The organism is Nostoc sp. (genome assembly GCF_036917135.1).
Taxonomy (GTDB): domain Bacteria; phylum Cyanobacteriota; class Cyanobacteriia; order Cyanobacteriales; family Nostocaceae; genus Nostoc.
In genome coordinates this window covers 1-52,376 of sequence record NZ_JBALEA010000020.1, presented here as the reverse complement: position 1 = coordinate 52,376, position 52,376 = coordinate 1, and the positions used below count along the sequence as shown (strand labels likewise).

Annotated in this window: 38 protein-coding genes and 3 pseudogenes; 29 read left to right on the top strand and 12 right to left on the bottom strand. The window is 42.0% G+C overall.

What is annotated here, in order from left to right:
• Window positions 1-584 (bottom strand): annotated as a pseudogene (locus V7K50_RS04635) (hypothetical protein); the annotation flags it as partial.
• Window positions 585-1,190: 606 nt separating this feature from the next.
• Here V7K50_RS04635 and V7K50_RS04630 point away from each other — a divergent pair.
• From V7K50_RS04630 to V7K50_RS04620, 3 genes are all read left to right on the top strand, one after another.
• On the top strand, window positions 1,191-1,388 hold the full coding sequence (locus V7K50_RS04630) for a hypothetical protein (RefSeq protein WP_334957709.1): 198 nt from the start codon (window positions 1,191-1,193) through the stop codon (window positions 1,386-1,388).
• A 572-nt stretch (window positions 1,389-1,960) separates the two neighbouring features.
• On the top strand, window positions 1,961-7,324 hold the full coding sequence (locus tag V7K50_RS04625) for a translocation/assembly module TamB domain-containing protein (protein WP_334957707.1): 5,364 nt from the start codon (window positions 1,961-1,963) through the stop codon (window positions 7,322-7,324).
• A 224-nt stretch (window positions 7,325-7,548) separates the two neighbouring features.
• Window positions 7,549-8,145: a Uma2 family endonuclease gene (locus tag V7K50_RS04620; protein WP_334957705.1), complete on the top strand. Its 597-nt coding sequence runs from the start codon at window positions 7,549-7,551 to the stop codon at window positions 8,143-8,145.
• Between the two features lie 170 nt (window positions 8,146-8,315).
• Here the strand turns inward: V7K50_RS04620 and V7K50_RS04615 are convergent, their stop codons facing one another.
• From V7K50_RS04615 to V7K50_RS04605, 3 genes are all read right to left on the bottom strand, one after another.
• The gene (locus V7K50_RS04615) at window positions 8,316-9,248 is read right to left on the bottom strand and encodes a polysaccharide deacetylase family protein (RefSeq protein ID WP_334957701.1); all 933 of its coding nucleotides are present in this window, start codon (window positions 9,246-9,248) and stop codon (window positions 8,316-8,318) included.
• A gap of 93 nt (window positions 9,249-9,341) precedes the next feature.
• Entirely contained in the window at window positions 9,342-9,485 is a 144-nt protein-coding gene (locus tag V7K50_RS04610; RefSeq protein WP_334957699.1) for a hypothetical protein, read from the bottom strand.
• A 30-nt stretch (window positions 9,486-9,515) separates the two neighbouring features.
• A complete protein-coding gene (locus V7K50_RS04605) occupies window positions 9,516-9,788 on the bottom strand; it encodes an ABC transporter permease subunit (protein ID WP_334957715.1) in 273 nt (90 codons plus the stop codon).
• A 367-nt stretch (window positions 9,789-10,155) separates the two neighbouring features.
• On the opposite strand from V7K50_RS04605, the gene V7K50_RS04600 reads away from it, so the two are divergent.
• A complete protein-coding gene (locus V7K50_RS04600) occupies window positions 10,156-12,750 on the top strand; it encodes a DEAD/DEAH box helicase family protein (RefSeq protein ID WP_334957698.1) in 2,595 nt (864 codons plus the stop codon).
• Window positions 12,751-12,862: 112 nt separating this feature from the next.
• Here V7K50_RS04600 and V7K50_RS04595 read toward each other — a convergent pair whose 3' ends face one another.
• The 4 genes from V7K50_RS04595 to V7K50_RS04580 all read right to left on the bottom strand — a co-directional run bounded on the left by V7K50_RS04595 (window position 12,863) and on the right by V7K50_RS04580 (window position 16,290).
• On the bottom strand, window positions 12,863-13,213 hold the full coding sequence (locus tag V7K50_RS04595; protein ID WP_012407317.1) for a DUF1257 domain-containing protein: 351 nt from the start codon (window positions 13,211-13,213) through the stop codon (window positions 12,863-12,865).
• A 142-nt stretch (window positions 13,214-13,355) separates the two neighbouring features.
• Window positions 13,356-14,867, bottom strand: coding sequence for a stress-responsive protein Ycf46 (gene ycf46, locus V7K50_RS04590; RefSeq protein ID WP_094339753.1), 1,512 nt, complete (start codon window positions 14,865-14,867; stop codon window positions 13,356-13,358).
• Between the two features lie 78 nt (window positions 14,868-14,945).
• Window positions 14,946-15,299 (bottom strand): hypothetical protein, encoded by a 354-nt coding sequence (locus tag V7K50_RS04585; RefSeq protein WP_334957697.1) that lies wholly within the window; start codon window positions 15,297-15,299, stop codon window positions 14,946-14,948.
• 202 nt (window positions 15,300-15,501) lie between these two features.
• Window positions 15,502-16,290, bottom strand: a complete 789-nt coding sequence (locus V7K50_RS04580; protein WP_334957695.1) for an FHA domain-containing protein — start codon at window positions 16,288-16,290, stop codon at window positions 15,502-15,504.
• Between the two features lie 221 nt (window positions 16,291-16,511).
• Here V7K50_RS04580 and V7K50_RS04575 point away from each other — a divergent pair, with 221 nt between their 5' ends.
• The 4 genes and pseudogenes from V7K50_RS04575 to V7K50_RS30635 all read left to right on the top strand — a co-directional run.
• Window positions 16,512-17,030 carry a hypothetical protein gene (locus V7K50_RS04575; RefSeq protein ID WP_334957693.1) on the top strand — a complete coding sequence of 173 codons (519 nt, stop codon included), beginning with the start codon at window positions 16,512-16,514 and terminating at the stop codon, window positions 17,028-17,030.
• Window positions 17,031-17,321: 291 nt separating this feature from the next.
• A complete protein-coding gene (locus tag V7K50_RS04570) occupies window positions 17,322-18,476 on the top strand; it encodes an NAD-dependent epimerase/dehydratase family protein (protein ID WP_334957713.1) in 1,155 nt (384 codons plus the stop codon).
• Between the two features lie 234 nt (window positions 18,477-18,710).
• Window positions 18,711-19,856 carry a glycosyltransferase family 4 protein gene (locus V7K50_RS04565; RefSeq protein WP_334957691.1) on the top strand — a complete coding sequence of 382 codons (1,146 nt, stop codon included), beginning with the start codon at window positions 18,711-18,713 and terminating at the stop codon, window positions 19,854-19,856.
• Between the two features lie 126 nt (window positions 19,857-19,982).
• Window positions 19,983-20,330, top strand: a pseudogene (locus V7K50_RS30635) (hypothetical protein); the annotation flags it as partial.
• 79 nt (window positions 20,331-20,409) lie between these two features.
• On the opposite strand, the gene V7K50_RS04560 reads toward V7K50_RS30635, so the two are convergent.
• On the bottom strand, window positions 20,410-20,685 hold the full coding sequence (locus V7K50_RS04560) for a DUF7219 family protein (protein ID WP_334799809.1): 276 nt from the start codon (window positions 20,683-20,685) through the stop codon (window positions 20,410-20,412).
• A gap of 513 nt (window positions 20,686-21,198) precedes the next feature.
• Here V7K50_RS04560 and V7K50_RS04555 point away from each other — a divergent pair.
• The 18 genes and pseudogenes from V7K50_RS04555 to cobD all read left to right on the top strand — a co-directional run.
• Window positions 21,199-21,479, top strand: a pseudogene (locus V7K50_RS04555) (IS4-like element ISSysp3 family transposase); the annotation flags it as partial.
• A gap of 410 nt (window positions 21,480-21,889) precedes the next feature.
• Window positions 21,890-26,524, top strand: coding sequence for a hormogonium polysaccharide biosynthesis protein HpsA (hpsA, locus tag V7K50_RS04550; protein WP_334957689.1), 4,635 nt, complete (start codon window positions 21,890-21,892; stop codon window positions 26,522-26,524).
• Window positions 26,525-26,554: 30 nt separating this feature from the next.
• A complete protein-coding gene (gene hpsB, locus V7K50_RS04545) occupies window positions 26,555-27,298 on the top strand; it encodes a hormogonium polysaccharide secretion pseudopilin HpsB (RefSeq protein WP_334957687.1) in 744 nt (247 codons plus the stop codon).
• Window positions 27,299-27,691: 393 nt separating this feature from the next.
• Window positions 27,692-28,678 carry a hormogonium polysaccharide secretion pseudopilin HpsC gene (gene hpsC / locus V7K50_RS04540; protein WP_334957685.1) on the top strand — a complete coding sequence of 329 codons (987 nt, stop codon included), beginning with the start codon at window positions 27,692-27,694 and terminating at the stop codon, window positions 28,676-28,678.
• Between the two features lie 37 nt (window positions 28,679-28,715).
• A complete protein-coding gene (locus V7K50_RS04535; protein ID WP_334957683.1) occupies window positions 28,716-29,372 on the top strand; it encodes a type II secretion system protein in 657 nt (218 codons plus the stop codon).
• Between the two features lie 196 nt (window positions 29,373-29,568).
• Window positions 29,569-30,528, top strand: coding sequence for a hormogonium polysaccharide biosynthesis glycosyltransferase HpsE (hpsE, locus tag V7K50_RS04530; protein ID WP_334957681.1), 960 nt, complete (start codon window positions 29,569-29,571; stop codon window positions 30,526-30,528).
• Window positions 30,529-30,549: 21 nt separating this feature from the next.
• Window positions 30,550-31,542, top strand: a complete 993-nt coding sequence (hpsE, locus tag V7K50_RS04525; protein ID WP_334957679.1) for a hormogonium polysaccharide biosynthesis glycosyltransferase HpsE — start codon at window positions 30,550-30,552, stop codon at window positions 31,540-31,542.
• A 1-nt stretch (window position 31,543) separates the two neighbouring features.
• Complete coding sequence (locus tag V7K50_RS04520; protein WP_334957677.1) at window positions 31,544-32,620, top strand: glycosyltransferase; 1,077 nt, start codon at window positions 31,544-31,546, stop codon at window positions 32,618-32,620.
• Complete coding sequence (locus V7K50_RS04515) at window positions 32,586-33,233, top strand: pilus assembly FimT family protein (protein WP_334957675.1); 648 nt, start codon at window positions 32,586-32,588, stop codon at window positions 33,231-33,233. The genes V7K50_RS04520 and V7K50_RS04515 overlap by 35 nt, the downstream gene beginning before the upstream one ends.
• 32 nt (window positions 33,234-33,265) lie before the next feature.
• Window positions 33,266-33,916, top strand: coding sequence for a TIGR04282 family arsenosugar biosynthesis glycosyltransferase (locus V7K50_RS04510; protein ID WP_334957673.1), 651 nt, complete (start codon window positions 33,266-33,268; stop codon window positions 33,914-33,916).
• A 405-nt stretch (window positions 33,917-34,321) separates the two neighbouring features.
• Complete coding sequence (hpsJ-B, locus tag V7K50_RS04505) at window positions 34,322-35,161, top strand: hormogonium polysaccharide biosynthesis protein HpsJ (RefSeq protein ID WP_334957671.1); 840 nt, start codon at window positions 34,322-34,324, stop codon at window positions 35,159-35,161.
• A 231-nt stretch (window positions 35,162-35,392) separates the two neighbouring features.
• Window positions 35,393-36,301: a glycosyltransferase family 2 protein gene (locus V7K50_RS04500; RefSeq protein ID WP_334957669.1), complete on the top strand. Its 909-nt coding sequence runs from the start codon at window positions 35,393-35,395 to the stop codon at window positions 36,299-36,301.
• A 660-nt stretch (window positions 36,302-36,961) separates the two neighbouring features.
• A complete protein-coding gene (locus V7K50_RS04495; protein ID WP_334957667.1) occupies window positions 36,962-37,726 on the top strand; it encodes a DUF502 domain-containing protein in 765 nt (254 codons plus the stop codon).
• A 122-nt stretch (window positions 37,727-37,848) separates the two neighbouring features.
• Entirely contained in the window at window positions 37,849-38,490 is a 642-nt protein-coding gene (gene nusB / locus V7K50_RS04490; protein WP_334957665.1) for a transcription antitermination factor NusB, read from the top strand.
• A 160-nt stretch (window positions 38,491-38,650) separates the two neighbouring features.
• Window positions 38,651-40,312 carry a signal recognition particle-docking protein FtsY gene (gene ftsY / locus V7K50_RS04485; RefSeq protein ID WP_334957663.1) on the top strand — a complete coding sequence of 554 codons (1,662 nt, stop codon included), beginning with the start codon at window positions 38,651-38,653 and terminating at the stop codon, window positions 40,310-40,312.
• Between the two features lie 1,142 nt (window positions 40,313-41,454).
• Window positions 41,455-42,840: a PP2C family protein-serine/threonine phosphatase gene (locus tag V7K50_RS04480; RefSeq protein WP_334957661.1), complete on the top strand. Its 1,386-nt coding sequence runs from the start codon at window positions 41,455-41,457 to the stop codon at window positions 42,838-42,840.
• Between the two features lie 374 nt (window positions 42,841-43,214).
• Window positions 43,215-43,499, top strand: coding sequence for an HU family DNA-binding protein (locus tag V7K50_RS04475; protein ID WP_334799827.1), 285 nt, complete (start codon window positions 43,215-43,217; stop codon window positions 43,497-43,499).
• A 22-nt stretch (window positions 43,500-43,521) separates the two neighbouring features.
• On the top strand, window positions 43,522-44,646 hold the full coding sequence (gene cobD / locus V7K50_RS04470) for a threonine-phosphate decarboxylase CobD (protein ID WP_334957659.1): 1,125 nt from the start codon (window positions 43,522-43,524) through the stop codon (window positions 44,644-44,646).
• Window positions 44,647-44,668: 22 nt separating this feature from the next.
• Here cobD and V7K50_RS04465 read toward each other — a convergent pair whose 3' ends face one another.
• The gene (locus V7K50_RS04465; protein ID WP_334957657.1) at window positions 44,669-44,830 is read right to left on the bottom strand and encodes a hypothetical protein; all 162 of its coding nucleotides are present in this window, start codon (window positions 44,828-44,830) and stop codon (window positions 44,669-44,671) included.
• 5 nt (window positions 44,831-44,835) lie between these two features.
• On the opposite strand from V7K50_RS04465, the gene V7K50_RS04460 reads away from it, so the two are divergent.
• Both V7K50_RS04460 and V7K50_RS04455 read left to right on the top strand, forming a co-directional pair.
• Window positions 44,836-46,290, top strand: coding sequence for a dihydrolipoyl dehydrogenase family protein (locus V7K50_RS04460; RefSeq protein ID WP_334957655.1), 1,455 nt, complete (start codon window positions 44,836-44,838; stop codon window positions 46,288-46,290).
• Window positions 46,287-46,421 (top strand): hypothetical protein, encoded by a 135-nt coding sequence (locus tag V7K50_RS04455; RefSeq protein WP_334957653.1) that lies wholly within the window; start codon window positions 46,287-46,289, stop codon window positions 46,419-46,421. The genes V7K50_RS04460 and V7K50_RS04455 overlap by 4 nt, the downstream gene beginning before the upstream one ends.
• On the opposite strand, the gene V7K50_RS04450 is transcribed toward V7K50_RS04455, so the two are convergent.
• Both V7K50_RS04450 and V7K50_RS04445 read right to left on the bottom strand, forming a co-directional pair.
• Window positions 46,412-47,128 (bottom strand): diacylglycerol/polyprenol kinase family protein, encoded by a 717-nt coding sequence (locus V7K50_RS04450; protein WP_334957651.1) that lies wholly within the window; start codon window positions 47,126-47,128, stop codon window positions 46,412-46,414. The two genes, V7K50_RS04455 and V7K50_RS04450, sit on opposite strands and share 10 nt — an antisense overlap.
• Before the next feature lie 25 nt (window positions 47,129-47,153).
• Window positions 47,154-48,929 (bottom strand): DUF3685 domain-containing protein, encoded by a 1,776-nt coding sequence (locus tag V7K50_RS04445; protein WP_334957711.1) that lies wholly within the window; start codon window positions 48,927-48,929, stop codon window positions 47,154-47,156.
• A gap of 143 nt (window positions 48,930-49,072) precedes the next feature.
• On the opposite strand from V7K50_RS04445, the gene V7K50_RS04440 reads away from it, so the two are divergent.
• The gene (locus V7K50_RS04440; protein ID WP_334957649.1) at window positions 49,073-52,096 is read left to right on the top strand and encodes a pentapeptide repeat-containing protein; all 3,024 of its coding nucleotides are present in this window, start codon (window positions 49,073-49,075) and stop codon (window positions 52,094-52,096) included.
• The last annotated feature ends 280 nt before the right edge of the window (window positions 52,097-52,376 follow it).

Sequence of the window (52,376 nt, the reverse complement as noted above, 5' to 3'; positions counted from 1 at the left end):
CCGTCATTGTTGCTATCGTAATAGATGAATGCACGGAGATAGTTATCAGTCACTCCACTCAAAAGCAAACTAATATTATTTGTGCCTGTCAGGGAGAATTTATAGTAATCAACTTGGTCTACATTCCCAACAAATTCTTTGAAAGTTTTAGTACCAGTTAAATTGCCAATATTGTAAGCAGCGCTGAGTGTGTTCCCCGGATCTGGAACAATGGAAGGAGGTGTAGATGTGGCTGATAACTGTAGAGAATAGTTGGAGTTGACGTTGGTGTCTGCTGAAATTCCAACATAGTAATTCCCTGCTGCTCCTAATGTTGCAGAAATTTGACCGTTCCCACCATTACTAGCATAAGTAGAGTAAAGTTGTTCTCCACTCTCAATCAATCCGTCATTGTTGCTATCGTAATAGATGAATGCACGGAGATAGTTATCAGTCACTCCACTCAAAAGCAAACTAATATTATTTGTGCCTGTCAGGGAAAATTTATAGTAATCAACTTGGTTTACATTCCCGACAAAATCGTTGTATTTAAAAAATTTGAGAATACCAATGTTTTGAGCAGTCGCTAATGTACTTCCTGGCATATTTTTCCGTTTGTGAAAATTGGACGAGGATTTTTCTAGATTGAATATCGGAATGCAGTTTGATTGTTGAAAAAGACTACGACACAATACGGGCTTCAACTCTACTGGTCGAACCCATCAAAACTATAAAGTGATCTGATGTTAATACACTGATGCTACTACTACATTGATGGTATATAATTCCTACTCATTAACAAAATTAAGTATACAGAGAATCGAGCTACCAAAGTTAATTCTAATAATCATTTAGCACCTGATGATTTTAGGTAAGCGCTGTAGGTTTTTTTCCATTACTCATATTTAGTGTTTTCTGTCAATGCGTAAGTGCTAGCTTTGTTTTTTATCGCCGATTCACTTACTTAACTAAAATTACTAGCTTGCTAATAAATGAGACTGGGAATTTGAGCAAAAGCGCGATCGCACCGAGGAAACCCCGCTCTTGCTGGGGAAATGCGTGACTCATCTTTTATAGATTCTCAGCGAGACGCCACGCGAACGACGACCTACGCCTTTGTTACCCACTGCTATATAAAATTAAGTCCCAAGATAGTGTGTAACTCACCACAAAAGAACTTAAGCTTGGCGTATAAGTTTGGGGAAATAGTCATGAATAAAGAAACAGTTCCTAGTCAAGCTGAAAAGTCGAATCCAGAAGGTGATGCATCACAATTAAGTCCAGAGGTACTGGACAAAATCAAACACCCTCGGAGAATCGACGATGTTATCCGGGAGCAATCACCAGAAGAACGTAAAAGTAACCCGGCTTTAGTACCTGAAATGGTTGATGATCCAACTGATAATTGATTGGGTTTGCGAAAGAATAATGACAAAGCTCATGCAGTAATTTGTTGCTATCCAGATCCCCGACTTATTGAAGAAGTCGGGGATCTAAATCCAGTTTCATGAAGTGATATTTCACTATAATTTGCTCCCAAATATCAGATTACTTACCATCGTCATCTATAGTAAGTTAGATTATACAGAGTTGGAATTTTCTCCCCAGGGTTGTATATACAGGAGCGATCGCAAAGTAATTTAATATTTGAGTATTACCTAGTTTCTGAGTAACCATAATTAATACCAATTCTATCTGAGGTTGAGCTTTTTTATGTAGGAGCAATTCATGAATTACCCCTACTTTAATCTTGCTATTAATCGAAATATATTCAGGAATTGCGTAAAATTACGAAATAATATAGACGCGTTTGTGGTAGATATCGTTGGCGCAGCCTCTCCGAGAAAATAGAAGCAGCTTGCCGCAAAGTTCTTGCGGAATTCCTAATATTGTGAAACCATAGTTTGTAACTTACTTATACAACTACAACTAGTCTGTCTCTTGCCTCACTCCAGAAAAAGTACTGGTACTAGTAACAATCATGACGCGATCGCCAAATTCAAAAAATAATCAGGAAGCATCTAATCGTCGTCTGTGGCTCCTGCTTTTAGGACGTATCAGTTTAGCTCTGGGTGGGGTTTTGCTGGTTGGAATTGCAGTTGGTGCTTGGTGGGCTAGAAGTTATGTATATAAAGATTTAGCACCCTTAGTACAGCAAAATCTTCAGCAATTGCTTGGCCGTCCAGTCATAGTCGGAAAAGTTGAACGTTTTTCCCTAACTAGTCTGAGATTTAGCTCTCTATCAATACCAGCAACTCCCACCGATCCCGATCGGGTGGTAGTAAAAGCTTTGGAGGTGCAGTTCTCGCCGTTACAAGTTATCTTCACCCGAAAATTGGGATTAAATGTCACGTTAATTCAGCCCAATGTCTACATTGAACAGAATAAAGATGGTCGTTGGGTGACAGCCCAAGTTAAAGCTAGCCAGGGGCAAAGCTTGATTCAAACCGAGTTGCAGACGCTGCAAATTCAAGATGGCAATGTAGAGTTATTGTCAGCTTTGGCACCAACTCAACCGAATCGCTCAGTAATATTAGATCAAGTTGGTGGTATTGCCCGATTTTCCGATCAAAATCAAAGGATCGGTTATGACATCAATACTCAACTCACTAGGGGAGGGGCTGTTAAAATCGTTGGCGAAACCCAGCTAAAAGCTCAACAAACTAGCCTCAAACTGCAAGCACAAAATTTACAAGCATCTGATATCAGTCGATTAATTCAGTTACCAATTGCTTTGCAAGCAGGGTCTTTAAATGCTGATTTAGGGGTTCAGATTCCACCCAAGCTGTCAGAAATAGCGATTACGGGAACAGCTACGGCTAATCAAGTTGCTGCTAAAATTCAAAATATCCCTCAGCCAGTTTCTAATTTTAATGGAAGATTTATATTTGAAGGTCAGACAGTTACTTTAGATAATCTGAGTACAAACTTTGGTAAGGTTCCAATTCTGGCAAATGGAACAATTAATACTCAAACAGGTTTTAATGTTTCTGCTCAGATCAAACCAATTACTGCGAAAAATATCTTAGACACATTGAATGTAAATTCCTCAGTCCCAGCTAGTGGCGAAATTCAAGCAAATATTCAGGTGCTAGGACAGCTTCAGCAACCAGTGGTCAATGGTACAGTAAGCAGCACAAAACCTATTCAAGTTGACCGCGTTCAATTTAAAACCGTCAACACTGATTTCCGCTTGAATGTATCTCAAACTGCATCTAAAATTGCTATCTCCAATCTGAAAATAGTCCCCGTAGCCGGTGGCGAAATTACAGGCGGCGGTCAAGCTAATCTGGGAGGTAAAAAAGAGGTGATATTTAACGCTATAGCTGATGGAATATCAGGGGATATACTAGCACGTAGCTATGGCGTTACTCTACCGATCGCAGTTGGGAATGTTTCAGCAAAAGCACAAATTACTGGCTCCCTTGGTAAACAGCCCTTGAACCTTGATATTTCCAGTGTTCAAGTAACGCCGCCAGCCGGTGGACAAATCACGGCCAATGGTCAAATTCAACTGGCTCCCCAAGGTGAGGTAGGCGTAAATATTCAAGCTCAAGGCATACCAGGAAATGCGATCGCTCAAGGTTACGGCATTTCCACTCCCATTAATGTTGGCGGTATATCTGCAAATGCGAAAGTTACTGGCTCCCTCGGTAAACCCTTAAACGTCAATGTGGCTCGTGTTCAGGTAAATCCAGAGGTGGGAGGGCAAATCACAGCCAATGGTCAACTTCAGCTTGCGCCCCAAGGTAGGGTATCGTTGAATGTGCAAGCCCAAAATTTACCAGGGGATGCGATCGCCCGAGCCTACAAAACTTCACCCTCGATCACCATTGGGAATGTATCGGCAAATGCTGATATCTCCGGCACTCTGAGCAACCTGCAAACAGTAGCACGGGTGCAAGCGCCTAACGCCACCTATCCCACTAGCGGGCGAGTTGTTGTTGGCAAACAAGGAGAAAATATCCTTTTCCCCGAAGCGGTTTTCAACATCGCAGGTGGGACAATCGTAGCTCAAGGTCAACTTGCACAACAACGCTGGCAAGGAGTTGTTAAGACTTCGGAAATTCAACTCAACCGTTTCTCACCACAACTACGAGGACGGCTCAATAGCAACATTCAGTTAGCAGGTACAACCAAATCTTTCCAGCTTGCAGATATTCGCGCCAGAGGACAAATCCGCCTTCCCCAAGGGATAGCACTGCTGACAAAACCACTTAACGCCCAATTTCAGTGGAATGGACAGCAGATTATAGTTGAAAATGCAAGTACCCCAGGATTGAGTGCTAATGGTGCGATCGCTATTCAGTCTCCACCAAGTGGCGCACCTCAAATCGCCGGATTTAATTTAAATGTACTGGCGCAGAATTTCAACTTAAAAAATACAGGTTTCAAAGTTCCTGGTGACGTAGCATTAGCGGGGTTACTGGATTTTAATGGAAAAGTTACAGGTACTCCAGATGTTCCCCAAGCTAACGGTAATATCCGACTGCGGAATTTCAATGTCAGTAACTTGGCATTTGACCGACTTTTAACCGGAAATGTGAATTTTCAGGGAGGACAGGGGGCAAGTCTGCGATTAGCTGGGAAGCAAGATCGGATTGCCCTTAACTTAGGTGCAGATTATCGTCCCACTTCATTTTTAGTTCGATACGATGGCGCAGTTACCACAGGTAGAACTGAGGGAGATAACTTGCTCATCAACGCCCAACAGTTTCCCATCGCTCTGGTTGGAGGGTTTTTACCTAACAATCAATTGAAACCACTGTCGGGGCAACTATCAGGAAATTTAGTTGTCAATCTTAATAATTATGCAATTGCGGGAGATATTGCGATCGCCCGGCCTCGTGTTGCCAGAGTTGCAGCAGATCAATTTCGCGGCACCATTAATTATGCCGATGGTACTGCTAGCTTGGCTAATGGTCAATTGCAGATTGGAGGTAGCAACATCGCCCTCAGTGGAAATGTGCAAACAGGGAATGACCCGAAATTTCAATTTCAAGCTAATTTAGACCAAGCTAGAATCGAAAGACTTTTACAAGCATTCAATATCTTCGACTTTAAAGACCTTAGTAGCGGGTTACAGCCTCCGAAGTTGGCTGGAGCAGAAGTACTTAAAACTAAACCTGTCAACTTGCCCAATGCAGATTTAAAAACACAGTTAGCATATTTCTCAAATATTACAGCAGCGATCGCCAAAGAACAGCAAGTAGAGACAAAACAAACCCCATCTTTGCCCAGCCTTGCAGAATTAAACGGCGCTTTGAGCGGAGGAATTACAGCCAATGGCTCGTTAAAATCTGGGTTGAACGTCGGCTTTAATTTTCAAGGTGCAAATTGGCAATGGGGTGAATATTCCATTAATCAAGTCGTTGCTCAAGGCACCTTTGCCGATGGTATCGTCACCCTTTCGCCCTTGAGTGTTGGGATAAATCAAGGACTAGTGGCGTTTTCAGGACAGTTAGGAACTGAGCAACTATCTGGAAAGTTGAATGTCGCAAGCTTACCCTTATCACTTTTAGAGCCTTTTATTGAAAAATATCCCATAGATATCACTGGCAAAGTGAATGCTGACGCCACCTTAGCAGGTAGTTTACAAGCCCCTAGTGTTAAAGGAGAAGTGGCGCTAGCGGATGCGACTCTCAACAAACAACCTGTGCAAACAGGAAAGGTGAACTTTGATTACGACAAAGCTCGCTTGAATTTTGATAGTACCTTACTACTGACAGGAACCCAGCCAGTGGCTATTAAAGGAAGCATACCTGCTCCCTTACCTTTTGCCGCAGTGCAACCAGATAGCAATCAAATCAGCATCAACGCCAATGTGCAAAATGAAGGATTGGCATTGTTAAACGTGTTTACCAATAATCAAGTCGCTTGGGTAGACGGTCAAGGAAAAGTAGATTTAAACATTCAAGGTACTTTAAATGAACCAATTATCAACGGAAATGCCACACTTAATAATGCAACTTTTCGCGCTCAAGCCTTATCTGATCCTTTAACGAATGTCACAGGGACAGCACAATTTAACGGTACTACTGTGAATGTCCAAGGTATCCAAGCTACTTACAATAAAGGGCAAGTGACTGCATCAGGCATCCTGCCAATTTTTACTCCTGAGCAAGGCGCAGCTAATCCCCTGACAGTATCAATAGCAGACAAACTCAACTTTAAACTGGCATCACTGTATGAAGGCGGTGTCGGCGGCGATGTCGTCATTCGGGGAACAGCATTAAAACCGGTAATTGGTGGAGAGATTAAACTGAGTGATGGTCAGGTGATTATTGGAAATTCGGCTACTGCTGATAAAAAATCAGCAGCGACAACAGAGGCTAACACTAACGTCATAAACAGAGAAGAGGTTAACGCAAACGTCAAACCGACACTAGATAGTAGCGTTAATCCAGTGGCTACAGCAAAGAGTAGCACTAGCGCCGTAACTACACCCAATTTGCCTATAGAGTTTGCAGACTTAAAGTTGATTTTAGACAAAAATATTCGTGTTACCACCCAGTCTCTACTCAGCTTCGTACCAGGAGGAGCCGCATTGAGTCAACCCCTATTGAGGTTTGATGCCAAAGGCGACTTGACCATCAATGGTACATTAGCCAAGCCGCTTCCTGAAGGAGTCATTAATTTGACAGGAGGAGGACTGAGCTTATTTTCCACTCAGTTCACCTTGGCGCGGGGCTACGAACAAACAGCGCGGTTTATTCCAAGTCAAGGACTTGACCCAACTTTAGATGTCCGACTTACCGCAATTGTACCCGAAGCATCGACAATAAACAGTCAAACTTTGGCATCACCATTGTCTGCTGAAGTTAGCGATGTTTCTGTAAACAACTTCGGGACTTTACGTACCGTTACAGTTCAAGCTAGGGTGAACGGCCCAGCTAGTGAATTGGGCGACAATCTAGAACTGACGAGCGAACCTAGCCGTAGTAAGGGGGAAATAGTTGGTCTGTTGGGTGGTTCAATCCTGAGTTCTTTTGGTCAAACAGATGCAGGCCAAGGACTGACTAATTTCGCTACTTCTACAATTTTAGGTGGTTTGCAAGGAACTATCACTGCCATCGGACAGGCTGTTGGTTTCAGTGAGTTTCGGATATATCCTACTCCATCTACCAATAATAAAGTTGCGACAACTTCGGTTCTTAATTTATCAGCAGAAGGTGTGTTTGACATTAATAAAAATTTCTCTGCCTCTTTATCACGCGCTCTTACTAGCGATGACTCTTTCCTTTACAATGTGCTATATCGAGTCAATGACGAAGTTTTGATGCGAGGATCAACTAATTTGGGGGATGAAAATCAATTCCAAGTTGAGTATGAAACCCGATTTTAGAGCAATACAGTTCAGTTAAGGTTCACTTCTTTCTCTACGAGACGCTACGGTTGCCGTTTGTTAAAAAAACTGATTTTATAGCGGTTCTCGTTTACGTGAGGTACACCCGTAAGGGCATTAGGGATTGGGTATGGGCAAACAGGCTGACTCTAAAAAGAAGTTACAATGAACAAACTGCCCTCCAACGGTGAGATTTCTTATCTGGAAACAGACTGGAGACTAAAATGACCCCAGCAGCGATCGCTACAGCTTGTCAGGAATCACCCCTGTTGTTTGAGGGAGTGACCTGGAGAGAATTCAAAGCAGTTGAGCAGTTGTTAGACCGTCCGGGGTATCGGCTGTCTTTCCTGGATGGAGTATTGGAGATCCGAAGAATGCCAGGAGAAGGACACGAAACCGTTAAGAAGAGAATTGCCGCATTGCTGGAACTGTACTTGCTCGTGGCAGGGTTTGATTTTACCCCAACTGGTTCAATGACCCTAGAAAGCGAATCGGGTGCTGTCAAGCGAGAAGCGGATGAATCCTATAAACTTGCTCCTGGTCGAGTGCGTCCCGATTTAGCGATAGAAGTGGTGTTGACCAGTGGCGGGATCAACAAACTGGAAGCATACAAGCGCCTGTTGATTCCTGAAGTGTGGTTTTGGGAAGATGGTGTGTTATTGGTTTATCACCTGCGCTATGAGGGCGACGGACTTCATTATGAAAGGGTTTCCAGTAGTGAGGAGGTCAAAGGGATCGATTTGGATTTGTTGTTACGCTGCATTAATATGGTGAATCATGTTGATGCCATCAAGACTTTTCAGCAGGCGCTTCATAAATAGCTGGTAATTTGCTCCACTCAGGGGTAAGGGTGGGTGTTGGGTGCGTACCAGCCAGCAGATCAAAAGAAAGAGCCGCCACCTTGGATAAGAGGTTTAATCAAGCGAGGAAAAGTCAAAGAGTCAATGACCCATTGAATAATTAAATAGGGTAGTAAAATGCCCCTAGCGTATCACTGATGATTAACCTGATTGTTTGGATGTTCATCCTTTGTAACCGGAGGTGAAGCTACCTCCGGCAGATGTTCTTCTTTGGCTTGCATTTCCAAAAGTTCAGGAATCGTCACAAATCGATAGCCTTGGGCTTTCAAACCTGCGATCATTTCTGGTAAAGCCTTGACAGATTTAGAACGATTGCCGCCCCCATCGTGCATCAATACAATTGCACCTGGTTTTGCATATTTCAGCACATTTTTCACCAGCCCTGGCACTTGAGGCGAACGACGTTCAGCATCTCCCGACTCTTCAGACCACATCATCACAGCGTACTTCTCATTTTTGGCATATTGTGCTAGTCCATTATTCAGAAAGCCGCCAGGGGGACGAAACAGAGTAGTTTTTTTTCCAGTCGTCTTGTAGATGATGTCTGCTGTGCGATTAATTTCACTCGCCGCAGTCGGCCCATCCATTTGAAAATACCAATGATGCCATGTATGGTTGCCAATTACGTGACCATCATCAGCCACTTGCTTGGCAACTTTGGGAAAATATTTCACCATTTCTCCAATCATGAAGAATGTCGCCTTGATATCATTTTTCTTCAAAATTTCTAAAACCTGTGCCGTATTTTTGGGGCCAGGTCCATCATCAAAAGTCAGGGCAATGACTTTCTCATTTGCTTTTAGTTTCCCTTGATAAACGATTGTTCCCTGAAATTCCTTTGGCACTTGATTTATCTGGTCTGTAGCTGGGCTGATATTCTGTGCATCTGCACTCATCAGCTTGTTGTGACTCCCTTGATCACTCTCGCTTTTTGGCTTTATAATTCCCAACAGATGCTCAAATCCGCTTGTAGTTAAAAGCAAACTGACACCTAAACTACTAGCACCAGTAACCAATGTCACGAATATTAGTTTCAGTAATAAAGATAATTTACGACTGGACACATTAAATCTCCTCAAGTATTAGTTATTGGGCACTTGTACTGAGCGTAGCCGAAGTATGGGGCATTGGGCATTGCTTTCTCCCTTATCTCCCTCTTACCTCATTTGCACTCGATTGTAAATTAAAATATCTGCTGCTAAAAAAATAAAGAATAACATACCTTGAAACATCCCAGCTAAAGCTAAGGGAAGTCCCAATTTAATCTGCACTAATTCACCGCCCACGTGCAAAAGCGTCATCAGTAGACTGGATAATAATACCTAGTGGATTTAACCGGCCAATAAAAGCAGCAATGATGGCAGTGTAACCGTAACCAGGATAAATGCAGGGTTTAATTGACCAATAGCGCCGAGGACTTTGCACACACCACCTAAACCTGCTAATTCACCACTAATTAACAGAGTTAGCCAAATGATGCGTAGACATAGCCTGTCGTAGACATCGCTCTTAATCCCAGCATACACCGCAGCCTTGGGGCTAGAACCAACAACCCGCACGTTGAAACCAAAAAACGTTTTGTGTAAAAGTGGATTTTCTGCGATCGCACATTACACATTACCAGAAACAATAAAAATGATATAGGTGTAGGGTTTAGTTCTAGTGGTGAGTTTATTTTAGATTTAGTGGTAAATATCGTCTGGGAGGGTAATGATGATTTGGGTACTCATAGCTCTTGTAAATACTCCTCTCTATTCTCACTTGCAATTAGTAATTATGTGTTTCAGGGTCATAAAAACTAAAAATGTAAGTTATAGGCACTGTGCGGAGAAGGGTTATTACTCAGGTTTGTTTTAGATTATAAGTCAAGTTTGGTAGAGAAAAATTTCAAAAGATGAGAGTTGAAGCATACATTATGGGCAAACTAACCTAGTGGTCAAATAGTCTCTATATCACTAGGAAAATACTATAATGCACGAACCCATTAATTACAAATCTATCAATCTTGATCAATTAAGAGATCAATCTGCTAACCACCACTCTAAAATACCCTTTCAGCATCAAATTGAGGCATTTGAAGCCCTGAGTAAAACATTTAAATTTGGCAGTGACAAACCGGGTAGTGGAATTTTAGTACTTCCTACAGGTGCTGGCAAGACATTTACGGCTGTGAGATGGTTATCTGACCATGTAATCCCTAAAAATATTAAGATCCTTTGGTTAGCTCCTTCATTTTACCTGTTGGATCAAGCATTTGCTACCTTTGATAAAAGTGCTAGGGATATTCCAGAGCCAAAGAAAACTTTAAATATTCGGTGCGTTTCTAGTAATCCTTCTCATGCCAAAGCCTCATCTATACAACTAACTGATGATATTGTCATTATGACAATACAAACAGCGATCAATAATTTACATCCTGATGCTATAGACAAGTTTGGTAATAAATTCGATACAGCGTTCAGAAAATTTATTGATAGTTGTAGAGAAACAGGACTTTTTGTAGTAGTTGATGAAGCTCATCACTCACCAGCCTATGGTTGCAGAAACTTATTAATTGGTGAAAATGATTCTGCTTTAGGACTTCGAGGTTTACTCCCAGGATTACATCTATTAGGGCTAACAGCTACACCAACTTATAATGATAAGGCTAGAAGGGGTTGGCTTTGGAAAATATTTGAGAATGAAATTATTTATGAAGCTAAAAAAGAAAGTTTAATATTACAAGGAGTTCTAGCTAGACCTAAGTATATTGAAGTAGCAACTGGGAAAGAATTAGAAGTTGATGATAAATTATACGATCGGCTAGTTAAGCAACATCAAGACCTCCCAGAATCAATTATCGAAAAACTTGCAAGTGATAAACAGAGAAACAATTTTATAGTACATACTTATGTATCAAACAAAGATACTTATGGTAAAACCATTATCTTTGCTGATCGTTGGTTTCAATGCGTCTACATAAAAGAAAAGCTTCTCGAAAAGGGTATTAAAGTAGATGCAATTTATTCACAAATAGATGCCGATCCCGGCTCTGCTGAAGCACGAAACAAACGTACTCAAAGTGATAATCAAAGGATTTTGAATGAATTTAAGAATGGTAAGCTTGATGTTTTAATCAATGTACGAATGTTAACAGAAGGGGCTGACGTTCCTAGCGTTCAGACTGTATTTATTACTCGTCAAACAACAAGCTCTATCTTGATGACTCAAATGATTGGTAGAGCATTACGGGGCGAAAAAGTAGGAGGTAGTGCTGAGGCGAATGTCGTTCTATTCTTCGATGACTGGAAACGTTTAGTTGATTGGGCTAACCCAAAAGATGGCGATACTATAGATAAACCAAAACTCTCTGTAAAAGGATATCATCCATTTGAATATATTTCTATTCGTCTAGTTGAGGAATTATCAAAGTCAATTGAGAGTGGTGGAGATTATCAAATAGTATTCTCAAAAATATGCCCTATTGGTTGGTATAAAACTGAAATTGTGTATGCTGACGCTGACAATAAACATGAATCAATGGAATCATTTACTGAATTTGTCATGGTATATGAACATACAAAATCAAAATTTGATTCATTTATTCTCTTTATTCTTTCTACAAACTTACTAGATGAATGGTCTAAAGAATATCTTGATGAGAAATGGATGCAGTTTCAAGTCCAACAATGGATAAGTGAAGGGTTTGAACGCAAAATTGACAATATTGGTGAAAAGCTTGATTCAGATTTAATTAAGATTGTTCGCCACATTGCTCAAAATCAATCTGCACCTATATACCATTCATTTGAGGAAAGAGAACTGTATGACTTAGATAAAATTGCTTATAAAGTAATTGATCTTCCATCTCGCTTAAAACACGAATATTTAGGTAAAGAGTTTTCTTTACCTGAGAGATTGTGGAAAGTTTTTTACAAAAGCTTGATTCGATTTGAAACAGCAGTTGATGCAGCCATTATAAACATAATTCATCATAATCCTAAGCCTGAAGATGAAACTACTCAATCTGTGATTATTCCATTAAAAAGAGAACTCACTGAACCAGAAAAAGAAGAAGTTAAAGCGCGAGACGGGTATGCTTGCCTATGTTGTGGAGTCAATAGCAAAGATAAATTACAAATCGATCATATTAAACCGTTTTCGATGGGGGGTGAAACATCTGTAGCAAACTCACAAACCCTGTGCAGAACTTGTAATAAACACAAAGGTATTAATGAAATTGATTTCCGAGTGAATAGAACACAATTGAGAGAACCAAAAATGCTAAATTTATTACTGCCACGTCAAGAACTTGGTATCTCTATAGAGAAAGACGTTGTAATTAGTACAAATTCCATAAAAAGAATTGTGAACTTTTTTTATCATTGCAAAGCAGTTTACAACATTAATTGTCATGGACAAGGGAGATATGGAAAATACTACTCAACTTGGGAAATTAGTTTGTATGCTGGGAACAATCCTGAATGGCTACTTCAACATAAAGCGGAACTTCTGAACTTCATTCAATACCAGATTGGATATACCTATATAGAAGACATTAAGGTTAATGTATCTAATAAAAACTAAATAAACTATAAAAATCGGGACTGAGAAATACATCTCAGTCCCGATAAAAAAGCGGGCTAACCGCTATTTATATGGTTAACCCGTGCAGCTTTGGGAACGCGCAGAGAAATTGTTATTGCAATACCAACTTCACATTGGCGTTTTGCAGACCGCGCTGTTTTACTTCAGCCAAAGTTTTGTTAACAGCATACTTTTGGTTGATTGAGTTGATCAACTCGGTTTGGTTGTGCTTCTTAGCGACACCCCACAAGTCAGCGATTAGGTCAAAAGAACCATCACTGTTGCGAGACCAACCGAGGTCATATTCGCCATCCAACATAGCAACGATGTCAGAACGGACGCGCTGACCGTTATAACCACGGACATCAGCTTCAGTCTTTACGCTGATACCGAGGTCGCGCAAAGAAGCTTTGAGGATTTCGGCATCGGTGATCTTGGTACGCAGGGTGCTAAAGTGAGACATTTGGGTTTCCTCCAATGAGAAGATTGAGAAAAACGACAACGGTTTGTTTTGAGCGAAGCCGCGCTTAGTAGGATGCGGCTTTTTCTTATAACTGCTAGCATTGGGAGCTAGCCTTTCCCCCTGGGATGGCAGAGGAAAGCTTTTAAAACTCCATTCGCTGATATTCAGCTACGGAGGATGCTGCGGGGCGTGCGCGCTGTCTGGCCCAATCTCTCAGAGCCGTTACTTGTTCTTGCATCGTTCGAGACAGTGGCAATGTCGCCTTCAGTGCAGCAATAATATCTAGTTGGGTGAACTCCCGATCTTGGGCAAAAGCTTCATACATTGCCGCAACGATCGCTTGCTCAACTTCTGCCCCAGAAAAGCCATCAGACATCTTGGCTAGTTGCTCAAGATCGAATCGAGAGATGTCTTCACGGCGTTTCGTCAGGTGAATATTGAAAATGTGTTGCCGTTCTTCCGGTGTTGGCAGATCGACAAAGAATATTTCATCAAAGCGTCCTTTCCTCAAGAACTCGCCAGGTAAGCGTTCGACTCGGTTGGCGGTTGCCATCACGAACACTGGTGATTTCTTATCTTGCATCCATGTGAGGAAGGAGCCGAAGATTCTACTTGAAGTCCCCCCATCAGAATCGGAAGAACCTCCACTACCAGCAAAGGATTTATCCAATTCATCGATAAACAAAATCGCTGGGGAAATAGATTCTGCTGTTTTCAGGGCGTTCCGCAGATTTGCTTCACTTCGTCCCACCATTGAGCCGTCGTAAACTCGCCCCATATCCAACCGCAATAGTGGCAAACCCCACAGTCGGGAAGTAGTTTTGGCTATTAGCGACTTACCACAACCGGGAACTCCTAAAATTAACATCCCCTTTGGTTGAGGCAAACCGTACTCTCTCGCTCTTTCTGTAAAAGCGTTAGAGCGTTGCTTGAGCCATCTTTTTAACTCTTCTAAGCCACCTACAGCATCAATGGTTTCATCTTCTTCGATGTATTCTAAGATCCCATTGCGCCGAATTAGTTGCTTTTTCTCAGATAAAACGATATCTACTTCATCTTCCGTCAAACGCCCTGTAGTTACCTGTGCCTTACGGTAGACTTTCTCAGCTTCATCTTTAGTTAGACCTAAAGCCGCTCTGAGAAGTTTTTCTCGCGCTTCTGTTGTCAACCGCCGACCACGATTTTGGTCTACGTGCTGAGTCAGTACTTTATTCAACTCTGCCATATCTGGCAGTGTAAAGTCGATAACAACAACTTCTTTTTCCAACTCTATAGGTACTTGTTGCATGGGAGACATCAAAATGATGTTCTTTTGCGTACCTTTAAAGCTAGCGATCGCATCACGTAACGATCTGTTTGTTGCAGGCGCATCAATAAAGGGGTGTAAATCTTTAAGAATAAATATACTGGGTTCTTTCTGCCGGATGATCCACTCAATGGCTGCCTCTGGAGACACAGTATTATGTTGGGTGACATTCCGGGGTTGACCATACTCCACAATCCCGTGTGTTACTGTCCAAATAAATACTCGGCGCTGGGGCTTTAACAACTGAGCGATGGTAGAAACTGCTAGCTCGGCCCGCTCTTCCTCGGAGGTCACAAGGTAGATTAAAGGGTATTGAGCTTGAATTAGGATACTGAGCTCTTCTTTCATACTTCGACCTACTTGAGACCTTATAGAGACAGTAGAGACATTGCTTCTGGTAAAGACAACCAAATCATGAATATCTATCTAGCAAGGAACTAACTCTTCCTCGCCCTTGGGATTGGTTTCATCTTCATCCATCTCATCAATAGAAAGATGCTCTTGACCAACTACTCCTGGTTGATTGCCTAAAGTAACCAGTTCCCCATCACGTAAGACTAGTGAGCTATCACAAGTTGGGCATGAATAAACTCTATGAGTCCGCCCATAGGCAGAATCTTCTAACTCGTCAACTAATTCTTGATTAGACAGGTAAAAACCAAGGGCGCGTTCGGCAAGTTCTGACATTGGCTCGGAATCGATTGCTGAACGAATCTTCAGTTTTCTGTGCAACTCTGACGATAAATACAAAGTGACCTTTTGCTTAGTTTGCGTTTGCATATAACTCTTTAACGGTCTTACCCGGGTATGTATATCAAGTTATCGGTTCTTTTCTTGGTTGTCAAGACAGTAAAACGTTTTAACGCTACTTTTGTTACATTTATTTACAAATGAGGCTGAAATGCTATTTAATTGGGCGATAAATCGCTGACTACAAACCTGTAAACTCAAAAACTGAAACTTTTATGGGAAATAGCGATGCTTATTTTTTAGTTATTTGCAGTGTAAGTGGATTAAAGTTGAACACCTTTCCGGTTGTAAACAGCTGATATCCACAGGAGATGCCAGCGAATGACACTAGCATCGAAAAAAGAGACACTGAACCCATGACAACACCACTGGCGATGAAGAGAGCGATTCCGATGCCAATCAATACCCATCCCAGTTTCCGATGATCCCGTCCACCCCAATTCAGAGCTACTACGCCTCCCACACACAGCAAAATTCCCGGTGTGCTGCGTAAATAAACACTGACATAAATGCTTGTACTTAAAAATGTAATCCCTGCTAGGATTAGTCCTAAGCCAATAAGCTTGCTGGCAAGGATTACTTGTTCCTCTTCTTTAGCGATCGCAGGTACTGTAATTTTTGTGGGTGCAGAGTTTGGTGTATAGTTTTTTGTGGCAGATGCAGAATGCTGCTGCACCCTAAACATGAAAGTTATTTTGTCTCCTTGCCCAAGGGAAACTGTATCTCCCGGTTGCAGTGGAGAAAAAACTTGAGGCTGAAGTTTCGCGCCGTTAATGTATGTACCATTAGAACTGCCCAAATCACTGATATGGTATTCATCCCCATTTATCCAAATTTTGGCGTGGATACGGGATGCCACATCGGAATCTGGTAAGCCAGAAACATCAATATCTGGTGGTTTTTGGTCGTTTGGCTTGCCGATGGAAATTACAGAAAGATTTGGCGGAAATTGTAAAGATGTGTTGGTTTGGAAGTGAAAAAGCTCCAAAGTTAGCTCGGCTGTCTGAGATGCGCTGTACATGAGTTGTGTTATAAAGCACTTACTTTCAGCTTGCTATACTGGGAACTAAAAAGAGAATGGTAAATATCCTGAATATTATTGAATTTTTAATCAGCGCTCTTTTTGTGCAATTTATGCAGTAGTTTCCCGATTTGGGAATAACTCGTAAACTGGCGAAGGTATTGATCTGAGTTTCTGGTATTTGTATAAAATCAGTGACTTTGGCAAAATGTGTGATGTAAATGGCTACTGCTAATAAAACCTGTAGTTTGGGGCGAAGAATTTATCGGTTTGCCGCCAGCGTTAGCGGAGTCATTGCCCTGGTAATAATCCTGTGGGGTTGTACTGCAAATAATTTTAACTCTGGAGCGATCGCTTGGAAAACTTATACCAACTCCCGTTATGGCTTTGAATTTCCATATCCGAGTAACTGGACTTCTTTAGCAGCCCCAGCAAATGATGATGGAATCGCGTTTATTTTACCACAGGATAACTCAGTGGAAATTCGGGGATGGGCAAGTCAGCAGTTACCAAATGCTCAAGAGTCAGTAAAAAAGATAAAACCCAACTTTCAGACTGCCCAAGGAGTCTCAGGGGTAATGGTTGTAGAAGTTGATCAACAAGTAGGTTCAATGACACTGACGCTAACTCAGAGTCAAGTGAAATACTGTTTGCGAGGACGAAGCAAAAGCCAAAAATTTCAAGATTACTATCGTTTGTTTTATTACATTGCCCAGCAGTATCGAATTTCAAAGTTTTAATTGGGCATTGGGCACTTGTACTGAGCGACTTGCCTTGAGCGAAGTCGAAAGGAGTCGAAGTATTGGGCACTTGTACTGAGTTTCGACTATGCTCAACTACCGCGAAGTCGTTGGCGCAGCCTCTCCAAGAGTTGTATTGGGCATTGGGTATGGGTTATTCTCCTTGTCCACTCATCTCCCTCATCTCCCCCACTCCCCACTCCTACAAAATCCATATCTAGGCGAGAATAATGATTAACAGGGTACAGAAACCTGGTAGATTTAGCTATCAGCGAGTAAAAACTGGTGAAGATGAAAGTCCTGGTTATTGGTGGTGATGGATATTGCGGTTGGGCAACTGCTCTTTACCTTTCCAATCGAGGTTATGAAGTTGGAATTTTAGATAGTTTGGTGCGGCGGCATTGGGATAATGAACTTGGTGTCGAAACTCTCACTCCGATCGCACTAATTCAACAACGTCTCCAGCGCTGGCAAGATTTGACGGGTAAATCGATCGACTTGTTCATCGGCGATATCACGAATTACGAGTTTCTCCATAAAACATTACAGCAATTTCAGCCAAATGCCCTTGTGCATTTTGGTGAACAGCGTTCAGCCCCATTTTCCATGATTGACCGAGAACACGCAGTTCTTACCCAGGTCAATAATGTAGTTGGGACGTTGAACTTGCTGTACGCCATGCGGGAAGATTTCCCCGACTGTCATTTGGTGAAACTGGGAACGATGGGTGAATACGGTACACCCAACATTGATATCGAAGAAGGGTATATCACCATTGAACACAATGGACGCAAGGATACCCTACCTTATCCCAAGCAGCCCGGTTCAATGTACCATTTAAGCAAAGTCCATGATAGTCATAATATCCACTTTGCTTGCCGGATTTGGGGATTGCGGGCAACTGATTTAAATCAGGGTGTAGTTTATGGCGTTTTAACCGAAGAAACGGGGATAGACGAACTATTGATTAATCGACTGGATTACGATGGTGTGTTTGGTACTGCACTGAACCGCTTTTGTATTCAAGCAGCCATTGGACATCCGTTAACTGTCTACGGTAAAGGTGGACAAACTCGCGGATTTTTGGATATTCGGGATACAGTCAGATGTGTGGAATTAGCGATCGCTAACCCTGCACAGCCAGGTGAATTCCGCGTATTTAACCAATTTACCGAACAATTCAGCGTCGGCGAATTGGCATTGATGGTGAAAAAAGCTGGTAACGCTATCGGATTGAAGGTAGAAATCAATCATCTAGATAATCCCAGAGTCGAGAAAGAAGAACATTACTTCAACGCGAAAAACACCAAATTGCTCGATTTAGGTTTACAGCCTCACTTGCTCTCTGATTCTCTACTCGATTCTCTGTTAAACTTTGCCATCAAGTATCAGGAACGAGTTGATCATAAACAAATTCTGCCTAAAGTCTCTTGGCACAGAAATTAGGATAAACCCCAGTAAATCGCGGGTCAAAAACTGGTCGTCATATTATAGCACAATATGACGACCATTCAGTTATTATTTATCAGGTGTATCGTCCAGCTACTACTAAATTTGCCGTTTACCACAGTTATTTTGACTGTGCAGAATTGATTACAGCATACGAGACAGTTTACTCTGTGTTTAATAGCAAAATGCATTCGCAAGCTGAGATTATCTGCCTGGATTGAATAGTTTTATATGAGAATTGCTCTATTTACCGAAACCTTTTTACCCAAGGTTGACGGCATTGTAACGCGTCTGCGTCATACTGTTGACCATCTACAGCGCAGTGGTAATCAAGTGTTGGTGATTGCCCCTGATGGAGGCATCACAGAACACAAAGGCGCTAAAGTTTACGGCGTTACTGGCTTTCCTCTGCCATTATATCCAGAATTGCAAATGGCATTACCCCGTCCAGCCATTGGTTACGCCTTAGAAGAGTTTAAGCCGGATGTTATTCATGTGGTGAATCCAGCAGTTTTGGGTTTAGCTGGCATATTTTACAGCAAAATCCTCAAAATACCCTTAGTGGCGTCTTATCACACCCATTTACCCCAATATCTCCAGCATTACGGCTTGGGGATGCTTGAGGGTTTTCTTTGGGAACTGCTGAAAAGCGCTCATAATCAAGCAGCTTTGAATCTCTGTACCTCCACAGCAATGGTTGAGGAACTGACAGCACACGGTATTGAACGTGTAGATTTATGGCAGCGCGGGGTGGATACAGAATTATTTCACCCCGATTTAGCTAATGTAGAGATGCGATCGCGCTTATCGCAAAATCATCCAGAAAGTCCATTGCTACTTTACGTTGGGCGGCTTTCGGCTGAAAAAGAAATTGAGCGCATCAAACCAATCTTAGAAGCAATTCCGGCAGCGCGATTAGCATTAGTTGGAGATGGTCCCCACCGTCAAGCATTGCAAAAACACTTTGCTGGCACAAACACTTATTTTGTTGGTTATCTTATGGGGCAAGAGTTAGGTTCTGCCTTTGCAAGTGCTGATGCCTTTATCTTTCCCTCGCGTACAGAAACACTAGGCTTAGTGCTACTAGAAGCGATGGCAGCTGGCTGTCCCGTAGTAGCAGCCCGTTCCGGCGGAATTCCTGATATTGTGACAGATGGGGTAAATGGATATCTTTTTGAGCCAACAGCAGATGTTCAAGGGGCGTTAGCTGCTACTGTGCGCCTCTTAGAACAAAAACAACAACGAGACATAATTCGTCAAAATGCTCGCCAGGAAGCAGAAAGTTGGGGTTGGGCAGCTGCTACCAGACAGTTGCAAGATTACTACCAAAAGGTCATACTTTCTGAACAGTTGGCAAAATCAGGGAGTAGGGAGTAAACAGTGGGTTAGTGAGGATGAGGGAGATGAGGAGGACAAGAAAAATAATCATGTCCAATGCCTTATAAAATTACCATGACACTCGGCAATCCTGGCAGCGTCTTGGCTACGTCAACTTTGAGTTAATTTACTTACCAATTGTGCAGCGATCGCATTGGGGTGCGTCAGTTAGATAAAATTGGGAGCATCCACTTTCGGCGGATCTACTTTTTTAGATGAACCATATAGTAGGCTTTTCGGAGTATCAGAATTATGTTTCTTCCAAAAGTGGATGCTCCCATAAAATTCGCTTCAAAGGGAAACACCAGGCTGTGAATATCCACGAGTTAATTGGCGATCGCGTGTTTTGAAGCCACCAAATCCATCCAACCCCAAGAGCGATCTGTTGGTATCCATCTAGAAGGTGCGTGTAATTACCAACAAACGCAGCCCCCAGAGTCGTGGGATGGTGTCTGCACAATGCTTACTAAATAGTCATTAGTCGTTAGTCATTAGTTATTCTCCCTCTGCCCAATGCCCACTTGCCCTGAGCGAAGCCGAAGGGATACCCCATTCAACCTTGAGCCTCTCCATGATCATCCTGAAACGGATCTTCGCCAATTCCTAGCTCTTTTTTTGAGCGTTTCAATTGTTTCCATAGATCCTTTATTTGTTCGTAAGCTGCACCTGGAGGCACTTTTCCACCTGTTTCTAAGTTGCAAATGTAACTTACGCGTTGAGCAAATTCTTGTAGATTCGCATTAAAAACCAAGTTTTCTGGCTTTACCTGACCGTAGTAGCGACCACGAGGGAAGAGAAAATCATCCTTGTTCACTATTTTTTTCTCCATTTATTCAATTCACCTTCTCTTTTAATTTCTGAAGCTCTATCACTAGCTAACCTAATTTTTCTTTTGTCATACTGAAGTAAGTCAAACCATCCAACTCTTTTTCCAATTGGTGATGCAGGAATTGATTGATTCAGACTTTGAGACTAGAGAATAAAGCTTGAAATACTTTTGTCGTAAATATTACAAAAAATTTTCCGCTAAAGTAACTAGACAAGAATATTTGATTTTCCTCCCGATTGTTAATTTATCTCATCTTAATTTATAGAAGTTAAAACTGTAATTAACTTCAGTCTAAACCCTGAGCTATAAGCTACTAAAACATACTCGTATATCTTAGTAAATTTTATTTGCAAAAATAATTACAAATGTAGAACCTATCCTCTTTAAGTAAATATACTATGTAGTCAAGTCAATCGTCCTCTGTTAAAAGTTAGAGATTCGGGCAAGAAGTTTGTCAATCTCATTAGAGAGATATCTATTGTGATGGAAGTATGACCATTTCGGCGGAGAATATTGAGTGCCTTAGATTATCCAGTCAGTGTGACGCTTTACGGAGTTTAAGTCAACCCACCTCTGGGTCAAGAAGTGATTCATAGGCGATTGCTGACTACCCACAAGGTCGTTTGTTTAGAACAAGCACTCTGTGTAATTAGATGGTACATACGGCGAATTGAACAACTGTTTGCCACGCTCAAAACCGCCTTCTTAAATATCAAAGCGACCCAATTACCATTGCTGCCATCCAGCGACTAACTGTGTTGGCTTTTTCATTTGCTGTCCGAATTTTACAAATGTGATCAACATCAGCCGAACATTTGATTATTTTGCACCCAATTGATATCTTTCCTTTAACAGATGGGTATTCTAAGTTTACTCTGCTAACAACATCTTCATAAACTTGCCTTCAAATCAAATACATTTCCGCAATTTTACTGTGAAGTCATGCACTTATTCCTGATCAGACTTGAATGAAATAATTTTAAAAAAATCAGTGTTTACCGGATAAAATCAACAATTACTGAATGATATAACTTTAAATAAACTGTCTTTTGTTGTAGCTACTTTATTTGAAAGTTAGTAAAACCAGATGCAGTAGTTAAATAAAATAGTCTCATTTTTTGCCTGTAAAAATACTTAACAGGCATGAACTAAAGATGTCAAAAAATCAAAGATTCGTTAAAAACCACTTGACAGGGAAGCAGCTATGTCTCGAAAAGGTCAGCTAGTCAAGGCAATTCAAAAAACCTTCAAACAAATTAGTAAGCAGTTTTTATCTGCAATTAACAAACAACTTATTTGGCTACTGCGGACTTGTTTTGGCACTCCAAGAAGACGCGGCTCTGAGAATGCTGGGTTTTTGTTGCCGACAGTGGCAATGGTATTAATAGTAGTCGTATTATTAACTGCTGCCATTTTATTTCGGTCTTTTGAGCGCTCTAAAAATGCCAGTAATGTCCGAGTAAATGAGGCTGTGCTTAATGCCGCCGCACCAGCTATTGATAGAGCTAGAGCCAAATTAGACAAGCTATTTGATGACCGCCGACTCCCACGAGCTACACCCTCAGATACAGCTTTAGAGAGTACCTTAAAAACTAATTTGAATGAATATACTTTTGGAGATGAAACTCAACTCAATCTGAATTATACCGATCCAAATGCAACACCAACCGTTCAAACAGCACTACCAACTGCATGGATGTTTCCCATTGATACCAATAACAATGGAAAATTTGACACCTATACTCTTTATGGAATTTACTTCCGAAATCCACCCATAAGTGGTGGCACATACAGCCGCGCTAGAAATCCTCTAGAGGCCAGAACCCCTCCCATGACTTCTGGTAGTATCAGCAATGGTTGTCAAGATACTTTGGGAACGAGTGCTACTTTGGTGGGGAGTACGGGTTGGTTTAATATTGCTAGTAAGCTCAAAAAAAGCTTTTTCGTCTACACCGCTAATGTTCCCATCACTAATCCTAACCCACCAACCAATTACGAAACTTTCAAAGGGAATAAAGGCTTTTCAGGTTTAGAATATCAACAAGACCGTATACAACTACCGCTAGTTAACAATGCGGTGGTTTTTGACGATGATGTAGAACTTGTCCCTGGTCCTACATTTAACCTAAATGGACGGATCTTGACTAATAGTAACTTCCTGACTGGTAGCGGGTTTCAATTTGTTACGCTTTATCAGGTTAGTAGTAAAGATTCCTGTTTTTACGATGAAGACAATGCCAAAATTGTTGTAGGTGGCAATTTAGCCGCAGGTGGTTTCATTGATACTAGTGATTTAAGCAACAGTACTGGAGTACATTTATTCCAAGGGCAAGGAGTTAATCCCAATACCGCTTCTAATGTTGCTAGTAACAAATCAGTTAATGGACAACCAAGTAATATTGCCTATAATAGTTTAGCTTATGTACAGCGCATCAATCTCTTGGTGCAAGTACAGGCGGCTAACCTTGCATCTACTGATCCGCAGGAAGTCAAAGATGGTATTGCACAGCAACTAAAAGTATTAAATCTAACTACTGCCACAGCCTCTACAGCGCAACAAGCTAGTATCCGTAATAACCAGCTAGGACTTTACTTTAAAAAACGTACCCGCCGTGTACCCTATGCTGAAGTTGCTTTTGGTGTAGATGCAAGAGGAACTTATGATACTACTACAGCAAATACACCGCTACAAGGAAGTGGTGACTCATTGCGCCCACCGGACACTTGGGTTTATCCCTTTGATCCTACTGATGGTAAAACCAAGACTAATTATACTAACTTAACACTTAAACCTAATGCTTCTGATGCTACTAAGCTGTTACCTAGTGCTACAGAGCCAACTACGCAGGAAAAACTAGGTCAAGAACAATATGTTGGCGATCGCATTTTGCTTGGTAATAACCTACCTGCATTGTGGTGGAGCACAGCGAAATCGGCATTTATTGGTTCAGATAGCACAGATACCCAAGATATTACAGGTATTGGCTGGGACAACGGAGCTGGAACTCGCAATCGCCGCAGTCGTGTACAGCAACTGGCTGATTTAGGAACTGTTGAGCGAGATGGAGACTGGGAATCAGCAGCTGCTAAAGTACCAACGACTCCCCAAGATCCTGTGGGCGGCTTACGGGTAATCACTGGTGCAGGGATTTATTTGCCTAAAGGTTTCACTGTTACTAGTACCAAAGCTGCTTTAGACGCGGCTTTTGCTGTTACAAACAGAATTTGGTCAGATATGATGCCCGTCCCTAATACTATTAGCATCAAAGCTGATAAATCAATTCAAGATAACAGAAATGATAATGCCAGTGAAATTGTCCAATTACCCGACAGTAGCAATACGCCGTATTTGCGGATGCGGGCTACGGCAGTTTATCACTACCAAGCGAGTGGCTACAGTGCTACAACCCCTACACCCATTGCTTGTATCAGTAGCTTCAACGATCCTACCAATAGCACTAAAGCTAAGAACCTTGGAGCTTTTAGTACACTCACACTAGCAAATATTCTGTCTGATCCAAATGGCAACTCCCATAATGGTATTGTGTACGCACCTCCAACAAAGGGTGTTACTGACTATTCAGATTTACTAAACTACCAAGCTAGTTTAAGGTATCCCAATGGGCGGTTGGTAAATGAAGTACTCAGCACCGCTTTACCAAAAGCAGCTGCCTCTCGGACACTCTCAGAACAGTCTGCTATTCATGCTGCTATCTGTGCCATTCAAATATTAGACGGTACTATCGGCGATCCAAGTGATACTGTCATCCCTCACGGCGCAATTTACGAAACTGCTTTTTTAGATGCAAGGCAGATTAAGGCAATTCATAAAGACGCGACAACGGCACTTGGTGTAAATACGTTCACCAACGCCGATGGCGTAAATGGAGATGGAACTGGGACAGTAGCAAGCGTGACAACTCCAGCCTACGAACTCGCCAAAGAAACCCGCCAACCCCTGGAAATTCGCGCCACTGTATTAGATATTAGTAAGTTGCGGGCAAAAACTTATGGCACAGCAACAACACAAGAATACTTAATTCCCAATAGCGGTATTATTTACGCTACACGGGATGATGCACTTTTAGATTTGAGTGCCAGTTCTAGTATTGGCACAGATGCACAAAAAACACAAAGCCCGGTAGACTTTATACTTGACCCAACTCGCCGTCCTAACGCCATTATGTTAATCAATGGCGACCCAATCTGGCGTGTTCAGACTTACAGAGATGCAGAAAAAGGCTTGATTTTAGCCTCTAATTTACCTGTATATGTCAAAGGCGACTTTAATAAACATACCCAAGAAGAGTTTACAACCGCTCTAGCTAGTGATTGGAGCAATTTTTACTCTCGCACCGCATCAACCCGTAATAAAAACTTTGCTTGTCGTACTGGTGACGCTAGACTACCAAACTGTACCACAGGGGATGCATGGCGACCAGCCAGTGTGTTGTCAGATGCAATCACACTTCTTTCTAGCAACTTTAAGTTGGGCTACCGTAGCGATGGCGACTATGACCTGAATAATAATTTGGGGGATACTAATTCTATTACCGCATTTCAGAACAATGGGTTTGCTTTTATCAATAGTAGTAATGTTGTAGTTCCTACCAACAACGCCAATGTCATCAATGCTATCTGGTTTAACCCTAACGTTGCCCCTGCTGATGCTAATAATATCTGGCCTCTTGCCACTAAAAACAGTTCTTACCTCAATAACTTTGTTACACCCATCCAGCGAAGGAAAACTGGCCCAGAGTATTTAATGGAAGTATGTAAGAAACTACCTGTTTCAGCTTGCGACCCAGCTACTGATTGGTGGGTAACACTACCTGGTGATGCTACATATCCAGCAGGTATAAAAGCCTCCGATGCAACAAACTCTCTTACCAAGACATTTGACATTACCAAGCACAAGGCTGGTACAACAGCAGTGCCACCAGATGCCAGTTATCTGAGCTATCCTCGCCGTGTTGCCTTTCAGCGTGATACTACATCTGGACAACCTACATCTGGACAACTCGTGCTTGACACTAATAGTAAGCCATACATTATAGGCTTCAATAGCGGGACAATAAGAGCATTTTCACTCAATAGTTTTAGTTCTACTAGTCAACCAGATTCCAAAGCTTATGCTCTATGGTTCAAATCAAACAACAGTGATAATAATCCTCCAGTATTTTTACCAGCAACATTTACTGCTGGTACAAAAACCCAACCAATTTTATCACCAATGTTACAAATTCAAGTGGCTTTCGGCACTGATGAAAATGCATCACCAACATCAACTAGCAGAATAGGCCCTGGTAATACACAGGATAGTTACTGGATGCAATGGGCAGCAACAAGTACCACCTTTAACCTAGTCGCAGCAGGCGGAGACACCCCAGCTCGTCCTACAGAAGATAATGGTGGTTTACACAACTTTGTTCGCTTCCTGGAAGATTGGAACCCTACTAGCGACATCAACGCAGCTTATGCAGCTATAGTTAACGGCTCTTTTATCCAAAGAACTCGTAGTGTCTATGCTACTGCACCATTTTATGCGTTCTTAAATAACTCATCCAGCGCACCATATCCGATCGCTAATGCCGGTGGTCTAATACCTTTTTCTCTAGCTCCCAAAAGGCAATGGGGTTATGATGTCGCCTTGCTGTCGCAATCACCAGACGCATTTTCGCAAAAGTTAGCGATCACGCCAGACGACAAACCCAATGAATACTTCCGGGAAGTTGGTCGAGATGATGCATGGGTGCAAACGTTGTTGTGTGCCAAAAAAGCCTCAGACAACACTAATGTCGTCGATGCAGATCAACGTCCTACCTCTGGCTGTAGTTGATCTTTAATTTCTAGAAACTGGTGAGTAACTATGATTAAGCCCAAACCACAGCAAGTAAGTCAACCATCTAGTGAGTCTGGTTTTACAATCATTGAGTCACTGGTAGCAATGCTAGTAGTTGCTATTTTACTGGCTGCGATCGCACCTACCATTGTGATTGCAACAGCAACTCGCGTCCAATCAAAACGCGTAGAACTAGCCACACAAGCTGCCAGAACTTTCATCGATGGCGTGAAAACTGGAGCAGTGACAATTCCTGCTACCACTATTACATTGACTCAATCAGCCACTGCAACACCCAGGAGTTTAACTGACAATTTAATTACTACGAGCGCCACAAGTATGCCAGTTCCTGGAACAACATCAGCACCGCTAACATCGCTATATTGCGTGACAAAAGATACAAACAATAACATAGCTATTAGTAACCCAGACTGTACAAGCAACACAACCAAGATATTTTACATTCAGGCTGTGAAAATTATAGTAACAGGAAGCAGCCCAACTGATAGCACAGGTCTACCAAAGGATGGCTACCGTTTGGCAATTCGAGTTTATCGATCAGATATTGACGTTACTAAAACTGTCTATGCTAGCGCTACCGACAGTAGTATCAATAGAACACAAAACTCTTTCACTGGAACTTTGGGCAATACCCAATCCCCACTAGTGGAAATGACAACTGAAATCGGTTCTAAAAACACTTCCTTCAATGCTCTGTGTCAACGTCTTGCTATTACTAGCAGCACTACTAGTAACAATACTTGTAATTAGTAACTTCCAAATAAAAAAATACTCAATTACTTCTTGTGGGGTGGACATCTTGCCATTAGTGTCAACTTAAGGTTAAAACCCATTTGTCAACGATAGGTTTTGTTTGGAACGAAGTATAAAGGTGAACTTTTTTATGAGCTTTATACGCAAACTGCGAGTGATGCTGATAAACAAAGCATTAATAGTCCCTGAAAAAGTTCGTTTTTTGTCCCTTTCAAACCGCATTTTTAAGCATAAATGCTTATTGACGTAAGAAGTTTTAGCTTAACTTGACACCAATGGCATCTTGCCCGCCCATAGCCAAAGGCGGGTAAGATGCTCACCCTAAAAGACTGAATATATACACCACCATTCACTAGATGTATTTCTATCACTAAGGGACAGACCGTAGTTATGAAGAATGTACTCAGATATCTTCTCAGCATCCAGCTGAAACACTCTAAGTTTGTTCAGCAAGTTCATGGTTTTACCCTGATAGAACTTTTGGTAGCCTTATTGCTGGCATTTCTTGTGATTACACCACTGCTAGGATTCATGGTTAATATTCTTAGTACAGATCAGAAGGAGCAAGCAAAAGCAAATTCTGAACAAGAAATCCAGACAGCAGTTGATTACATTGCCAATGATTTACAACAAGCTGTCTATATATATGATAGAACTGCACTGACTACCAATTCAAACACTACCCCAGCAAGCTCAGGAATTCAAGACCAAATACCGCCTGTTAAAAGTGCTACTGGTTGTAGTTCTACTGCTACTTGTAAACCAATTCTCGTGTTTTGGAAACGCAAGTTTATTTCAGGTCTAATTACCACTCCCAGCAGCACTAAAGATGACACTTTTGTTTACTCACTAGTTGCCTACTATTTAATCAAAGATAGTAATACTACTTGGTCAAATGCCGCTCGTATTGCCAGATTTGAAATTAGTGATGGAGTTCTGGCTTCTAGTGGTACTAATGGGAATTGTACTGACTATCCCAATGATACATATATTGACACCAGCCACTGCCCCAATCCAGGTTTTCAGCGTTTTAATCTGAATCTACCAGGTGCCGCAGGTCTAACTCAACAAATGAATTCATGGAAAGCCACAACCTCAACAGCTTACACTCAACAATCTTCTGTACTAATTGATTTTATTGATCAAACCTCTATTGCTTCAACTCCTACTTGCTCCACTGGAACACCTAGTTATGGTAGTTATATGGGCTTTTATACTTGCGTTGATGTTGCCAACACCACAGCACAGGTGTTTTTACGAGGCAATGCACTAGCTAGGTTGCAAACTAGCAATTTCGATTACTCTTCAACTAACCAAACCTACTTCCCAACAGCAAGCATCCGCGTGCAGGGACATGGATATTTATATAGTAAATAAACTTTAGAAGAGACAGCACAACTAATAGTGAGGCATTATGAGCAACCTAACTTTAAAGTTATTACACACTAAGCTGTGTAATAAAGACACCAAGGAGCGATTTCATCCTCAACACGATGCTGGCTTTACTTTAATAGAAGTGCTTGTAGTGGTGCTAATGATCGGAATTTTATCAGCGATCGCAGCTCCTAGCTGGCTTGCCTTTGCAAATCGACAGCAGGTAAATAAGGTTAACGACGCAGTTCTAGCAGCATTGCGAGAAGCACAGAGCGAAGCTAAAAGAAATAAACTTAGCTACAGTGTGAGTTTTCAGACAGATAGCACAACTCAAGATGTACAGGTTGCTATTTACCGTACCAATGCTGGAATCAGCACATGGAAACCTTTAGGGGCAGATGTGGGAGCCAATTCTAATAAATTACTACTGGGTACAAATCTCACTAGTGCAAATACTGTCAATTCCACCTCTACTGTATCTTACCCTGCTTCAAATACGTCAACACAAATTACCTTTGACTATATGGGAGCTTTACCAACTTTACCAACTCCAAACTTTGGAACAGCTACAGGGTTAAAAATAGTGGTAGCTGTACCAAGCTCTGCAAATTCTATATCGCCTAGTATAAAGCGATGTGTCATTGTGGAAACTCTTTTGGGAGTAATGGTAGCAGCAAAAGACAACCAATGCAATTAAGTAGTTTAGGTAGGAATCTTTATTTAAAAATACGTAATACCACTGTACATAAAACTGCACATTGATAGCAAAATTGAAACATCATGTGCAGTTTTAATGTTTGATAGATTTATTTAAGAGTCGCTGATAAACTAGCCATTGGCTGAACATAATAAAAAGCGTCCTAATCAACATATCAAAATGTAACTTTTGTCAAATGACTGAAAACCTTGACTTTACTGTAGCTATCCCAACTTATAACGGTGAAAGTCGTTTGCCTGAACTACTAGAACGACTACAAAACCAACTTCACACCGAAAATTTATCTTGGGAAATTATAGTTGTAGACAACAACAGCACTGATAACACAGCTAGAGTTGTCCAAAGCTATCAACAAAATTGGCAGTGTCCTTACCCTTTAAAGTATTGCTTTGAAGCACAACAGGGAGTCGCTTATGCCAGAAAAAAGGCAGTTATAGAAGCTAAAGGTAGATTTATAGGTTTTCTAGATGATGATAATTACCCGATATCAAATTGGGTAGCCGCAGCTTATGATTTTGGTGAAAAATATCCTAAAGCGGGAGCCTATGGTAGTCAAATCCACCCTGATTGGGAAGTAGAACCACCAGAAAACTTTCAGCGAATTGCTCCATTCTTGGCGATTACAGAGCGAGGGAATTTACCGCTATTATATGAAGCAGGCAAAAACTTTCTACCCCCGACTGCCGGACTTGTTGTTCGTAAACAGGCATGGTTAGAAAATGTACCAGATAAGTCTATTTTAAATGGTAGAGTTAAAGGCAATATGCTTGCCGGTGAAGACTTAGAAATGTTGTCTCATATCCAAAAATCAAGATGGGAAATTTGGTATAACCCAGAAATGGAAATTTCTCACAAAATCCCAAAATTTCGTTTACAAAAAGATTATTTAATTCAGCTTTTTCGGGGGATTGGACTTAGCCGTTATGTAACTAGAATGGTTAATATAAAACATATATATAGACCAATTGCTCTTTTATCTTATATGATAAATGATCTGCGTAAAATTGCCTTCCATATACTCAAATATCGAACTAAGATAAAAGAAGATTTGGTGGTTGCTTGCGAAATGGAACTTTTTTTAAGTAGTTTCATTAGCCCTTTTTATCTTTGGAAAAATGGATATTTTAAAAAATAAGTTCTCAAAATATTAGCGATTATGACTGAATTAGCAATTAAAAAGTTAGATGTTAGCGTAGCCATTCCTGCATATAATGGAGCAAACCGATTACCTAAAATTTTGGATAAACTCTTAACCCAGACAGGAGTAGAAAAACTTAACTGGGAAATTATTATTGTAGATAACAATAGTTCTGATAATACATCTGAAATAATCCATAATTACCAAAAGAATTATGATGGAATTTGTCATTTAAGATACTTTTTAGAAACTGAACAGGGAGCCGCTTTTGCAAGATTGCGGGCAGTGCGTGAATCTAGAGGGCAGCTAATAGCATTTTTAGATGATGATAACTTACCTGCTCCTAATTGGTTATCAGAAGCATATATTTTTGGATTAGAGCATCCTCAAGCAGGTGCTTGGGGTGGACAGATTCATGGTGATTTTGAAGTAAAACCGCCAGAAAATTTTGAAAGAATTCAAGCTTTTTTGGCTATCAGAGAACAGGGTTCAAATCCACATTTATTTGATGCAGATAATTTAAGACTTCCTCCTGGTGCCGCCCTTGTTGTCAGGAAACAAGTATGGTGTGAAAATGTACCAGAACGACCTACTTTAAGCGGGAAATTGCCCGGTATTTTGGTGCAGGGTGATGACTACGAACCATTGCTTTACATACATTATGCGGGTTGGCAAATTTGGTATAACCCTACCATGCATACTTATCACCAAATACCACATTGGCGACTTGAGAAAGATTATCTCCTAACTCTAGCACGCGGCTGTGGCTTGTGTATTTTCCAGTTACGCTTGATAAATACTAAAAATTGGCAAAAACCAATAGTGTTTGTGAAAACTATTTTTGGAAATTTACGCCGAGTATTACAGCACCTCATTCAGTATAGAGGGGAATTGAAAAGTAATCTCATTGCTCATTTTGAGATGGAGTTTTACTTGGCTAGTATGATGAGTCCTTTTTACTACTTAAAATGTAATCTAGGCAGAGCATTAAAAAATAAATTTGCGCTATAAAATGATGGAAATTAGCAAAAATTTGCCGAAAATTTCTGTAATCATCCCCGCATATAATTGTGAAAAAACTATTAATCAGACAATTAAATCTGTTCTAAATCAAACTTTTACTGACCTAGAATTAATTGTAATTAATGATGGTTCACAAGACTCAACTTTAGAAGTTACTACACAAATCCAAGACTCACGAATACAGGTATTTTCCTATGCCAATGCTGGCGGAAACGTCAGTCGTAATCGAGGATTACACCGTGCAGTTGGAGAATTTGTTAGTTTCTTAGATGCAGATGATCTTTGGACACCTGATAAACTTCAGTCTCAGTTAAAAGCTCTGCAAGAAAACGCGACTGCAAAAGTTGCTTATAGTTGGACTGATTATATTGACACAAATGGTCAATTTGTAGTTTCAGGTAAGCGGATTAATGTCAATGGAAATGTTTATGAAAAATTGTTATTAAACAACTTTCTAGAGAATGGTTCCAATCCATTAATTTGTAGAAAAGCTTTAATTACATTAGGTGGCTTTGACGAATCTCTAAGTGCGGCTCAGGATTGGGATATGTGGTTGAGATTAGCCTCGAAGTTTGATTTTATATGTGTACCATCTGTACAAATACTATATCGTATCAGTGCTAATTCAGTTTCTTCCAATCTTGTCAGGCAGGAAAAAGCCTGCTTGCGAGTGCTTGAGAGAGCATACAAGGAAAGACCTTCTCTACGAGACGCTACGCGAACGACACTTAAGTATAGTTGGAATGCAAGCCTAGCAAATTTATACAAGTACTTGACCTGCAAAGCTCTACAAGAGCCGTTTAATCGGCAAAAAGGTCTAGCATCTGCTAGATTTCTGTGGAAGTATTTTTTTAACGACCCTTCAAAACTTCAAAATATAAATTTCACCTTAAAATTGTTGTTGAAAATTGTCATAATTTTTACCTCACCCACCTTGTTCTACAGTATTATTAATCGCCGCGAAGTAAGAAAGCAAGAAACTAAAAGATTCCTCAACATCTGGGTAACTGAAAATCGACCAGAACGTAAAAATGGATACTCAGGTGCATTTACGATATCTAGTTAATGCAAAAAATCTCTGGAATAAGCACTCTAACAGTGGTTTTACCTTGCCAGAGATGTTAGTAGTTGTTGTATTAATTGGTATATTAGCTGCGCTGGGAATACCCAACTGGCTGGCTTTTGTAGAGACTCGCCGTCTAAACACTGCCCAAAACGAAGTTCACCTTGCTCTGCGCCAAGCCCAAAGGCAAGCTACTAAGGAAAAATTGACTTGGCAAACCAGCTTTCGTATGCAAAATGGTGTCGTGCAATGGGCAGTTCATCAAGCCGAAGTAGGACAATTCATTCCTGATGCTGTTAAAAACAATGGCAACCTATGGCATAACCTTGAGTCAAACACTCGCATTGATGAAGAGGAAAACAATAAAGGAAAAAAGGAGACAACTTTGCTAAAACACACTTCACAGCAAATGTGGCGAGTTTTGTTTAACTACCACGGTTGTCCTATATCTGAAATTGGAAATCAATGTACAGTAGGGGGATTAGGACAGATAACTTTCTACAGCTTGAATGGTGGTAAAACTAGACGTTGTGTCTATGTTTCTACAGTTTTGGGGGCTATGCGAACGGGAAAAGATCATGCTAGAGCCAACGAAAACGACAAGTATTGCTATTAAGATATTATTAGTTTACTCAAACAAGGTATTGTGTGCTGAACTTACCAGGAAACCCAAAACAGCACTTGATTATTTTCACTCGCTATCCAGAACCAGGTAAGACAAAAACCCGATTGATACCTGTTTTGGGAACTCTTGGTGCTGCCAATCTTCAACGGGAAATGACTGAATATACAATATTTCAGGTTCAAGAATTGCAAAAAGCAGCTGTTATATCTGTAGAAGTGCGGTTTAGCGGTGGCGATTCGCAACTCATGGAAGACTGGCTGGGGTTGGATTTGGTTTACCAGTCTCAAGGTGAAGGGGATCTAGGTTTGCGGATGGCGCGATCGCTTTTTGATGCCTTTCAATCTGGTGCAGAAAGTGTAATTATCATTGGTACAGATTGTCCTGGAGTGAATGCCCAGATTTTAGCGACAGCCTTTGAGAAGTTACACACCTTTGATCTTGTACTTGGCCCTGCGATCGATGGTGGATATTACTTAATTGGTTTGCGTCAACCCATCCCGGAGTTATTCGTTAACATCGATTGGGGAACTGATCAAGTATGGCAGAAAACCGTGGACATTGCCCAAAAACTTAATTTATCTCATGTGAATTTGTTGCCTTTAGCTGATGTTGATCGACCGGAGGATCTGCCGATTTGGGAACAAGCCCTTGCAGGGGAGATGAGGGAGATATAGCGACCGATTGGGAACTGAAATAAAGGAGATCGGGTAATTACAGCATTTCCAACATATAAATTAATTATCTAATCTTGTGGGGTGGGCATCTTCCCCGCGTTCGGTTAAGGGCGCTTGTGTCGCCCACCCCACAAGAAGTAGTGGAGTATTTTTTTATTTGGAAGTTCCTAATGAGTCTTTTTCTACAGCCCCGGATCATGTTCGTATCTTAAAGTACCAGGAATTTCCTGAAGACACTGTACATAACAAATGTTACTGTGGGCTAGTTGAAAACCAAGAGGCAGATAGCCTTTACCAATATTGAATCTGCTTTGTGTTTCTACAAAACAGTCACGGTCATGGGCACAATATTCAAGTAGCTTGAAATATGAAAATCACCCGTATTCACCGCCAGTTTGAAAAACTATGGTTAACCGTTTTCCTTCCGTGAGTACTACCCTCACACTTAAGGTAGTTGCAATAATCTGCATTTTGTCTTTTTTCCTTGACTTTTTGATTCTATCCTTACCCTTTCAACCTACTGATCGGCTATGGCAAATCAACTTGGCAACAGCGCTAGTTGATCGGGGAATAGTTCCTTTAGTAGGTTTGGGGCTTCTGTTTACTGCCTATTGGATTGATAGTACTGATGCCGGAAGCGATCGCCCCCAAGGTATTGATTTAAGATTTCCCGCCCTGATCCTCTCAAGTATTTTAGGGTTGATGTTTTTGCTGATTTTTCCCCTGCACCTCAATAACGTCAATCAAGCTAAGACTCAAGCACTTACTCGAATCACCCAAGAAGCAGATCAGGCAGAAACTCAACTGAACAATCGGTTATCGCAATTGCAAGCACAACTGAATACCGACCAAGGAAAAGCTCAACTAGAGCAGCTGCGAACTCAAACCAAAGCTCAGTTTAGTGAAATCCTCAAAGATGATCAAAAATATAAGCAAGCACTTGAAAGTCCTCAAATTCCCGCAAATATCAAAGAGTTGCTGAAGAAGGCTAAAACAGATCCTCAAGCACTTGAGAAAGCTATCGAACAACAAACAGATGTTCAGACACTGCGAACTCAACAACTAAGCCAACTTCGCCAGCGCAGAGAAGAAGCAGAGAAACAAGCTAAAGATACTGCTTTGAATTCTGGACTGAGGATTGGGATTAGCAGTTTGCTGTTGTCCATTGGTTACATTATCATCGGCTGGACAGGCTTAAGAGGTAGGGGTGCTGTGCAAGGTAAACCTAGAGCTACCGCCCGCTAATCTTCTATTGGCATGGCAGTAGGATGTATCCAAAAATTATTGACGGATCATACTGCCATGCGCCCAATAGCTAATAACAATAAAAAGGCAATTACAGCATATTTCATCTGACCCGAGGTATACAAGGGCGGGCAGGATGCCCATCCTACAAGATTTATCAGATTAAGATGTGTAATTCATTTACTTGCAAAGTGCTGTATCACTGAGTAAAATCGCTATAAAACTTAGGTAATGTTCTCAATTTACATACTGACATATAACGAAGAACTAGATATTGCTGCTTGTATCGAATCGGCGATGCTATCAGATGACATCATTGTTGTGGATTCATGCAGTAGCGATCGCACTGTGGAAATCGCCAGTCGCTATCCTATCCGCGTCATCCAACACGCTTTTGAAAGTCACGGCCGCCAACGCACCTGGATGTTAGAGTCTATCCCCCGGAAGCACGAATGGGTTTACATTCTCGAAGCTGACGAGCGGATGACACCAGAACTGTTCGCGGAATGCGAAAAGGCAAGTCAGAATCCAGACTACATCGGTTACTACGTCGCTGAACGTGTCATGTTCATGAATCATTGGATTCGTTACAGCACTCAGTATCCCCGTTACCAAATGCGCCTCTTCCGCCACGGGAAAGTCTGGTTTACAGACTACGGTCATACTGAGCGGGAAGTTTGTGAGGGTGCAACTAGCTTTTTAAAAGAAACATACCCACACTACACTTCTAGCAAAGGCTTGAGCCGATGGATTGAAAAGCATAACCGTTATTCTACTGATGAAGCTCAAGAAACACTGTATCAACTAGAACAGGGAAAAGTCAACTGGCAAGATTTATTCTTTGGCAAATCGGAAGTCGAAAAACGCCGCGCCCTGAAAGATTTGTCTTTGCGTTTACCCGCCAGGCCGTTGCTACGGTTTGTATATATGTATTTTATCTTAGGCGGCTGTTTAGATGGACGCGCCGGCCTTGCTTGGTGTACATTGCAAGCATTCTACGAATATCTGATCTTGCTCAAAGTTTGGGAAATGAAGTATCTACCAAAACCTAATTTAGACACAACAGAAATTCTCGCACAAGAAAGTACAAAACACATGCAGTGCGCGGATTCTGAAACTACACAGGTTGATGCGCTGTGAAGAAGTTCTGATTCTCAAACTGCGATCGCCTTTTACCTTTTATAGAGAAGGTGAAAAATTAAACGTGTGAAGAAGTTCTGATTCTCAAACTGCGATCGCCGGAGGTGGGCGGGTAGGCGAACCCTATACTGGTTACTATGGTAGCATAGCTGTGCTATCCTGGCGCGTGTTACATAATAAACGAGAAGCACTGAAAATTGAAAGCGACAGATCCCCGACTTCGTAAAAGTTGTCGGGGATCTTGTTTCTCGTGATTTAGAACTGCCATATATAATAAAGTTAATATTTTTTACGCAACATTTTCATAAAAGCTGCTCCTGGTAATGTGTGAGTAAATAACCAGATAAAATCATTCCTTAGTTTACCCGGTCGTGCTTTCACAATCATCAGCAACTTTTGATTGAGCGCGGTAGATTAGTAATACCCAAGGACTTGCAACAATCATTTACAAGTCTTACAAAGAAAAGTAACATCCTCTGAGAATAACCAGTCGCCATCAGATTGGTTAATGTCTATCTGTATGCTTGTAGGAAAATAGCTAATTTCCAGCAATAAGTAGGTGTTTTTGCGCCAGCAGCCAACTTGCTAGCGTTTTGGACAGTTACTTGCGGCAGAAACTGCCTAAAGTTAAAGTCTTCGGAATTTGACGAATCTGCTGGTATGGATACCAATAACAAAAGTTCCTCTAGCTTAAAACAGGAGAATCGGGACTTGGTAATCGATCGCCTAAAACAGGACTTAAAAAACGACCTGATTGCTGGTTTGTTGGTAATAATTCCCCTAGCAACCACTATCTGGCTGACAATTACCATTGCTACTTGGGTAATCAACTTCCTTACCCAAATTCCCAAACAACTGAATCCCTTTGATGGGTTAAACCCCATTCTAGTAAATATACTGAATTTAGTGGTAGGACTAGCTGTACCACTACTAAGTATATTGTTGATGGGTTTGATGGCTCGTAATATTGCTGGGCGATGGTTGTTAGATTTTGGTGAGCGATTATTACAGGCAATTCCTTTAGCAGGACAGGTATACAAAACTCTTAAACAGCTTTTAGAAACAATACTAAAAGATTCTAATGGCAAGTTTCGCCGTGTAATTTTGGTAGAGTATCCCCGTCGGGGAATTTGGGCGATCGCCTTTGTCACTGGTGCAATCAGCAGTGATATCCAAACCCAGATGTCTCGCCCCGTGCTAAGTGTTTTTATCCCCACCACCCCGAATCCGACTACCGGATGGTACGCAGTTGTTCCTGAAGACGAGGTGGTGAACCTCTCCATGTCCATTGAAGACGCTTTTAAAATAGTTGTATCAGGTGGCATTGTCGCCCCCAATGCGCCCTTGGTTTTCTCCAAAGAGTCCACTTTGGAAGTCAAACACGACGAAATCAATCAGCAGGTTATTCCTGTTGAAGATAGTTAAAATCAATCTGGCAAAGTCACAAGCAAATGCGTAATGTTGTTGTTTGACTGTACCAAACTTGATATAATTACAAGTTTGTCTCTCCTAGTTAATCAGTTCTCGCACTATCACCCCTGATTTTTATGCAACCTCGTAAACCCCAGCAAATTGCTCGTGAATTGGCGCTTTTAAGCCTTAGCCAATTGCCAGTCAACCCAAAGAAATTAGATAAATTGGAAGACGATCAACTAGTATCCAAGTTGGTGCTAGGAGCAGTACGCACTCTCACCTCAGAAGTGCAAGATACCCTCGATAACGCCGCAGGTGAACTGCAACGCAGTAACGATCGCCTCTTAAGTAGCCAAACTCGGGCAGCCGACCTGAATACTGCCAGAACAATGCTTCAAGAAGCGATCGCCTGCACCCAGACAGCAATTAATCAGTTGGGTACAGCAGTTGATTTCCCTGTATTAATTCAGTTAGCTAATCAGGACAAGGGAGTTCGGAATTACGCTAAAGAGCTTGTGATTACCGTCAACGAAAATCGACAAATTATAGATGAACTCCTTTCTACTGCCTTAGTAGATTGGCAAGTAACTCGCCTCGCCCAAATTGACCGCGATATCCTGCAAATCGCTGTGGCAGAAATGAAGTTCTTAGGAGTTCCAGACAGTATCGCCATCAACGAAGCTGTGGAACTAGCCAAACGCTACAGTGGAGACGATGGTCATCGGTTTATTAATGGTGTTTTGCGCCGAGTCAGTGACCAGAAAAAAACAGCATAGTATTTTATACTTACTTCCCAAAGTGATCGAGATGAGGAGGATGAGGGAGTAGGGGAGATAAGGGGACAAGGAGAATAACCCAATGCCCCATGCCCAATACCCCAAGTTAAATTAAACTCATAATTCATAACTCATAATTCATATAGTCAATATTGCTGCAATGGTTTTTAATTGGTTCCGTCGTCAACATAACGATTCCTCTGACACTCCCTCTGATAAGAAGCAGGAAGAAACTCTTCCTGCACAAGAACCCCAACCAGAGCCAGCCGAAACATCAACACCAACTAGTGAAGGTGCAACAGACACCACAACTGACTTATTGGCCTTTGCGAAAGCTGCCTACAAAAATATCCAGCAAAAACAGCAAGCCGAGGTAGTAACCCAGCCTGATTCGGCAGATGCGCCAGCACCATCAGCACAACCTGAAACCGCAGAAACGGGAATTGCGGAAATTACTGAACCGGAAACAACTGAGGAACCCGTTAGTACAACTGTAGAAACTGCACAGGCAGAAGTTATCCAAGTTACTACTGAGTCAGAAATTACAGAAGATTCCTCAGTAGCAGCAATTGCTGATCAGCCAGATGTCAAAAGCCAAGAACTCACGGCTAATGAAGTTGAACCAACACCCACCGAACCACTAGCTACCCCAGAAGCAACACAGCCAACAGCACTATCCTTCTTAGAACGGGCAAAGGCAGAACGGCAAGCCAAGCTGGAACAACTAATAGCCACCGCCATTGAAGTCCCCGAACCAGAGTTAGTACAGCCAGTAGCTAGAACTTCCGAGGTAGGAGAGGAAATTCCTGGATTGGTATTTGATGATGGATTTGTGTGGTCCGCGAGAGTCTTAGCAGCTCAAGGTAGAAGTCCAGAAGACGTTTCTATTGAAGAAATTACCTGGCTAAAAAAGCTCCGGCAAGGGTTAGACAAAACTCGCCGTAGTATCCTCAACCAACTAAAGGCGATCGTTGGTCAAGGACCGCTAAACCAAGCTGCTGTGACAGAAATTGAGGCATTGCTTCTGCAAGCTGATGTGGGTGTAGAGGCGACAGATTTTATTATTGATGCCCTACAGAAAAAACTTCGAGAAGAAGTCACTGCACCTGAAGAAGCGATCGCTTACCTGAAAAAAATCCTCCGGGATATGCTGGATGCACCAAGCAAAACATCCCACAAAACTACTTTTACCCCAGAAAAAGAAACCTTGAACATTTGGTTAATTACTGGGGTGAATGGTGCCGGTAAAACCACCACGATCGGCAAAATTGCCCATCTGGGACAAAAATCTGGCTATAAATGTTTGATTGGGGCAGCAGACACCTTCCGTGCTGCTGCTGTAGAACAGGTGAAGGTTTGGGGTAGTAGAAGCGGTGTGGATGTAATTGCCAATCCGGGAAAGAATACAGATCCGGCAGCAGTTGTCTTTGATGCGATCGCAGCTGCCCAAGCACGTCAAACCGAATTACTTTTGCTAGATACAGCTGGGCGACTGCAAAACAAAAAAAACTTAATGGACGAACTCGGTAAAATCCGCCGAATTATCGACAAAAAAGCCCCAAATGCCAAAGTAGAATCTCTTTTAGTTCTAGATGCCACTTTAGGGCAAAATGGACTGCGGCAAGCTGAAGTTTTCTCCCAAGCTGCCCAACTGAGTGGTGTTGTCTTAACCAAGCTCGATGGTACTGCCAAAGGCGGCGTTGCCCTAGCTGTTGTGCAACAACTAGGTTTACCCATTCGGTTTATTGGTGCTGGTGAAGGAATTGAAGACCTGCGCCCGTTTTCGAGCTATGAGTTTGTCGAAGCTCTCTTAAGTGGCTAGTTGAAAAATTTGGAGTTAAAAATTTTTCTTGACAAACTGATAAATTTAGGGATAACTGATCTGATATTATCACTTGAAGTAACTGGGAGCATCCCAATTTTGCTTAAATCTTTTCCCTCACCCCCAGCCCCTCTCCCATCTTTGGGAAAGGGGAGACATAATTCTAGTTCCCCTTCTCCCAAAGATGTGAGAAGGGTTAGGGGATGAGGGCTATCAAGGTTTTTGCACATCTGGGATGCTCCCAACTAACTAGAAACAAAATTAGGACTTACGCAAAATATCTCTCAAACTCTGATTTCTCTGTGTCGCGTCAGTTGCTTCTCCCAGGGGGAGAGGCTACGCGTAGCAAGATCCCCGAAGGGGTACAAGTCGGGGCACCGCAAAGGCGCACTGGCTTCTCCGTGTTTCTGCGGTAGCCTGTGGCAAGCCGAAGCGTCTACGTTATTCCATAACTCTTGCGTAAGTCCTAAAAATACTGGAAACAGATCAAGTCCTAAAATTACCAGCTTGTCACAATAAATGTGTGACTTTTGCTAGAATTTGAAGCTTGTGAAGTTGAAATTGCTGGGTAAGTAATTTCATAGTCAGGACTTTAGTCGTTATTTTCTAAGCACTAAAGTCCTGACTACAAACTGGATCACGGTAATTATGATGTGTAAATTAAGTATTTGAAGACTTATTTACATATTCTCAGGTTTGGGAATGAGTATAAGTCTGTTTTTTACCAAACCAACCTCGATTTGAGTGTTATGGAGATTTTCACTCAAAATACCCCTAGTTGCCTCTGCCCAAGCAGTCACTCTGAAAGCACTATAAATTATTCTTTGAATAAAGTATTTATATAAATTTAGAGATATGCTTTGGTAATTAAGTTATGGAAAAATGAAAAGTTTTCGGAACTATCATTAAAACTAGTAATTTTTACGGGTTGGATTTGGACTAAAAATACATGATTTTAAATTAAGAATATTCCATCAAAAATACAATAGGCAAATAAAATACTTATAAAATTTGCCTGTTACGTCTTTATACTCTTGCTAAAATGACAAGTCTTGTCTAAATATGGTTTAGCAATGCCAAAGCCAAAAGATTTATAAGTAATCTAAAATCTGCCAATATAAAGTGCAATAGTACCTGTACCTGTGTCTCAACTGCCCTCTCAACCCACTGATAACAATAGTAGTGCCGCGACTGATGTCACACCAGTCGTGGCACTCAAAGAACTCGTGGCAAGGTTGCACCGGGAACAGAACAAAATTCAAGATTTGCTAAGTTCTTTAGGATTTGCCCTGAGAAGTTTCAATAATTTGAATCAGTTTTTGGAACTGATCCCGTTGATGGCAACAAGAGTGACCGATGCAGACGGCAGCGCCCTGTTTCTCTACAAACCTAATGGTCAAGTTAGGTTAGAGCAGTTACATTGGCAAGATAGTCGTCAGCGAAAGAATATTCGCAAAGCGCTAGAAATAGCTAGCAGTCAAATCACGCTTATCCCCAATAGTGCCCTTCTAGCCAATGCCACGGGGATTTTGGATGACCAGATGCATCGCTATTTGGGGCCAGATGTGCAAATCTTTGGTACGGCAATTCTGGTGAAACATACAGAACGGGGATGGCTTTATGTCTTGAGCCGCGATCCAGAATATAGTTGGACAGAAACTAGGCAAAAGTTAGTGAGGTTAGTGGCAGATCAAACAGCAGTGGCGATCGAAAACGATGAACTAGCTGTAGAACTAAGAAAAAAAGAACGCCTAGATCAAGAACTAGAAATTGGCGCAGAAATTCAACGGCGACTTCTACCACGTCAATGCCCTACAATTCCTGGTGCAGTACTAGCGGCACGCTGTAAACCTGCCAATCGCGTCGGTGGAGATTACTACGACTTTATTGCTACCAATCATAATAAGATTCAGCTTAAGACCAAAGGCAGCACCGAAACTAGTCGCTGGGGTTTGGTTATTGGAGATGTTATGGGCAAAGGTGTCCCGGCTGGGCTGATTATGACGATGATGCGGGGAATGCTACGGGGAGAAGTGCTACATGGTAATTCCCCAGCCAGAATTCTGCAAAACTTAAATAGAGTGATGTATGCGGATTTGGAAAATTCCCACCGCTTTGTAACGCTATTTTATTCAGAATATAATCCCCATAACCGAGTTTTGTCTTATAGCAATGCGGCACACAATCCACCCTTATGGTGGCACGCAGCCACGAAAACTGTCACCCGTTTAGATACTCTAGGAATGCTAATCGGTTTGGATGCTAACAGCCAATATGAAGATGCCCAGGTACAGTTAGAGCCTGGGGATACAATTATTTACTATACAGATGGCTTGACTGATGCTGCTGCCGCAGGTGGCGATCGCTTCGATGAAGAGAATTTTGTTACTGGCTTCAATACGGCTTGTAAGTACTGCAATGGGCCAGAGGAGATTGTGGATTATCTATTTGACCAAGTTCAGCAATTCATTGGTGCTGATAAGCAAAATACTGATGATATGACACTAGTTGTTCTGCAAATTTTATAGTCATTGCTGTTCCAACTTTAACTTACCTAATTAGCGGAGCAAGACTTAGGTATGAGTACTAATACCGGAGTCTTGCCCCTACTCGGTTTGAAATAAGTATTTTTTCCTACTTTTGGGGTAGTTTTTAGTCAAACAAGTACCCTAAAATTACAAAACATCCTGAAATCTATATAAATTAATGGTTTCATCTATCCACATCAGGCTACAACACCTTAGAATGATTCATTGAAAAGTCGAGCCGATGGGATGTACAGCCGTTTTGAGTAAAAGTACTCCCAAAGGATGATTTTTGTATTTCCGCGAACAAAGATTTCAGTACAGATGTGTCAAGGTGCATCCGTAAAGAATCTCAAGTAAACCTTCAGGAGTTTGATATGAACAAAGGTGAATTAGTTGATGCCATAGCTGAAAAGGCTAATGTTACGAAGAAACAAGCGGATGCAGTCTTAAGTGCCGCTTTGGATGAGATTGTGGAAGCGGTTTCTTCTGGTAACAAGGTGACATTGGTGGGATTTGGCTCATTTGAATCACGGGAACGTAAAGCCCGCGAAGGTCGCAACCCGAAAACAAATGAAAAGATGGAAATTCCTGCGACAAGAGTTCCTGCTTTCTCGGCAGGGAAACTGTTTAGAGAAAAGGTAGCACCCCCAAAATCATAGGTTCTTCGGGAACCCTTTTTTAATGCGGCAACCTGCACACGGGGGAAATTTAGCCTGGGCAGCAGCACTGGCTGGCTGTCCCCCTGATGCTATTCTGGATTTTTCTGCTAGCATCAGCCCGTTGGGGCCTCCAAATAGCGCGATCGCTGCTATTCAGTCCCAAATTGGTAATCTTAAGCACTATCCAGACCCAAATTATAGTGAACTGAGACTAGCTCTCAGTCACTTCCATCAACTGCCGCCTGAGTGGATTCTGCCGGGTAACGGCTCCGCAGAATTACTCACTTTAATCGGTAGGGAATTAGCTCAATTAGCCGCGACAATTCTAATAACTCCAGCCTTTGGTGACTACTACCGAACCTTGGCAGCGTACAAAGCTAATGTGCTGGAGTGTCCTTTGTCACTTGTACTGAGCGAAGCCGTTGGCGTAGCCTCTCGTAGAGAAGTATTAGTCATTGGTCATTGGTCATTGGTCATTAGTCCTTTGTCATTGGTTATTGACAAAGGACAAAGGACAAAGGACAAAGGATTATTGCTGAATAATCCCCACAACCCAACCGGGAAGCTATTTTCGCGGGACTCTATTTTGCCCTATTTGGAGCAGTTTGCTTTGGTGGTGGTGGATGAAGCATTTATGGATTTTGTGCCGCCTAATGAGGAACAAAGTCTGATTCCGATGGTGCAGGAATATGCAAATTTAGTAGTATTGCGATCGCTAACCAAATTTTACAGTCTCCCAGGACTGCGATTAGGATATGCGATCGCACACCCCGACTGCCTAGCTAAATGGCAACTATGGCGTGATCCCTGGCCCGTAAACACCCTAGCGGCGGCGGCGGCAATTGCAGCACTTCAGGACACAGAGTTTCAGCAGCAAACCTGGGCATGGCTACCACCTGCACGAAACCAACTCTTTCAGGGTTTGGCTAAAATCCCCGGATTGCAGCCCCAAGCAAGTGCTGCTAACTTTTTACTGGTTGAGTCTCAAGAGTCTACTTCGCAGTTACAGCAAAAATTACTCAAGGATCACCAGATTTTAATCCGCGATTGCCTTAGTTTTAAAGAACTAGGCGATCGCTTTTTCCGGGTTGCTGTACGTTCCCAATCTGATAACCAACGCTTAATAACAGCATTGAATGGGGAGTAGGGAGATGAGGGGGATGAGGTAATTATTGATTCTCCCCCATGCCCAATACTTCGACTTCGCTCAGTACAAGTGCCCAATAGCCCCATGCCCCATGCCCCATGCCCCATGCCCCATGCCCCATGCCCCATGCCCCATGCCCCATGCCCAATGCCCAATGCCCAATGCCCCATGCCCAATGCCCCATGAGTGATGACAATTGACTACGATGTTGTAATTATTGGCGGCAGTCTTGCTGCGTACTACGCTGCCCTTGCTGCAACCCAACTACATGCTACAGTTGCCTTGGTGGAACCGAAAGTAGACTACGGGTTTACTCATCACCATGCTCTTACCGAAATTGGTAAACTGGCGCAGAAGTTGGATAATGGCTGTGCTTTTGGTATTCATGCCACACACGCTAATACCTCAGAAGAATGCCACGTATCAATGGTATGGCAAGAAGCCATGCTGTATGCTCAATGCGTCGCCTCAAATCTCAAAGAACAGCATTCTCCAGCTATCCTAGCCGCCCGGGGAGTCGATGTCATCGTTGGTAATGGTCAATTCCAATCTTCACCCCAACTTGCTTTTGCCGTTAACAAGCGTCTACTACGCGCCCGTACCTATTTGCTCGCCAGTGGTTCGCGTCCAGAAATCCCGGAGATTGAAGGATTGCAAGCCACTGGCTATCTAACCCTATCTAATATTTGGCAATCTTTACAGGGAGCAACATTAGCCAAAAATTGGGTAATTATCGGCGGAATTCCCCAAAGCGTTGAAATCGCTCAAACTTTAGCGCGGTTTGGTTGTAGTGTGACGCTAGTAGTCAAGCATCGTTACATTCTCCCCGATGTAGACCCTGAGATAGCCATACTACTTCAGGCGCAGTTGGAAGTTGAAGGTGTGCGCGTCCTCACCGAAAAACCAGTAACTCAGGTGAGGCTAATTGAGGGTAAAAAGTGGGTTCAAGCACGAGATAAGGCTATTGAAACTGATGAAATTTTAGTGGCGACTGGACAACAGCCAAATCTGGAATCTCTAAATTTGGCAGCAGTCGGTGTGAAATGGCATCGACTTAGTTTAGTAGTGAATGATAAATTGCAAACCACTAACCACCGCATTTATGCTTGTGGGGATGTAATTGGTGGTTATGACTTAGCTAATATCGCTAATTATGAAGCAAAAATTGCCCTGAACAATGCACTCTTTTTCCCCAGGTTACGAGTAAATTATCACTCCATTCCTTGGGCGATATTTTCTGCGCTGATGCTGGCGCAAGTGGGTTTGACAGAGGCACAGGCAAAACGCCAATTTGGTCGAGATGAAGTTTTAGTTTTGCGACAGTATTTTAAAACGGTAGCAGCAGCCCAACTTCGGGGCGAAACCACTGGTATGTGTAAATTAATTGTCCTACGCAACGGGGAAATTTTGGGAGCTTCGATATTGGGGGGAGAAGCCGGAGAATTAATTAATTTGATTTCCTTGGCAATGTCACAAAAAATTAAAGTCAAAGATTTAGCAAATTTATCTCCGGTCTATCCTAGTTTCTCAGAAATTCTGGAACAAACTGCAAGAGAGTGGAGTAAGGAAAAGTTAAATAGCAATATTCCTTTGCAAGAGTTTTTAGAAGGCTTCTTCCATTTCCGCCGCAATTGGAATTTATGAGTTATTGGGGATTGGGGATTGGGGATTGGGGATTGGGGATTGGGGATTGGGGATTGGGCATGGGCATGGGGCATGGGGCATATCGGGTTGTTGCGGTGCGTTACGCTATCGTTAACACACCCTACAGATAAAAATTCTGCATCACAACCCATACAACTCCCGCCGTTACTAGAGGTACGCTGAGGTTATCTGTGCCGTGGGGTGAGACTGCCTCTGCTAGGGTGGCGAAAGTAGCTGTTACCACCGCCGTCAACAATGCCGATTTTAAACTTAAAGGCGTTGCTAGGGGACTCAGTGAGGAACCAGGTAGGAGCAATAGCACTAAGAAAATCACCACTGTACTTGCTACAAACATTGCTGCTGAACCCTCCCAGGAACGCACAGAATTTCCCACTTGGTATTTATGCTGTCCGAAACGTCTACCGATTAATGCTGCTAGTGCATCACCCCAGGTCATGGACATTATGCCAGCAACAGCGATCGCAATGCTATCTACTGGCCCATCTGGTCGCCACAATAGCCCGAACAGCAGCGTCACTGAAATAGCGAAGTAAACTGTACCAGGTGAGCTATCTTGGGTATCCATTGCGCCGATGATTCGGTACCGGTAAAACAGGTAGTTGAGTCCGATAAAGGTAGCAAAAGGTATAATTCCGATTTCCCAGTGTTTAAACAGCAGCAGAACACCAAAAACCCACATCCCTGCACCAATATGGATCACTTTGCGCGTCAAATCTGGCTTCACACCAAACAGTTTACGCAGTCCCTCGCCAATGACAAGTAGACCGGTAGCGTAAACATAAGAAATTGCTAGCCCAATAAAATCATTGTTTGTCATTTGTCATTTGTCCCCCTCATCCCCTTCACTTTGGTCGATCGCTATTTCGTCTCAGGTTCTTGTCTACTGACGAAACGCTACCAATACCTTGAAGAATACCACGACCGATTAAACCTAAACCCCGACCAACTATTTGAGTAAGTATGAAGACTATACCGCTACCTAAAAACGCTAATAGTGATTTTAAACGCGGTGCGATCGCATCACTAAATTCTAGGAGCAATGTCACTACTAAAGGAATATTGGAAAGTTTTACTAACTCCTGATTTCGAGGAGCATAAACTGAAGTATTGGCAATACCACGAGGTGCAATTACAAATAGCTCATACCGACTTTCAAAAACTGCTCTTGGCTCATTTATATAATTTCTTAATCTATATTTCCACGATAAATCATTTCTAAATCGTTCAATCTCTCTTGTAGAAATCAATTGCCGCCCATAAAAATTTTGCTTAATCTCTTCTACATCGGCTAAAGAATTTAACAGTGGTTGCACTACTCCATTCGCTACCTGAATCAACAAGTTCTCTAAAATCATTAATGCTTGAGACTTGGCTTCAGCGCTCACTACTGGATAGGAGGTATTATCAATATTCAATTCTGTTTGAAATAGAAGATAAGAATATAACTCACAAATTAGCGGAATTTTATCGAGAATATCTCTTTGGACAACTTCTGTATTTTGCAGCAATAACTTGACAATTTCTATATTTTGATTCTCTATTTTGATTCGAGCAAATTTCCCAAAGAAATCTGTAATCGCTGCTTGCCATAAGTCGCGTATTAAGGTATTTTTTACTTCATATAATTGATTTATCTCTATTTGAGAAGTACGCAACTCATCCAACTGTTCAGCCAATTTTTGCAGGATCAAATAAAGTAATTCCCGTTTTTTATCTTCACGAAAGATGTCAATTTCTAAAGATATATTCGTGACATTTCGCAAAGAAAATTGAAGTTTAGTAACACAAGATGCAAACAAAGCAGATTGTAGGGTTCCCGGACTAAGTAAAGGTGACACAGTTTGCCTTTGTTGAATGGCACTATTCAATGAAGGAGTCAGAGGCGACTCATCAGCAGCAATATGTTCCTCTTGCCTTTCTTGTGATGAAACCAACAACCGATTTAGCAACCAACGAGCCGCTAGCAGTTCTCGCCGTCGTCCAGCTAGAATTGCTCGATCTAATACTGGTAGTCCGGGAACTTGTAATTGTGCTGTTACTACGGCTAGGGTAGCGTCAATGTAAGCAATTCCTGACAAACGTAAATTATTTCGGAGTCTATGGAAAGGGAGTGGGGAGTGAGGAATGGGAAGTAGGGGTTTAGCATTGCTAAACCCGTACAGGGAGTTAGGAGTTGTTATTGCTTCTGTGTCTTGGAACCAATAGGAATGACCATCTGCGACTTGTTGCATGGCGGCGACTAACTCAGGAAGTGGTGTACCTTTGGGGCAGTAGCCATTTACACCAACAGATTTGGCAGCTAATAGCAGTCCTTGTTCTTGCACAGAACTGAGGAGCAAAATTGGCAGGTTGGGATATAAGGCTCTGAGTTGGCGACAGAATTGTAAGCCTAGCTGTTGACTGGTGATGGAGCGACCATTACCGAATTCCAAAACCACCAAATTTACCTGATTAGGGTCTTCTTGGGCAATTTCTGCTAAAATCTGCAAGGCAACTGTGTCATTTTCTACTGCTGCGATCGCTTCCAGGTGAGGAATTGCTTCTAGGGCTATCTGTAATCCCAGACGAAAAATCGGGTCTTGGTCGATTAACAATAATTTTAGAGGGCGATCGCTCATAGTCCACTCAATTACACAAGCACTGTTTTTTACCAATCAGCAAACAACTTTGATACAAAACTTTGTCTTTCCCATTGTTACCTGTTTTCGCAAACTCATAAATCGATCATAATTGCCATAAACAGCCTTCACTGTGTAATTAAATGAACCTGAGTATTCGGCACTGGTTGGCAGAACGCCAGATCGCAATCAATCAAATCAAAGCATTTTCACCGGCACAATTGGCAGGTATTGCCTACCGGATTGTTCAAGATATGGAAGTCAAAAGCCTCATGCCTTTTGATATTTGTACCTTGGTAGAGGTCTTAGAACTGCCTTTAGGTGTTGTTTGGGAAGAAATTAGTGTCATTTCCCAGTTGACAGAAAACCTGTTGCGTAACCTCAGCCAAAAAAAACCGTTAAAACGTAACGAAGGGACTTGGCTAGCGTTTCAAATTGCCTATCTCCACGCTTTGCAAGCAATTTTAGAGCAGGAAGCAAGGCTACAAAGACCGTGGCTAGATCGGGCAAGTATACCTATCCAATCACACATACTTAAAGAGGATGTGGGTAAATTCATCCTCCAAGATCCGCAATTACAAGGTTTGCTGAAAACTCTCAGTCCTGGTAAATTGACTGATACTCAAGCGGAACAAGCATTATCTTTGGTTGCAGATTCATTACTGGTGCAACAAATAAATAACGCTGTCATAGCTTGGTTAGTTGCCAATGGTGCAGAGGAATCTGAAGCTAAACTTCTAACACAGCGTTTGGTCAACTCACTTCCTGGTGAAATACTGGTAGTCGTTACCGAGAATGCTGCACCTTTAGCCCAACTGCAAAAATTTTTCCGGTTGGGGATTTCATTATCTCCCAATTCGCTCACCCCAGAGGTTGGTTCTACAGTCGGCGAGAAAATTGATTTGCACCGAGAATATTATCGTGCAAGTTTGATTAAAAATCTCAGTATGCCTTTGCTGATGGAATCCTTTGCCCTTAAGGATATCTATGTGCCACAAAAAGGCTTACCAATAGAAGAAAGTATTTCTGAGCAGGATAAAAAAACTGTTAAACCAGTTGATTTAAAGATATGGGCACAGCAACAGCTAACTGATTTAGAAACGATCGCTATGATCGAATCGGAACCTGGTTATGGAAAAACCAGTTTTTGCCAACTTTGGGCAGCACAGGTAGCAGAAGAATTGTACCCTACTTGGATGCCTATAGTAATTAGGTTACGAGATGTAAAATATGGCAAAACTTTAATTGAAACCCTGAATTCTGCCTTTCCTGTTAATCTTTCAACTTGGTTAGAGCAAGAAAATCTCCCTTGTCTGTTGCTGCTAGATGGTCTAGATGAACTGCCCCCTTCTGCTCACGGTATCAGGGCAAAACCAATTTTTATTCAGCAATTACTGAACTTTCAATCTCAGCGTCGGCACAAAATTGTGTTAACGAGTCGGTCAACGACGTTAGAAGAAATCGCCCCAGAAGTATCGCTATTATTAAGGCGAATTATGATTCAGCCCTTTGATGCGGATGAACTCAAACAATGGTTTCATCTGTGGGCAAAAGTGCAATCTTTGGCGATCGCTCAAAATTTCTTTACATTCTTAAAACAGTCAGGGTTATTTGTCAGCCAATCAAAGCTTTCAGGATTATCTGCCCTTGTGCGTCAACCGCTAATGCTGCATTTGTTGGGCATTTTGCACCGCGACGGATTGGTAGATGATGAACTATTGCAGTTAGCTGCTAATAACCAAAAGTCTTTTCTGTTATGGAAAATTCATCATCGTCTGAGTCGATGGTTGTTGGGTTATCCGCTAATTGGTGGGATCAAGACGATGCTTCTGCGCTCAGGATCGGCTCATATCCACAGGACTCCAGAAGCGATCGCTAATTTAATCGCTGGTCGTCATCCCCAAGATTTACTTGAGCAGATGCAAGCGATCGCTCTCCAAATTTTACACTCGCAACGTCATCAAATCAATGTAGCTGGTGAATTTCATCCTCTACCAGGGTTTTATTTTAAAGTTCGGGATGTAGAAAGTCTAGCGAAAACTAGTTTAATTGAGTTTTCGCATATCAAGTTGGGAGAATCTCTTTGTGCAAATGCGATTGCTGCCCAACTTAAATTTCTGACTCAGTACCAAGATGAGGCTTATGGTACGCCGACTTTTGTGCTTGATTCTCCCACTAGCGTAGCCCAGCATATTTATAATTTACTAGGTTACGGGATACTGAGCCAAGAAATTGAAGAATTGGCGATCGCACAATTGCGCCGACAGCAAAAGCACAAATTTTCCTTTGAAGTTTTGTTTCAACGTCTTTTATCTTTTTGGCGTGCTTACTGTCAAGGCTGTTGGTTAGATCAAGGGATAGCCCACAAAGCTTTAACTCATTTTCAAGCACTACAAAACCCTGTGAATGTTGAACAGGTGAATGCTGCGGTGGGACTGAATGTATTTTTATTACTTTGTGCCTGCTACCGAGAAACAAGAGTTCCTTTTTGGCCTTGTGGGAATCCAGCGAATTTGGCAGAATTCAATCCAGAGGCGTTGAGTGGGCTGATTGCTAAGACAACGGTTTTGCATAAAAGTGCCTTCGCAACCCGAATCAAATCTCTGGCTGGAATCAACCTATCGGGAGCCTCTTTATTGCAAGTGGTGTTAACTGGGGTAAATCTTGAGCAGACGAACTTATCGAATGCAGAGTTAATCGGGACGAATTTGGCTGGAGCGAATTTGCAACAGGCGAATCTCACAGGCGCGAACCTACAACAAGCGAATCTCGTAGGCGCAAACCTGCAACAAGCCAACCTCACAGGGGCAAATCTGCAACAGGCCAACCTGATGATGATAAATCTGAGTTCAGCTAATCTCACGAACGCCTGTTTATTTGATGCCATCCTTGCTGAGGCTGATAAACAATTGGCCAACGATAATGGTGCTTTGTTCTCTAAAGAATCGTTTCAAAAACTGAAACATTTGCGTAGTTTACCGCCGCAGGCATCGCAGCAGCGCTTCTTAAACACCATACAAATCACCCCAAATATGGATGCTAATTGGAACAAGATCCCTGCCCTCGGACTAATTGAAAGCTGCGAAGGCATGATTTTACCAGTAGATTTATATGATGATGATGGCGATGATGAGACAGTTTTTAGCAATAATTCTATTGGGGAATAGGGCATGGGGACTGGGGACTAGGGGTTTTCAAACTTGAAGATCCCCCCTAACCCCCCTTAAAAAGGGGGGAAAGAAAGAAACTCTAAAAGCCCCCCTTTTTAAGGGGGGTTGGGGGGATCTCCAAAGACTCAGGTGCTTCAAGAAGGGTTTGAAAACACGCCCTAGGGATTGGGTATTCTCCCTCATCCCCAGTCCCCAGTCCCCAGTCCCCAGTCCCCAGTCCCCAGTCCCCAGTCCCCAGTCCCCAGTCCCCAGTCCCCAGTCCCCAGTCCCCAGTCCC

What these genes read in the sequence shown, in the direction of transcription:
- V7K50_RS04500 (WP_334957669.1), top strand. Translation starts at nt 35,393, where the DNA reads ATGTTCTCAATTTACATACTGACATATAACGAAGAACTAGATATTGCT.
- V7K50_RS04620 (WP_334957705.1), top strand. Translation starts at nt 7,549, where the DNA reads ATGACCCCAGCAGCGATCGCTACAGCTTGTCAGGAATCACCCCTGTTG.
- hpsJ-B (WP_334957671.1), top strand. Translation starts at nt 34,322, where the DNA reads ATGGTTAACCGTTTTCCTTCCGTGAGTACTACCCTCACACTTAAGGTA.
- V7K50_RS04570 (WP_334957713.1), top strand. Translation starts at nt 17,322, where the DNA reads ATGAAAGTCCTGGTTATTGGTGGTGATGGATATTGCGGTTGGGCAACT.
- V7K50_RS04520 (WP_334957677.1), top strand. Translation starts at nt 31,544, where the DNA reads ATGATGGAAATTAGCAAAAATTTGCCGAAAATTTCTGTAATCATCCCC.
- V7K50_RS04575 (WP_334957693.1), top strand. Translation starts at nt 16,512, where the DNA reads ATGGCTACTGCTAATAAAACCTGTAGTTTGGGGCGAAGAATTTATCGG.
- V7K50_RS04440 (WP_334957649.1), top strand. Translation starts at nt 49,073, where the DNA reads ATGAACCTGAGTATTCGGCACTGGTTGGCAGAACGCCAGATCGCAATC.
- V7K50_RS04630 (WP_334957709.1), top strand. Translation starts at nt 1,191, where the DNA reads ATGAATAAAGAAACAGTTCCTAGTCAAGCTGAAAAGTCGAATCCAGAA.
- V7K50_RS04610 (WP_334957699.1), bottom strand. Translation starts at nt 9,485, where the DNA reads ATGACGCTTTTGCACGTGGGCGGTGAATTAGTGCAGATTAAATTGGGA.
- V7K50_RS04515 (WP_334957675.1), top strand. Translation starts at nt 32,586, where the DNA reads ATGGATACTCAGGTGCATTTACGATATCTAGTTAATGCAAAAAATCTC.
- V7K50_RS04600 (WP_334957698.1), top strand. Translation starts at nt 10,156, where the DNA reads ATGCACGAACCCATTAATTACAAATCTATCAATCTTGATCAATTAAGA.
- V7K50_RS04560 (WP_334799809.1), bottom strand. Translation starts at nt 20,685, where the DNA reads ATGGAGAAAAAAATAGTGAACAAGGATGATTTTCTCTTCCCTCGTGGT.
- V7K50_RS04450 (WP_334957651.1), bottom strand. Translation starts at nt 47,128, where the DNA reads ATGACAAACAATGATTTTATTGGGCTAGCAATTTCTTATGTTTACGCT.
- V7K50_RS04585 (WP_334957697.1), bottom strand. Translation starts at nt 15,299, where the DNA reads ATGCAAACGCAAACTAAGCAAAAGGTCACTTTGTATTTATCGTCAGAG.
- cobD (WP_334957659.1), top strand. Translation starts at nt 43,522, where the DNA reads ATGCGGCAACCTGCACACGGGGGAAATTTAGCCTGGGCAGCAGCACTG.
- V7K50_RS04445 (WP_334957711.1), bottom strand. Translation starts at nt 48,929, where the DNA reads ATGAGCGATCGCCCTCTAAAATTATTGTTAATCGACCAAGACCCGATT.
- hpsE (WP_334957681.1), top strand. Translation starts at nt 29,569, where the DNA reads ATGACTGAAAACCTTGACTTTACTGTAGCTATCCCAACTTATAACGGT.
- ycf46 (WP_094339753.1), bottom strand. Translation starts at nt 14,867, where the DNA reads ATGAAAGAAGAGCTCAGTATCCTAATTCAAGCTCAATACCCTTTAATC.
- hpsB (WP_334957687.1), top strand. Translation starts at nt 26,555, where the DNA reads ATGATTAAGCCCAAACCACAGCAAGTAAGTCAACCATCTAGTGAGTCT.
- nusB (WP_334957665.1), top strand. Translation starts at nt 37,849, where the DNA reads ATGCAACCTCGTAAACCCCAGCAAATTGCTCGTGAATTGGCGCTTTTA.
- hpsC (WP_334957685.1), top strand. Translation starts at nt 27,692, where the DNA reads ATGAAGAATGTACTCAGATATCTTCTCAGCATCCAGCTGAAACACTCT.
- hpsE (WP_334957679.1), top strand. Translation starts at nt 30,550, where the DNA reads ATGACTGAATTAGCAATTAAAAAGTTAGATGTTAGCGTAGCCATTCCT.
- V7K50_RS04595 (WP_012407317.1), bottom strand. Translation starts at nt 13,213, where the DNA reads ATGTCTCACTTTAGCACCCTGCGTACCAAGATCACCGATGCCGAAATC.
- V7K50_RS04580 (WP_334957695.1), bottom strand. Translation starts at nt 16,290, where the DNA reads ATGTACAGCGCATCTCAGACAGCCGAGCTAACTTTGGAGCTTTTTCAC.
- V7K50_RS04535 (WP_334957683.1), top strand. Translation starts at nt 28,716, where the DNA reads ATGAGCAACCTAACTTTAAAGTTATTACACACTAAGCTGTGTAATAAA.
- V7K50_RS04475 (WP_334799827.1), top strand. Translation starts at nt 43,215, where the DNA reads ATGAACAAAGGTGAATTAGTTGATGCCATAGCTGAAAAGGCTAATGTT.
- ftsY (WP_334957663.1), top strand. Translation starts at nt 38,651, where the DNA reads ATGGTTTTTAATTGGTTCCGTCGTCAACATAACGATTCCTCTGACACT.
- V7K50_RS04625 (WP_334957707.1), top strand. Translation starts at nt 1,961, where the DNA reads ATGACGCGATCGCCAAATTCAAAAAATAATCAGGAAGCATCTAATCGT.
- V7K50_RS04565 (WP_334957691.1), top strand. Translation starts at nt 18,711, where the DNA reads ATGAGAATTGCTCTATTTACCGAAACCTTTTTACCCAAGGTTGACGGC.
- V7K50_RS04460 (WP_334957655.1), top strand. Translation starts at nt 44,836, where the DNA reads ATGACAATTGACTACGATGTTGTAATTATTGGCGGCAGTCTTGCTGCG.
- hpsA (WP_334957689.1), top strand. Translation starts at nt 21,890, where the DNA reads ATGTCTCGAAAAGGTCAGCTAGTCAAGGCAATTCAAAAAACCTTCAAA.
- V7K50_RS04495 (WP_334957667.1), top strand. Translation starts at nt 36,962, where the DNA reads ATGGATACCAATAACAAAAGTTCCTCTAGCTTAAAACAGGAGAATCGG.
- V7K50_RS04465 (WP_334957657.1), bottom strand. Translation starts at nt 44,830, where the DNA reads ATGGGGCATTGGGCATGGGGCATTGGGCATTGGGCATTGGGCATGGGG.
- V7K50_RS04455 (WP_334957653.1), top strand. Translation starts at nt 46,287, where the DNA reads ATGAGTTATTGGGGATTGGGGATTGGGGATTGGGGATTGGGGATTGGG.